Below are 57671 nucleotides of genomic sequence, written 5' to 3'. Positions count from 1 at the left end.
CAAAGAGCTAATTAAGCAGCTTTAATAGCAATGACACTAAAGATTCTAGCGATTGTCGCAGTAATATTTGGATTTTTGCTAGGGAGCAAGATTTATATTTATTGGCGATTATCGCGCACTTCGTTGGTGTTTTCTCGGTATAAAAAATCTCTTGCAAGCGCGCTTTTGCTGATGTTTATTTGTGAAGTTGGATTCTGGATTGTGGCAAAGGATCTGCGCTTCCACGATATAAGCTATGGACTTTTGGGGTTTTGTGTGGCGGTTACTTATTGCTTGTTTGTAGCGTGCTTATGTGTGGATATGGCGGTGGTTTGTGGCAGGGCATTATCTAGGGGGTTAAAGAGTAGATTACTAGAATCTAGTCAAGTAGATTCTAAGGGGCAGGCTATGTTAGAGCCTAAAGCAGAATCCAAGCTAGATTCTAGAGTGCCAAGATTGCCGTCACGGCGCAAGTTGTTAAAAAACTTGAACGATTTAAGTGTGTTTGGACTGTTTTTTCTCTTTTTCTTCACAAGTCGTAATAATGCCCTATGTACCCCAAAGGTGCGCAATGTCCAAATCCCGCTCCCTAAGCTAAAGCAGCAAAAACGCATTGCAATGATTAGTGATGTGCATATTGGACACATCCTTAAGGCTGATTTTTTAGAGCGTATTGTGGAGCGTATCAATGCGCTAAATGCCGATGTCATAGTGATTGTAGGAGATTTAGTTGATGATGATATAGCAAAAGTTGGCAAAGAGCTTGGCGCACTAAGAGAGCTTCGTAGCAAAGAGGGTGTGTTTTATGTCAATGGTAACCACGAATACTACCACGGAATTGTGCCTATAATGGAGTTTATGCGATCAAGTGGAGTGCGTGTGCTAGATAATGAGTCTTTAGAACTCAGTGGCTTTAATCTTGCTGGGGTTAATGACCTAGCGGGCTTGCACTTTGGCGAGTATATGCCAGATCTTGCGCGCGCTAGGCAGAGCCTAAATGCTAGCAAGCCCAGTATTTTGCTAGCACATCAGCCTAAATTTGCTAGGCTTTATGATGTGGGTGGTTTTGATTTAGTGCTAAGCGGACATACGCACGCAGGGCAAGTTTTCCCAATGTCGATTTTTGTTTGGCTTGATCAGCACTATATCCACGGACTATATCAGCACACTAAAGATACGAAGCTCTATGTCAGCTCTGGGGCAGGATTTTGGGGACCAAGCTTTCGCTTCCTAGCTCCTAGTGAAATTGCTTGCATTGATCTTGTGCTAGAATCTAGTACGATTGCCTAATGTTTCAAGTCATATTTGCTATATAAGGATCTCTCTATGCAAAAGCTCACCATAGCTATTGATGGTATGTCTTGTGCTTCTTGTGCTAACTCTATCACTAAGCATTTAAAATCTAAAGATCTTCTTGCAGATATTCATATCAACCTAATTGCCAAAACCGCTACCCTAACCTTGCAGGACTCCCAAAGCCTAGAGCCAATTTTTGCCGCTATCACAAAGCTAGGCTACAAGCCAGCTTTGTTGGGAGAAAATTTGGCTTGCGCGCACGGGCTAGAATCGCGGGCTTCATCGCTACGCTTTGTTAATAAGCCCCAAGCTTTATCTCCTTATACGCTTATAAAATGCAATTCTAGCTCCACAATCTTAGAGCCCCCGAGCGGTGATAGCAAGCAGCTTGAAAGCGAAAAATCCGCTTCCCTAGAATCTATGTTTGAAAAAGTAGATTCTAAAGGGAATACCATAAATGTCAATGAGCTGACAAAGGATTCTAGGATTGTAGATGAGAAATCAGAGGCTTGCAAATGCGTGCAAGAGCGTACACTTGAGGTGCGTAACCGCAGCACGCGTGAAGTAATCTACGATTTATCGCGTAAAACAAAATTCATTAGCATACAACACTTTCTCCATAAACATCGCGTGCTATTAAGCGGGGTTTGTGCGCTTATAGTACTCTATCTTGCTATGGCACCTATGTTGCTAGATTCTGCTCTTATTGCACCATTTAGCGATATGCGTGTGAATTTTTTTACCCAGCTTTTCTTAGCTCTTGCAAGTATGCATTTAGGGCGTGATTATTACTTCAAAGGCTTTAGGACACTGCTTGCCAAATCTCCTACAATGGACTCACTCATTGCCATAAGCACCACTGCCGCGCTTGCGTATAGTGTGCATAATGCCTTGCTTGGGCGCACGCATTGGTATTTTGAAAGCATTTGTGTGATTTTGTTTTTTGTGCTATTTGGTAAGGGCTTAGAGCAAAATGCCAAAGACACAACAAGCTCTGTAATACGCGCATTGCTTTTGGGCAATCTCTCGCAAGTGCTACGCATAGATACGCACAAAGAGTGCCAAATCTCCCCCCAAGAAATCCGCATAGGCGATAAGCTAAGGATTCTCCCCGCGCAGACGATCCCAGCAGATGGCATTGTGTATGATGGGGAAGGGGGCGTTGATGAGTCTATGCTTAGTGGTGAGGTGATCCCTGTTGAAAAAAGGGCAGGTGATAGGGTGTATGCTGGTAGTATCAACACTAATCGCGCTTTTATTATGCGGGCTACTAGCACAAGCGAACATAGCACGCTAGGAGCACTTGGCACGCTTGTGCAAGAGGCGATGAGTTCTAAGCCATCTATCGCTAAGCTAGCAGATGTGATTGCAGCATATTTTGTCCCGGCGGTGATCGCAGTCGCTCTAGTGGCGTTTGGTATTTGGTGGATGTGCGAGGGGGTGGATTTTGCCTTTGGCGTGTTTATTAGCGTGCTTGTAATTTCTTGTCCGTGTGCTTTGGGGCTGGCTACGCCTATGGCAGTCATGATAGGCACTGCGCTTGCCAATAGGCAAGGAGTATTCATTAAACAAGCGCAGAGTTTTGAGAAGCTTGGCAAGATTAGTGATGTGGTGTTCGATAAAACAGGCACGCTTACACAAGCCACTCTAAAAGTCGTAGCGGTAAAAAGTCTATGTAATCTTAGCGAGAGAGAGATCCTAGCTCTAAGTGCTGGGCTAGAAAAGGGGAGTGAGCATATCATCGCTAAAGCTATTATCCAAGAAGTCCAGCAGCAAGGGATTAAGCCAAGTGAGTTTGGGGAGTTTTGCGTGCGGGCAGGGTTTGGGATAGAAGCAATAAAGGGTGGCTACACTTACGCACTAGGAAATCAAGCGATGTTTGCAGGACAGATAGAGCGAATCACGCAAGAAGGGCAAGAGGGGTATATAGAAGTGTTGTTGGGGAAAAAGGTAGATTCTAGCTATGAGCTTTTAGGCATAATCACGCTAGAAGATACCCTAAAACCCAAGGTACAAGAGCTACTCCAAGCACTGAAAGACAAGGGTTTAACACCGCATATTCTAAGCGGAGATAGTGATAAAAACACCAAGCGCATAGCAGAGTCTCTAGGGGTTATGTGCTATCTAGCAGGTATTAAGCCAGAAGATAAGCTAGCTTATATACAAGAGCTTCAAAAGCAAGGTAAGGTTGTAATGATGGTAGGCGATGGACTCAATGATGTGGGTGCGCTAGCAGCAGCAGATGTCTCTCTAAGCTTCGCCGAAGCTAATGATGTAAGCAAAAACACCGCAGATATTATCATCTACCACAATGATATATTGCGCATACTTTTTGTAATGTCTCTATCTAAGAAAGTTATACAAAATATCCGCGAGAACCTAGGCTTTGCATTTGTTTATAATTGTATCTGCATACCGCTGGCGTGCGGTGTGCTCTACTACCCAGCACAGATTTTGCTAAATCCAATGATCGCGGCATTTGCGATGAGTGCTAGCAGTATATCCGTAGTGCTAAATAGCCAGCGACTTTGGAAGTATAGATTCTAAGTAGAAATCTAGCGCGCATAATGCTGCAAGCAAGAGAGAATTTGCTCTTTACTTAAATCATCGCGTAGGCTAAAGCTACCGATCCCTTCAGGCAGGATAAAGCGAAGCTTGTTGTTACTTGATTTTTTATCCAAGAAAAATGCTTGATAGAAAGCTTCTATATCATTGATACGATAGCTCCCATCCAAGCCAAACCGCGCTAGCACCGCGCTAATGCGCTTAGAATCTGCAGCACTTAGACTTCCAAGCTGCTGGGCTAGGGTGTTTGCCATAGCTATCCCTATAGCTACTGCTTCGCCGTGCAAGAAGCGTTTATAGTGTGTTTGCATCTCAATAATATGTGCAAAAGTATGTCCATAGTTAAGCGCGGCGCGGATATTGCTCTCTCTCTCATCTTGTTCTACAACTTTGGCTTTAATCTCTATGGATCTTTGGATAAGGGGCAAAAGCGCACTAGAATCTAAAAGCGCGCTTTTAGATTCTAGTGGCTCTAGTTTCTCTAGCTTTGTGAACGCTTGCTCATCAAAGCAGACAAAGACCTTTAGTACTTCTGCTAGCCCCGCTCTAATCTCACGCATAGAGAGTGTGTGTAAGAATCCTGTATCGATATAGACCGCACTTGGCTGATAAAAAAGCCCTATGAGATTTTTGCCATAGGCGTTATTGATCCCGCATTTCCCACCCACAGATGCATCAACTTGTGCAAGCAGAGTTGTGGGGATTGAGACATAGCTAATCCCTCGCTCAAATATCCCGCTAGCAAAGCCTACCATATCGCTTATTACTCCGCCACCAAGTGCGATCATTAGCGACTTTCTATCTAAGCGATTGGCAAAGGCACATTGTAGAATATGCTCGACACTCTGCATATTTTTATACTCTTCACCATCTGGTACGATGCAGACAGACACTTCTTGTGCTTGTATCTTTGGTAGTATCTTATGGAGATAGAGCCCAGCTATTTTTGGGTTGCTAACGATTAGGGCTTTGCTTTGGGATGTTATGCAGGTGTCATTGTGCAAAAACTCATCAATAACCACAGGATAAGAAGTGGTTGAAGTTTGGATAGTAAGAGTGGGCATAATCCTTCCTTAAAGAGTAAGACTTAAAGAGTAAGACTTTGATTGTAGTACATTTGCCTTAAGGGTAAGTTTAGATTCTAGGCTTTGTGGTGTTTTTGGCGTGTAGATTCTAGTTTTGTCATTGCCACGACTGCAAGTCGTGGCAAGCTATTTTGCATTTGGCTAGAATCTAGGCTTTTAGATTCTAGCTTGGTTTGATTCTTACTTAATGCTTGCTATCTTTTCTAGTATTTATTCTAGGGATTTTAAAGAAACTAGCACGGGCTATGCCTTATATCACTATCGGTAATAGCTGCCCTAAACTATGGGCAATGCTTGAGATAGAATCTAAAGGATTGTAAAAACGAGCTGGATACTTTGTGTAATGGACTCAAAATATGGATTACTAGGATAGAAGCTAATGCGATAAATCAGCTCAGCGTTAAGCGGAAACCACTTAAAAAGCGCGATCCCACTCTCCATATATCCGCCTACACTCTGTCCATAAGGATTGCTCTGCACACTAAGCCCACTGCCTAGCACAAAGGAAAATGGCGTAGGGTAGCCATCAGGCTTATCTTCGCAGTCTTTATGTGTCTGTATCGCTCCACTTGCACGGTGGTAGGGATTAGGAAAAGGATGGAGATACAAAAGCGCACCGATGTAGTGTGTGCTACGATCAAGCTTTGGAGAGTGGCTAAAGAGATAGCGCACTCTCCAACCATAATCAAGTTCCCTATCATCTTCTGGATTCATATACATTACTCCAGCACTAGCGCCTACAATTGGCGTGGTAGCCGTTTTTCGCGCTAGGTTTTTCGCGCTAGAATCTAGTGCATTGAAGTCTGCGCCCACGCCTGCGTGCAGAGAGATAATTTGCATAAGTGTACCGCCCCAAAATTTAAGCTGCTCAGATTGAGATTGACAAAGCGGAATAGCAAGAAGAGAAATAGGTGCAAGTATTAGGAGTAGGGCTAGCCTAGCTCCTAGGAGGCGAAAAGGGCGCATAAGATGCTTATGCTTTAGGTTTAATCATATTTTCTGGGACAACATATTTGTCGAAATCTTCCGCGCTTAGGAGTCCTAGCTCTAGGGCAGACTCTTTTAGGGAGATGTTTTTCTTGTGTGCATTTTTGGCGACTTTTGCGGCATTTTCATAGCCGATGTGTGGATTAAGCGCAGTTACCAGCATTAGAGAGTTGTGCAAGTTATGCGCGATTTTTTCTTTATTTGGCTCAATACCTACAGCGCAGTGGATATTGAAAGAGTGCATTGCATCTGCTAGCAAGTCAAGGCTTTGCAAGAAGTTATAAATAATCACTGGCTTAAAGACATTTAGCTCAAAATTCCCCTGCGAAGCTGCAAAGCCAATTGCCGCATCATTGCCCATAACTTGCACTGCTACCATTGTTAATGCTTCACATTGTGTGGGATTGACCTTGCCAGGCATTATGGAGCTTCCGGGCTCATTTTCTGGAATTAGTAGCTCGCCTAGCCCGCATCTAGGTCCGCTTGCTAGCCAGCGCACATCATTAGCGATTTTCATAAGATTTGCCGCTAGTGCTTTTAGTGCGCCGTGTGCGAAAGTGATGGCATCGTGGCTTGTTAGTGCGTGGAATTTATTTGGGCTTGAGACAAACTTCACGCCTGTGAAGTTGCTAAGCTCTGCGCTCACTTTTTCACTAAGCTCTGGGTGCGCATTTAGCCCTGTGCCCACCGCTGTCCCACCGATGGCAAGTTCTCTTAGCGTAGGTAAAGAAGAGATGATTTGCTCGCGTGAGTGCTCAAGCATCGAAAGATAGCCACTAAATTCTTGTCCAAGAGTGAGGGGGGTGGCATCTTGCAAATGTGTGCGCCCGATTTTTACGATGGAGTCAAACTCTTTTACCTTTTTGGCAAAAGTATCGCGTAGAGCTTCTAGAGAGGGAAGTAGCTTTTTTTCTAGCTGGATTACAGAGACGATACTCATTGCCGTGGGGAAAGTGTCATTAGAGCTTTGGCTCATATTGACATCATCATTTGGGTGGATTTTTTTCTCCTTGCGGAAGTCTGCCCCTAGAATCTCGCTGGCACGATTAGCGATGACTTCATTTATATTCATATTGCTTTGTGTGCCAGAGCCTGTCTGCCAAATAGCCAAAGGAAAGTTGTCATCAAACTTACCAGCAATGATTTCATCACACGCTTGCACGATGGCGTTTTTTTTCTCATCATTAAGCTTGCCTAGGTCGTTATTCACCACTGCAAGCGATCGCTTAAGTTTTGCAAAGCTATAAATTAGCTCTTTGGGCATTTTTTCTACGCCGATTTTGAAGTTTTCAAAGCTTCGTTCTGTTTGCGCTCCCCAATATTTGTCATTGGGTACTTTTACTTCGCCCATTGTGTCGTGTTCAATACGAAATTCCATAGCCAACTCCTTCGGTTTAAGATGGGAGATAGTGTAGGGCATTTTGCGTAAGAATTTACTTAAATGGCGCAAATATTGGGCGCTTAGTGGTGGGCAAGCATTAACTCATCATTGCTATAATGCACGATTATCTTTGTGTAATCTATGGATGGATAATGATTGCTACAGGCTTGGATCTTAAAAAAGATTCTATCATCAAGCTATTTTTCTACTATTTTATCCCTGCTCTTTGTGCGATGCTCGCTCTCTCTACTTACTCTACGATTGATGGGATCTTTGTGGGACGAAAGATTGGCACAGATGGTTTGGCTGCCATTGGTGCGTGCTGGGCGGTGTTCCCCGCTTGTATCGCATATGAGCTGCTTTTTGGCTTTGGTGGGGCGGCAATTGTGTCGTATTTTTTGGGTAAGGACCACGCTGCTAGGGCAAGGCTCGTGTTTAGCTCAATTTTTTACTTCGTGGCGCTTAGCTCGGTGGTTATGGGCGTGCTGGGCTTTGTGCTTGTTGATGAGATTTTGATCTTCCTTACGCGTGGCAAGGAGATTTCTAATGAAATACGCGCATTTGCTAGAATCTATCTGCAAATTACTTTCCTTGGTATGCCATTTTTGATCTTGCATCCATTAAGCGATATTTTTGTCGTGAATGACAAACGCCCGATTTTAGGTATGTTTGCGATGATTTTGGGATCAGCAAGTAATATCGCACTTAATTATGTGTTTTTGTTTGTGCTTGATATGGGGATTGAGGGAAGTGCGCTTGCGACTATTTTGGCGCACGCGATAGGATTTAGCGTACTGCTTGGTCATTTTGTGCGCAAAAAGGGCGCGTTGTTTTTTGTCCCTAGGTTTTCCTTTGTCGCGATTATTTCTTCGGCTAAAAGTGGCTTGCCAGAGAGTATATCCGAGCTTTCAGCAGCTGTTGTAATGGTGCTGTATAATGGTGCGCTTTTAAGTATAGCAGGAGATACAGGGCTTGCGGTGTATAGTGTGGTGCTGTATTGCGGGATTGTGTTTTTTACGATTTTGCTCTCTGTTTCTCAGTCCTTGCAACCCATTGCTAGCTTTAATTACGGAGCTGGTAATTTTGCTAGACTGCGTTACGCACTTGGCTTTGCACTTGTTGCAGTGGTGCTTATCGGGCTTTTACTTTATGGACTGTTTTTTGCTTGCGCGCCGTATTTTGTGGCATTTTTTGTCGATTCAAGCGATAGGGTGGCTATTTTAAGCGTGCAAGCGATGCATATTTACTACATTGGCTATGTACTATTGGGGATTAGTATGGTGTGTGCAATCTTTTTGCAATCCATCCAACGCACAATAAGCTCTATTGTCATTACAATTTGTTACACATTTTTGTTTATCGCATTACTTTTGCCCCCTTTAAGTGAGCGTTATGGATTAGACGGGGCGTTTGCAAGCTATCCTGTGGCGCAGGCGTGTGCACTTCTTGTGGCTACGCTTGTTATGGGCTATGAGTTACGCTACGGCATTTTATCTGGTAATGCTCCAAGCGGCAGGACATTGTGGAAAAGGAGAAAACATCGTGTTTAGCTGGAAAAAATTTCACAATACAAAGCAGGCAGATGAGAGTGTGGATTCTAGGTCTGAGGAGATGAGTGCGCATATCGAGCTTAAGGAAGAGCCTAAGTACCCAAGCACACAAGACACAATCGAGCTAAAGGAATTACCAGAATCTAAGAGTATTGAGTGTGCGCAAGGAGTCTTTGAGTTAAAGCTAGACTCTAGTGAGCCGCATATAGTAAGAAAGCCTGCTTTAAACCTAGGCAACGAGATAAAAGCGGATTCTGGTGAGCATGAGAAATATGTCTTGCTCTTTGATTTAGATGGGACGCTTCTAGATTCTATCGATGGCATTTATCATAGCTTCACTCACGCTTGTGGTGTGGAATTTTCCCCCACTTTAGATGAGGTGCGCTCGCTCATTGGGCTACCACTTGCGGAGATGTTTGTAAAGATAGGGTTTGATAGTAAAGAAGCGCAAAATAGGGCAATTTTGTATAAAAATCATTACAGGAAAATTTATCTACAAGAAACGAAGTTGTTACCAAATGTAATAGAATCTCTTATTATGGCAAGTGGCTTTGCGCACCTTGGGGTGGTTACGACAAAGACCGCGCTATATTCTAAGCATATTTTGCAGCATTTCGATATTTTGCGGTTTTTTAAAGTTGTTATAGGCAGTGAAGATGTGCAGCACCCAAAGCCTAGCGCAGAACCGATTTTAAAAGCTCTTTATTCTTTGCCTATTACACCAAAGGAGCAGGTATTTATGATTGGTGATACAATTTATGATTTAGAAGCAGCGCAGAATGCGCAGATCAATGGTGTGTGGGTGCGTAGCGGCTATGGCGTGGGGCTAGAATCTAGGGCTACGGCAAGCTATGATGGTGTTTATGAGGCAGTAAGTGCTATCCGCGTACAAGCCAAGCAGTATGAAGAGGGATGGCACACGACAGAATAGGATTTAAAAATGTAGCAAAGCGTAGCAACTAGCTATGCAAACTGAGTAAAATAGCGAGATTCACTAGATTCTATCTAGTCGCGAGTGCTGGGAATATTTGTTACGATTATATACATTTTATGAGAGTTTTCTACACTTTTGGTGGGTGTGGATTCTCAATTTATAGTTGTTTTAGCAACAAGGTGGTAAGATCTCGGCGTTTCCACAGTCTTTAGACATTTTGTGTGTAAAGGATTGAAACATCACCTTTAAGTCAAGGAGAATCTATGCTAGAGATACGATGGCATTCGCGAGCGGGTCAAGGTGCAGTAACAGGTGCCAAAGGACTTGCTGATGTGGTAGCAACAACAGGGAAGGAAGTGCAGGCATTCGCGCTCTATGGGTCAGCTAAGCGTGGTGCGGCGATGAGTGCATATGATAGGATTGATGATTGTCCGATTTTAAACCACGAGAAGTTTATGGAGCCAGATTATGTGCTAGTGATTGATCCGGGTATTGTGTTTATCACCGATATTTGTGCCAATGAGAAGCCAGAGACAAAATACATTATCACAACCCATCTCTCAAAAGAAGAGTTAATTGCGAAAAAGCCTGATTTGCAAGGTAAGACACTTTATACACTTGATTGTATTCAAATCGCGCTTGACACAATTGGCAAGCCGATACCAAATGCCCCTATGCTTGGCGCATTTGTGAAAATTTCTGGGATTTTGGAGCTTGATTATTTTAAAAAGGCTTTTACAAAAGTGCTTGGCAAGAAGTTGCCACAAGCAGTGATTGATGCAAATATGGAAGCCATACAGCGCGCGTATGATAGCGTGCAATAGCTACTGCAAGGAGATAGTATGAAAGATTGGACAGAGTTAGAAATTGGGTCCGTGTTGTTTCCTTTTGAAAAAGATGGGGTAGAGACTTTGCGGCAGCATAATAATGAGCGAAGTTATACGAAAGAAAGCTCCTATGGCACGAGTGTGGCGCATTGGCGCATTGATAAGCCTGTGCATAATAGTGAGATTTGCATCAATTGCTTTAACTGCTGGATGTATTGCCCTGATGCGGCGATTTTGGTGCGCGATGAGAAGCTAAAGGGTGTGGATTATATGCACTGCAAAGGCTGTGGCGTGTGCGTAGATGTTTGTCCGACTAATCCAAAATCTCTGCTAATGTTTAATAACCACGAGATAAATGAAGTAGCCCTTAGTAAGTGGCCAGCCAAAGAAGAAAAGAAAAAAAGAGAGGAGTAAGCTATGCCAAAAGTTATGGAACTTGACAAAGTGGTTGTATGGGATGGCAATATGGCGGCGTGTCAAGCGATGCGCCAAGCCCAAATCGATGTAGTCGCAGCTTATCCCATCACGCCTTCAACACCCATCGTGCAAAATTATGGGACTTTTATGAGCAATGGCTACATTGATGGTGAGTTTCTGCTTGTAGAATCTGAGCATGCGGCAATGAGTGCTTGCGTAGGCGCGGCAGCTGCTGGTGGGCGTGTGGCGACTGCGACAAGCTCGCAAGGATTTGCACTGATGGTAGAAGTGCTTTATCAAGCTTCTGGTATGCGCTTGCCAATTGTACTAAATCTTGTTAATCGCGCGCTTGCATCGCCGCTTAATATCCATGGCGATCATTCAGATATGTATCTAGGGCGCGATGCAGGCTGGATCAATCTTTGCGCGATGAATCCTCAAGATGCGTATGATCTTAATCTCCTAGCTTTTAAAATCGCTGAGGATATGCGCGTGCGGATTCCAGTTATTGTCAATCAAGATGGCTTCCTATGCTCTCACACTGCGCAAAATGTCCGCCCTTTAAGTGATGAGCAAGCTTATGCATTTATCGGCGAGTATAAGGAGAAAAATCCTCTATTTAACTTCGAGCACCCAGCTACCTATGGTGCGCAAGCAGAAGAAGAGTGGCATTATGAACACAAAGCACAGCTACATAATGCGCTTATGCACTCACAAGCCGTCATCGAAGAGGCATTTAGCGCGTTTAAAATGCTTGCAAATAGGGAGCATAAAGTCGTAGAAACTTATGATATGGATGATGCAGAAGTGGCTATTTTTGCACTTGGGACCACAGCAGAATCCGCCCGTGTAGCGGCAAAAACTGCGCGTAAAAATGGCATTAAAGCAGGGGTTGTGAGTGTCAAAGTATTCCGCCCATTTCCCTACGCACTTGTGGGTGAAGCACTAAAGCACACAAAAGCGGTTGGTATTATGGATAAGAGCTTGCCTGCTGGTGCTATGGGAGCGTTGTTTAATGAAGTTGCCGCGGCATTGTATCAGGTGCCAGATTCTGCGCACCCTGTGCTTGGCAACTACATCTATGGTTTAGGTGAGCGCGATATTACGCAGGTGGATTTGGTAGGGATATTCTGCGAGCTAGAGAAAAATGCTAAAACTGGTAAGCTCACGCACCCCACGCAGCAGTTTATCGGCTTACGCGGTCCAAAAATGAGCTTTTACTAATGTAGAGAAGTTGTAAGGAGAAGTTATGGTAAGAGAAGTAAAAAACTTAAAGCAATTTTCCAAAGCGGCGGAGAAGTTTGAGGGTTCCCATATTTTGTGCCCGGGCTGTGCGCATGGGATTATTATTAGAGAGGTGCTAAATGCCGTTGAAGGACCTATTGTTATTGGCAATTCTACGGGATGCCTTGAAGTCTCTACGGCGGTCTATCCGCATACTTCTTGGGATGTGCCTTGGATACATATTGGCTTTGAAAACGGCTCTACTGCGGCAGCTGGGGCAGAGACTATGTATCGTGCATTAGCAAAAAAGGGGCGATATAAGGGCGAGAAGCCTAAGTTTGTCGCCTTTGGTGGTGATGGTAGTACTTATGATATTGGGTTCCAGTTTATTAGTGGCTGCTTTGAGCGCGGACATGATATGACTTATATCTGCCTTGATAATGAAGTCTATGCCAACACCGGTGGGCAGCGATCAAGCTCTACGCCCATTGGCTCTAGCACTTCAACAACGCCCGCTGGGAGTGCCAGCTATGGAAAAAAGGAACGCAAAAAAGATATGCTTTTTGTAATGGCAGCGCACGGTAGCCCCTATGTCGCTCAAGTAGCTCCAAACAAGTGGAAAGATATGAACAAAAAGATCAAGCAAGCCATTGACACAGAGGGACCAACTTTTATCAATGCGATGAGTGCTTGCACGACTGAATGGCGATTTGAGTCTAATAAGACGATTGATGTTTCTGATCTCGCGGTAGATTCTCTGGCATTCCCACTTTTTGAAATCATTAATGGCAAGGAGGTGCATATTACCTATCGTCCTAAAAATATTATCCCTGTGCGGGACTATCTTGGCGCACAAGGGCGATTTAAACATTTATTTAAGCCAGAAAATGCCCATATCATCGAAAAATTCCAAAAAGAAGTCGATGAGCGATGGGAGCATTTGCAGAGAATGGAAGAAGCCAATAAGATTGTAGTGGGGTAGGCTCCGCTAGACTCTAACTAGAATCTAGCAATCAGGAATCATATAGAGAATATGTAAGGAAAGCATATGAAAAGTGTATTGCGTATAATTTTTGGTTTAGGGACTGTGTGGGCTATGGCTATGTTAAGTGGGTGTGGCGAGGGTCAATCAGGCGCAAGTACATTGGAATCTATCAAGCAAAAAGATAGTATTATTATCGGAGTTTTTGGTGATAAGCCACCCTTTGGCTATGTTGATGAAAAGGGGCAAAACGCTGGCTTTGATGTGTATATCGCTAAACAAATTGCCAAAGACTTGCTTGGTAGTGAAGAGAAAGCGCGCTTTGTGCTTGTGGAAGCGGCTAATCGTATCGAGTTTTTGAAGTCTGATAAGGCTGATATTATGATGGCAAATTTCACACGCACAGATGAGCGTGTAAATCAAGTGGATTTTGCCAATCCATATATGAAAGTGTCATTAGGCATTGTAAGCAAAGATGGCGTAGTTACTGACATAGCGCAGTTACAAGGCAAAACACTCATTGTCAATAAGGGTACGACAGCAGACTTTTACTTCAGCAAAAATCACCCAGAAATCAGGCTACTAAAGTTTGAGCAAAATACCGAGACTTTCGCAGCCTTGCAAGATGGTAGGGGCGATGCACTAGCACATGATAATACCCTACTCTTTGCTTGGGCAAAAGAAAATCCAAGCTTTGCAGTTGGGATTAAAGAGCTTGGGGAGATTGATGTGGTAGCTCCAGCGGTTAAAAAGGGCAATGTAGAGTTGCTTGAGTGGCTTAATGAAGAAATGAGACAATTGCAAAAAGATAAATTTCTAGTAAAGGCTTATGAAGAGATACTTGCGCCAATTTATGGTGATCTTGTAGAAGCGCGTGATGTAACATTTGAGTAGGAAGAGCTTTGGTATAGAGAGCTTAGACAGTTTTGTGTGCTTGTAGAGTTGTTATGTTACTTGGTTAAGGATTGATATATGAGAGTTACGATTATTGGGAGTGGGTATGTCGGCTTGGTGGCTGGGGCGTGTTTTGCGCAAATGGGCAATAATGTAACTTGTCTTGACATTGATAGAGACAAAATCGCCAAATTACAAAAGGGTATAGTGCCTATTTATGAGCCGGGTTTAAGCGAGATGATTGTAGAAAATCAAGCCAAAGGCACTTTGTCTTTCACAGATTCAAAGCTTGAGGCAATTGCGCAAGCAGAAGTGATTTTCATTGCTGTGGGTACGCCTATGGGCGATGATGGTAGTGCAGACTTGCGCTTTGTGCGTGCTGTTGCACAAGATATTGGTGAGCACTTGAATGACTACACGATAGTTGTCGACAAATCCACTGTACCTGTGGGGACTGCTAGAGAAGTGCGCTCAATCATTGCTAAAGCCTTAGAATCTAGGGGTAAGGATGTGGAGTTTGCTGTGGTGAGCAACCCAGAGTTTTTAAAAGAGGGCGTGGCAATTAAGGATTTTATGAGTCCAGATCGTGTGGTGATAGGGAGTGATTGCACCAAAGCCTTAAGTGTTATGCGCTCTTTATATGCGCCATTTTTGGTCAAATCTGATCGCCTTATCGCTATGGGGATAGAATCTGCAGAGATGACAAAATATGCGGCAAATGCAATGCTAGCGACAAAAATTAGTTTCATCAATGAGATGAGTCAAATCTGTGAGCACGTGGGGGCAAATATCAATGATGTGCGCCAAGGCATAGGCAGTGATTCGCGCATAGGATATAGCTTTATTTATCCGGGCTGTGGCTATGGTGGGAGCTGTTTCCCAAAAGATGTCAAAGCTTTAGAGAAAACCGCTCTTGATGCAGGCTATACGCCTAGAATCTTGCAAGCAGTCGATCAAGTCAATGATGCACAAAAACAGCTGCTTGCGCAAAAAATTTGTAAGAAGTTTGGGCAAGATCTTTCAGGAAAGGTTGTCGCTGTGTGGGGGCTTGCCTTTAAGCCAGAGACAGATGATATGCGAGAAGCAAGCGCACTTGTGTTGATAAAAGAGCTAGTAAGTAGAGGGGCTAGAATCCAAGCCTATGACCCAAAAGCCACCGAGCAAGCACGCTTCTATTTGCAAGAAAATTTAGATTCTATCACTTTTGCCACAAGTAAATATAACGCGCTAAAAAATGCCGATATGCTCGTGCTTGTTACCGAGTGGCGCGAGTTTAGAAGCCCAGATTTTGATGAGATCAAAAAGCTTTTACGCACGCCTGTGATTTTTGATGGGCGCAATATTTATCATAGCCTTGATTTAGCATCTAAGGGCTTTGCATATTATCAAATTGGTGTGCAAGGTGCATAATCCGCGCCTATGGTATGTTATATGCGGGGGAGTATTAGGGGTTATGTTATCAAGCCTAGTGTGAGTTTTGAATATAAGCTACAACGCACTTGATAGCTTTGCGCCCAAGCAAGAAAAGAGTGTGTGATCAAGTGGTGAAAGTGCGTACGCGTGGATTGCTAAATCAAGCTACAGTGTTGTGTGGGGATTTTTTAGAATATATGGGTGTTATGTGGCTTGCGTGGCTACATTATCACGACTTAGTCTAGTTGCTAATACTCAAGCTCTCTCTTAGAATCTCTTATGCAAAGCCATACATTTTGCTTGTAGAAGGAAGTGTGAGTATGGACGCGCAAGAAGAGAATATATCGCCCTTGGTGGCAAATTGGCTATGTAGAAGTTGTGCATTTATTCAGCACACCCAAGCAGTTTTTGCTATGGGGGATTTGTTCGAGCTGTGGCAGGATACAACAGCGCACCAAATCCCACTAATAGCCTTGCTTTATGTGTATTTGCTAGATGAGTTTGGGCGGTCATTGTGGATGTATGCAAAGAATAGTGTATATGATTTATGTGGGCATAGGAGGTGTTTTTCTAGGGATTTTTGTCCCTGCAATGGCAAGTTATTGTCTCTATAAAGTCGGCTACAAGGATACCTATCGTTTAACAACTGCCTAAAAAAAGTTTAATGTCAAGACAAGCTGATTTGTGCAAGCAGGGTGCGCCTTATAGGCTTTTCAATAAGCCAAACTTCTAGGATATTTTGGCTTATTGAAAAGCCTATAAGTAATCAAGCATTTAAGACTTTGTATCAAAGTTTACATCAAGCTTGGAGCTGATTCTATCACTACAATGGCAGAGTATTTTGATGCAAGCGTACGCTTGAAGAAGTGCGCGCAAATAGCGGTGTGCTACTGGTTTAGATTCTAGGATGGTGTATCCATAGCTTAGAAATTCTGCCTTAGCGCGCTATAAGCTTGCTATGGAGAGAGATAAATCTGGCTTTATATTCTTCGCCTTAGCGTCTAAGGGTAGGCAACGCGCGTGCTTTAGCACAACACTACAATGCGACCTAGAATCTACTTATGCAAGTGTGCGTGTCCTGCTTAGTGCTAACCTTAGCTTCAAGTGATTTGCTCGCATGGTTTAGGGGCTAGATTCTTTACAAAAGCTTCCACAATCTAGAATAGAGCTTATGGATAGGGCAGGAATTTTGCTTATCTGCATATAAGTCTAATTGGCTTTAAATGGCAAGAAAGTGGTGATATGCTTGTGTTAGATTTAGCAAAGACCTAAGCATATACTTAACTTATCTCACATAGGTGGTTTGATAGCTATGGTGTGTGCTTTAGTATAGTAAGTGATCTGGGCGGTGCTTTTGCGGATTTGCTTGGAAAATGGTAGGTGTAAGAAGCTATCTACTTGCAAGGAGAATATTTGCACATATCTTTCGTTCGTGCTACTAAAACCACTGTGCACAAAGTATGGGATCATCATCATCGCTCAAGCTCAAGGCGTGTAAGAAAGCTTGCGCGGTGGATTGGGCTTAGCCCATAGTGCTTGATTGCTTCATAGTGCGCCCCAGTCCCATAGCCGCAGTGCTTGGCTAGCCCATACTGCGGGAATTGCTTATCTAGCTCTAGACTCTCTCTATCTTTTGCACATTTAGCTAGAATCGAAGCACAAGAAATCGCGGCTACAAGCGTGTCGCCTTTGATTATTGTTTCTAATTGTGTGCCGTTTGGGGATTTGGCATTAAAGTTTGTGTTGCCATCAAAAATGAAGCGATTGCATAGTGGGCTAAAATATTCCATAATTTCTTCTAGTGCTTCTTTCATCAGCACGCTTAGTCCTTGTGTATCAATTTGTGCGGCAGACTTTTGCACGATATGGGTGGCAAAATTGTCGCGCAAGGTAGATTCTAGTGCAAAGCGTTTGGATTGTGATAGCTTCTTGCTATCTTTTATGCCAAGTGCGAAGAGATCTTGCTTCTCCTCGCACACAAAGCCTGCAATAAACAGCGAGCCAGCCACGCAGCCTCTCCCAGCTTCATCAATCCCACAAATTAGTCCCATAAATACTCCTTAGTTTAGGCTAGCTTGGATAAGCTCTTTTGCGCGTGCGCAAAGTGTATCTTTGGTATTTGGTAAATGCGAGCAAATTACTTCATCAAGCAAGGTACGCAAAAGCCTGCCGATAGTTCTACCTTCTAGTACTATGCCTATAGAGTCTGCTATTGCGGTTAGGTCATTACCATTTAGTGCCAGAGTGGCTAGATTGTAGCAGAGCTTTTGTGTGTGGATTGTGGCTAGGTGTTTTTGTAAAGGCTCGGCATAGTGCTTGCCATAGATTAGTGCAATAAGCTCACACACAAGTGCTAGAGAATCCAGCCCTATATCTCTAGCTAGGATCCTAGTGGATTCTAGGCTTTGTGGGCTTGGGAGAGTGGCGTGGGATAGGAGTGTTTGACACAGAGAGATAATGCGCGATTTATAGCCTAGGGCTTGCAGGGAGCTTGTGGCTTGCTCTAGGCTAGAATCTAGCGCGTAAAACCACAGGCTTAGACGCAGGCTTAGAGCAGCATCTGTGTGTATAGATTCTAGGGGAGTGGAGCTTATATGCAAGCTTTGGTTGGTGTTTATGGATTCTAGTGTAGCAAGGATGGTGAGCATTCGCGCGCTTGGACTAGAATCTAGTATGATTAGAGGCTTCGCAAACTCTTTAAACACTTCTGCCCATACCACACCAAAGCCTATAATCGCGTTTGTAATATGCTTGGCATAAAGGATCTTGCTCCACTCTTCTTGCTTCCTTTGCGCGCTAATTTGGCTAAGCTTACTGGCATTGGCAAACAATGCAGCTTGCGTGCTAGGCTCTATGCGAAAGCCTAGCTGCGCTTGGAAGCGCAATGCTCGCAATATGCGTAAAGCATCTTCACTAAAGCGTGCATTGGCATCGCCTACACAGCGTAAGGTGCGCGTAGCAATATCTGTTAGCCCACCTACATAATCACAAATATCATCGCGGATATAGGGCATATAGCGATGATAAAGCGCATAGACATTAATATCTAGCTTTCGTGCTTTATTTCTCAATGTGTTGGGAGATGAGTCTAGGTAGTGGAGAGTGAGTAAATAGGGATTATAGGCTAGGGCATTGCAGGTAAAATCTCTGCGCTTAAGATCTTGGAGTAAGTCGGTAGTGTAGGAAACATCGCTTGGGTGGCGACTATTGATATAGCTAGATTCTAGGCGAAAGGTTGTGATCTCGACACAAAAGGTAGTTGGCGTATTTACGACAATGCCTATTGTCCCATATCGCTCCCCTAGTGTGATAAGCTTACAACTCTTAGCAAAAATTGCTTGGATTTGCTTAGGAGTGGCATCTGTGGTAATGTCCCAATCCTTGGGCTTTTCTCCAAGCAGACTATCGCGCACGCAACCACCTATGATAAAGGCTTGAAAGTGGTGAGCATGTAGATGGGCGATAATCTCTTGCACACATTGTGGGATAGTAATGGAGCTAGTGTGCATAAGAACCTTTTAATCGCAACTTTGAGATAATCATACCTTATGCTTGAAAGCGTACAAGTATGTGGAGTTTAAGGAGATTTATTATACAATAAAGACTTTACAAACTTTAAGGCAAACACTAAGGATAAAGTATGAGGACAGAACAAATTGCGGCAAAGGCTTTGGAGCAAGTCAATAATGATCGTTATGTGCTTGCAAATATGATCTTTAAGCGCGTGAAGCAACTTAATAATGGTGCGCCAAATCTCGTAGGGGCAAATCTCAAGCTTGAAAAGCTAGCTGATGTGGCTATGCGCGAGATCGCTGAAGGAAAGCTTGTTTTAGAGCGCATTGAAGAGATAGACTAATATTCACGCACACGCATTTAGGAGTGGCGTTTGGAAATTTTTACGCAAGTTCAAGAGCTAAAGACTTTTTCGCAGGCAAAGAATCTACTCTCAAGTCTTTGTGAGATTACGGCAAATATCCAACGCGCTATTGTCTGTGCGCAAAAGAGCCACGAGGGGCAGTTTCGCCAAACAGGAGAGCCTTATATCGTGCATCCACTTTGTGTGGCGTGTTTGGTGGCATTTTATGGTGGTGATGAGGCGATGGTGTGCGCTGCGCTCTTGCACGATGTAGTGGAAGATACAGATATTGATCTCAAAAGTGTGGAAGTGGATTTTGGTGAGTCTGTCGCTCAGCTTGTAGATGGGCTTACCAAAATCGATGAAATCCAAGCAGAAGAGCTAGGGGAGAAAGCAGCTAACCAACGCCTAGCAGTAGCGGCACTCACCTTTAGAAAAATGCTTATTGCTGCAGTTAATGATCCGCGCGTGCTTGTGATAAAAATCTGCGATCGCTTGCATAATATGCTAACACTTGGGGTGATGAGTGAGAAAAAGCGGCAACGCAAGGCAAAAGAAACACTTGTTGTCTATGCGCCAATTGCTCATAGACTTGGGATTTCTAGTATCAAAAATGAGCTAGAAGATAAAAGCTTCTTATATATCTTTCCCCAAGAATACCAAAAGATACAAGAATTTTTGAAGAATAATAACCAACCCTTATTTTTACAACTTAATGAGTTTGAGAATAAAATCCAGCAGCTACTTTTGCAAAATGGCTTTGATGAGACGCAGTTTGTACTGGAGAGTAGGATTAAGCGTCCTTACTCTATCTACCTAAAAATGCAGCGAAAGGGCGTTGGGATTGATGAGATTTTAGACTTGTTAGCAGTTAGGATTCTAGTAAAAACGACTATTGAGTGTTATAAGATTCTAGGGCTTGTGCATTTGGCATTCAAGCCCATTATCTCACGCTTTAAGGATTACATTGCTTTACCCAAGGAAAATGCTTACCAAACAATCCACACGACAATCTTCGACAAGTCGCGTGTATTTGAAGTGCAAATCCGCACTTTTGATATGCATAAAAATGCGGAGTTTGGGGTTGCTGCACATTGGAAGTATAAGAGTGATGGTGTGATTACCCCAAGTCTTGAGTGGCTACAAAATCTCCAATACCAAAACAATGACATTGAAGAGTTTTATGAGCTTGCCAAAAATGACTTATATCGAGAAGATATTGTTGTTTTCTCGCCTAATGGCGATACCTTTAGTTTGCCAGCTGGGGCTGTGGTGCTTGATTTTGCTTATCTAATCCATAGTGAGCTTGGGGATCAGGCTAAAAGTGCTTATATCAACAATCAGCAAGTATCCTTGCTACAAACGCTAAAATCTGGTGATATTGTAAAAATTGTCAGCGATCCTAGTGAAATGCCTAAATACACTTGGATTGATATGGTCAAAACTTCTCGTGCGAAAAATCACCTAAAAATCCAAGCGCAAAACCGCTTGAAAGAGATAGAGAAAAAGGCTGGGGTCAATATTTTAGCCACAATTTTTAGCAAGGATTCTGCTGTGTTTGCACGCTATTTATCTATGCGCAATTTAGATTCTAACCTTGCGCGATGTGTGTATGATGAAGAGTATTTGCAGGAGCAATATACCGCTATTACACAGAGCTTTGGAAATTGGCTAGCAAAAGTGCGCTTTAATGTTTTAGCACCTAAGCAAATCCAGCTGGAAAACTTTATCTTCATTAGTAATCGTACGATTAATGGCGTGGCATTTGACTACTGCTGTCGCCCTAAGTATGGAGACTCTATGATGGCAGTTCTTAGTAACCAAAAGGCGATTATCCACCATAAGCTTTGTGATAAACTAAGTGGAGCCATTGATAAGGGTGAGCAGATGGTCTTTGCTAAGTGGGCGCAGGTTAATAAAAAGGCATATAAGGTGATTGTATCTCTAGATGATAGGGCAGGCGCACTGGTGTCATTCTTATCGGTGCTAGCAAAAGAGCGGTGTAATGTGATAGGGATTAATTATTGCGGCTATGATAGACAAGCACCATCGCTGTATTGCGAGATTGTGTTTGATGTTGAAGATACAAGCCATAAGCGCATAAAAGAACTGCTTTCAAGCAAGTTTGTTATTATAGATTTTGCTAATTTTAAAGACGCGTATCAAAATTGAAAGGTATTGTATGTTATCTCCACAAGAAATCAAAGAAAACACTAAACAAGCTATGCTAGAGATTAAAAGGGGGGCTAGTGAATTTATCGGGGAAGAGTATATCGCAAGTCTTGTGGAGCGATTTTTCACCACGGGGGAGCGGTTTATTGTAAAAGCTGGGTTTGACCCTACTGCGCCGGATTTGCATTTGGGGCATGTGGTGCTACTATCAAAGCTTGCGACTTTTCAGCGCTATGGTGGTGATGTGAAGTTTCTTATCGGTGATTTTACTGCCACTATTGGCGATCCAAGCGGTAAGACGCAAACGCGCAAACAGCTCTCACGCGAAGAAGTAGAGCAAAATGCCACGACTTATAAGGAGCAGGTGTTTAAAGTACTAGATTCTACACATACACAAGTATGCTTTAACTCCACTTGGATCAGTGCGCTTGGTATCACCGGGCTCGTGCAGCTTACTGCGCAGTTTTCTGTGGCAAGAATGCTTGAGCGCGATGACTTCACTAAGCGTTATAAAGAGAATCTACCCATTAGTATTATTGAGTTTATCTACCCACTTTTGCAGGGCTATGATTCTGTCGCGCTTAATTGTGATATTGAGCTAGGTGGAAATGACCAGAAGTTTAATCTTCTTGTGGGGCGCACCTTGCAGCGTGCTTATGGGCTTGCTAAAGAGCAGTCTGTCTTAACTGTGCCTTTATTAGAAGGGCTAGATGGTGTGCAAAAAATGAGCAAGTCTCTGGGGAATTACATTGCCGTTACAGAAAAACCTAATACAATGTATGCTAAGATAATGAGCATTTCTGATGTGCTTATGTGGAAATATTATGAGCTTTTGAGTTGCAAATCGCTAGATGAGTTAGAATCTTTGCGTCAGAGCGTGGAGCTAGGAAGTTTACATCCAAAGGCTGTGAAGCAGGCATTGGCTTTTGAGATTACCGCTAGATTCTATGATAAGAGTATCGCAGAATCTGCACAAACAGAGTTTGAAAAGGTCTTTGCCCAAAAGGAGATGCCAAGTGAGATTGTGGCAAGGGAGTTTGACTTTGGTGTTTGGATTTGCAGGGTGCTACAAGAGGGTGGGCTTTGCTCTTCTACTTCTCAGGCTAGGCGAGATATACAAGCAGGCGCACTTAAGATCAACCAGCAAAAGATTGTTGATGAAAACCTCAAGCTTACAAGCGGGGAATACATCATTCAAATCGGCAAGCGCAGGTTTTTAAAAGCTATTATACGATAAGGACTTAGAAGAATGAAAAAACCTTTGCAACCATTAACAATAGGAAAACATATGATAAAAATCCCCATTTTTCAAGGTGGTATGGGCGTGGGGATAAGCTGGGATGAGCTGGCTGGAAGTGTTGCTAAAGAAGGGGCTTTGGGTATTATTTCTGCCGTGGGTACCGGGTATTATAAGAAGATGCAGTTTGTCGAAAAACTTGTGCATAATAAACCCTTTGAGACGATTAACTTCTACTCAAAAACCGCACTTAATGAGATTTTTGCTAATGCTCGTAAAATCTGTGGGAGTAATCCGCTTGGCGCAAACATTTTGCACGCCATTAATGACTATGGGCGCGTGGTGCGTGATGCGTGCGAAGCTGGGGCAAATATCATTGTAACAGGTGCTGGCTTGCCAACAAATATGCCAGAATTTACGAAGAATTTCCCTGATGTAGCACTAGTGCCTATCGTCTCTTCAGTAAAAGCTTTGAAGATTATTTGCAAGCGTTGGGAAGAGCGATATAAGCGTGTCCCAGATGCTGTTGTAGTAGAAGGACCTTTGAGTGGGGGGCATCAGGGCTTTAAATACGAAGATTGTTTTAAGCCAGAGTTTCAGTTAGAAGCCATTGTCCCACAAATTGCCCAGGAAGCTAAAAATTGGGGCAATATTCCTATTATCGCAGCAGGTGGGGTGTGGGATAGAGATGATATTGATAAATTTATAGCACTTGGGGCAAGTGGTGTGCAGATGGGGACGCGTTTTTTGGGGACGAAAGAGTGTGATGCTAAGGCGTATCAAGAGATTATGCCTCATATCCAAGAGACAGATATTGAGCTTGTAAAGTCTCCTGTGGGTTACCCTGCTAGGGCGTTGCGCATAGGGGTGCTAAAGCGACTAGAAGAGGGCAACGCCCCAAAAGTGCGGTGCGTGAGTAATTGCGTAGCTCCTTGCCATAGGGGTGTGGAGGCTAAAAAGGTGGGCTATTGTATTGCTGATAGCTTGGGGAAGGGGCACCTAGGCGATAAAACAGAAGGATTGTATTTTAGCGGTGCCAATGGATATAGAATCCAAAAAATCATTAGCGTAAAAGAGCTTATAGAAGAACTCACACAAGGATAATGGTGGGTGTGGCGAGCTTTTCTCTTTGTGCTAGGCATTTGTTTTGCAAAGAGTCAAACTCTCCATATCACAAACTCTATCCCATTTGGCGCAAGTAGCTTAAAGGTTGTATTTTCTTCAAGTGTTGAGAGTCTTGATTTAAAGCCGATAAAAATTTCTAATAATGCCGTTTATATTGATATAAAAGCTGTGTTAGATAATGGCAAGAAGGTGTATTTTTTTCCTCGTAATGCACAAGTAACTATCGCGCAAAACACACCACAAATCACGCGCTTTGTCATCACTAATGGCAATGGTGTCATTTATCAAATCAAGCTTGTGCAAAATAATCTCTATCTATCTTTTGTAGATAAAATTCCAGAATCCATTCAAGACTCCAAAGCCACCCCAAAGCCAACTCAGCCTAAGCAAGAGCAAAAGCCGCCTACAAAGTCCCCCGCACCATCTTCTGCATCATCTCCCATAAAGCCCATAGAATCTACTCCGCCAAGTCCATCGTCTCCCAAGCCCAAGAAGGGTTACAAGGTTGTGATTGATGCAGGGCATGGTGGTAAGGATTGTGGCACGCTTGGGGTTACAAAAGTGTGCGAGAAGCATATCGTGCTAAAAGTTGCGACACATTTAAGTAGAGAGCTAAAAAAAAGGGGCTATATTACTTATATGACACGCGATAAAGATGTCTATCTTAATCTTAAAGAGCGCACAGATTTTGCCAATGCGAAAAATGCAGACTTGTTTGTCTCAATCCACGCCAACTCTGTCCCAAAGAGTGCGAAAAAGTCCCCAAAAGGTGTGGAGACCTACTTCTTATCCACTGCTAGAAGTGATCGCGCACGCGATGTCGCAGAGCAAGAAAATAAAGACGACATTGATGTGATGAACTATTTTTCCAAGCAGACATTTTTAAACTCGCTTAATTCTCACCGCCTACTTGCTTCCAATAAACTTGCCATAGATATTCAATATGGGATTCTAAAAAGATTGCGCCAAAAATATCAGGGCGTTACAGATGGCGGTGTGCGAGAGGGTCCATTTTGGGTGCTAGCTGGCGCGCTAATGCCATCGGTGTTGATAGAAATAGGCTATAATTCTAGCCCTATTGAAGCTCCAAGATTAAATGATGATGCATATCAAAGGTCATTAGCAGTAGGGATTGCTGATGGGATTGATGGGTTTGTTGTGAAAAATTTTTAGGATAGAGTATGAAAGGTGTTGAGAGTAAGATTCTATTTTCTTCGTTGTTTTTCTTTTTTGTGGTGTTTGTGTTGCTTTCATTGATTGTATCAAGCCTGAGTGCGACATTCTCCCAGCTTTTTTTAGTATTTTCCTATCCCCATAGAGCGTATGATTTTACAAGTAATCTCCTGCTTGTTTGCTTTGTGTTAATGTGTGGGGTGTTTATCGCCTACTCTATCCGCCGAAAGAGACATAACACAACAGAAAAAGTCGTAGCCCTAATCATTGGGGTAATTGTGTTGCTTGTGCTATTTTTCCGCATTACTAAGGGTGTTATGCAAAATCAGCCTGATGAAATCGCCTATGCTTTTAGCGATACATTTGGAGGTGTGGTGCTATGGAAGATCGCTGATATTAGCGTGTATGTGTTTGTGTATGTGTGTTTTATCATCTTACCTCTTGCCCTGCCAGCGTGTAAGATCCGTCTAAATATCTTTAATAAATGGGGCGAGTGGCTTAGTGCGTATATGCCAAGTATCAATACGACATTGTTTGTACTTTTTGCCTATGCAATACAGCCTTATTATGGCAAGTCTAACCCACTTTTATACATTGACTTGTGGCTGTTTTACTTTGGATTCTTGTGTGTGGTGGTAGTACTATATCGTAATCAAGAACTATTTGGATTCTATGAGTATGCTAATTTGTTGTGGCTTGTGGTTGGGGTACTGGTGTTTTCTCTATGTTCAAAGATAATTGCACAAGCTGATTATACCAATACGCGCACTATTTTTCTTATCATTGGGCTTATGGCGTGGTGTGGTGAGTGGATGTATGCTTCAATACACGGAAATATTAAGCCCAGCAGTTTAAAAAGCCTATTAAAGAGGAGGCATTAAAGTGGAGTTAGAATCTTATCTTACGCAGCTATGCGAGCAAGAGAAAGTGAATATTATGTTTGTATGCTTGGGGAATATTTGTCGCTCACCTCTTGCAGAAGGCATTGCAAATGCACTATATGCGCAAGCTTCAAATATGCCAAGCCTAGAATTTTCATCAGCTGGGACTTCAGGGTTTCATAATGGCGATCCTATCGATGCGCGCTCAATTGCTATCGCGCGAGAAAATGGCATTGATATAGCACATTACACAAGTAAGCAGGTAAACCCTTATGCTCATAGCAATGTGGATTTGTTTGTTGCTATGGATAGAAGTAATCTTGCTGCGCTAAAAGCTATGGGCTTTGAGAGCCATAAGATCGCCTTGCTAGGAGATTTTGGGCTAGATGGTGCAGAGGTACCTGATCCTTACTATAGCGGGGCAGATGGGTTTAAAAAAGTCTATGTAATGCTACAAAATGCCATAGCGGACTTGCTTGGACGATTGAGGAGATAGGAGTGGTGTATGGAAGCGATTACTATATATGGGATTAAAACTTGTGGTAGTGTGCAAAAGGCACGCAAATACCTAGAATCTAAAAATTTGTCGTATGAATTTGTCGATTGGAAAACTGCGCCCCTAGATTCTAGATTTTTGGAGTGGCTTGTGGGGGAGATAGGGGTAGAAGTATTGCTTAACACAAAGGGCGCGACTTACAAAAAGCTTGGGCTAAAGGAGCGTACCCTAAATCCGGAGCAAAAGCAGCAGTTAATGTTAGGATATCCACTGCTTATCAAGCGTCCGGTGATTACTTATAAGCCTAGCTCCACAAGTACTCTGCGAGTGATTGTGGGCTTTGATGAGAGCTGTTTGGCGGAAGTGTTTGGCTAATGGCTAGAATCTATCTTGTCGCCTTATGTGTTATGGCTTGCCTACTTACAGGCTGTGCAAAAAGACAGATAACCACCATAGCAAAAGATGTAGGTATATATCCGCAAGACGCGCGATTTTACCTAATGGCTAAAGATGAGTTTGCAGACTCTAGCTTTGATACGCGCTTGCTTAAAAAAGCTTACTTAAAGGCGCATTTTTCTCCTTGGTTTGCCAAGCCTAACCCTGATGTAAAAGGTGTGTTTTGGGTGCGAAACTCCTTGCAAACCAAGCCTGGATTTGGCGAGAATCGCCTACCTAATTCTAAGGAATTTACACAAGGAATTTTAGATTCTATGGATATTGCGCGCTATCCTAGTGCTGCACAAAGAGCCATTATCACAGAATCTACCAATGTCCGCGTAGTGCCAAGCGAGAAAATGCGCTTTGATACAGAAGATGATTTTCCCTTTGATCAATGGCAAAACTCGTGGATTTTTGCTAATACGCCTGTGCTTGTTACACATTATGATAAAACAAAGCGTTGGGCACATATACAAAGCGGGTTTGTTTCTGGGTGGATTCTAGTGAGCAAGTTTGGGTTAGTTGGTGATAAGCAGATCACACAGCTAAAAAATGCATCATATATTCTGCCAAAGCGTGATAATATCCCACTTTATCATAAAGGAAAATTTCTTACTAATGCGCGATTGGGGCAGATTCTCCCTATGGTAAAGAGTTTGAAAGATCATAGCATCGTGTTAGTGGCAGTGCGTGATATGCAAGGCAGAGCGCAGTTAGTAGAATCTAGTATTGCCACACAAGATATGCTAGGGAGCTTTCCTCGCACATTTAGCCAAGTGCGCACAGCAGAGCTTATCAATGTAATGCTAGGAGATAAATATGGCTGGGGAGGCTATCTAGCAAGCAGGGATTGCTCAGCTTTTATCCGCGATATTTTTGCCAACTATGGGCTTTATCTCCCTAGAAACTCGCTCGCCCAAGCGCAGGTGAAAAAGAGCATGCAAGACCTCTCGCACTTAAACCGCAAGCAAAAAGAGCGTTATATTATAGAACACGGCGTGCCTTTTGGGAGTGTACTCTATCTTAAGGGACACATTATGCTCTATATTGGTGAGCATCAAGGGCGCGCTATGGTAGCACATAGCGCGTGGAGTGTGAAAACTTCAACACTATTTAGAAAGTATAAAAATATGTTAGGAGGCGTGGTGGTAACAAGCCTATATGCTGGTAAAGAGCACAATGGTCTATTTTCTAAAACACTTTTAATCGATAGGATTGTAGGTATTACAAATCTTTATAGCTTATTGGATACTTCGCGATGATTCGATATTGCATACTTGTATTATTTTTGAGTTTTGGCGGCGTTGTGGCAGAATCTGCTAGCGCAGATAGAAAGCCACTTGTGCTAGTGAGTGTCCCGCCACAGCTATACTTTGTCCGTGCTATTGCTGGTGATAGTGTGGAGGTAAGAAGCGTTGTGCCAATTGATGTGTCCCCTGAAACTTATGAGCCTAAGCCCAGTCAAGCGCTGGCATTTATGCAAGCAGTAGCATTTTTTGGTGTGGGTATGAGCTATGAAGCTACCTTGCAAGCTCGCCTAGCGAGTAATAATCGCGCCCTAGTGTATAAGAATCTAGCGCATATATTATCCCATCATATAAATAACTCTGCACATTTAGATTCCACTGCGCACGCGCACGATCCGCATATTTGGCTATCTTTGAAGCTTGCAAAAGAGCAGGCGCAGGCTATGTATGAAAGGCTATGTGCTATTAATCCAGCATATAAAGAGAGCTATACAAAGAATCTAACCGCATTTTTTGCTCGAGTTGATAGGATAGCACAAGATCTCACTAGAATCTTAGCTGGGCAAAGGGGCAGGGCATTTTTGGTCTTGCACCCGGCATTTGGGTATTTGGCACAAGAGTTTGGGCTTGAAGAAATTGCTCTAGAAGAAGACGGAAAGGAGATTAAGCTAAAGTCGCTAAATCGTTTATCCAAGATTATAGAAGAAAAGCGCATACGCACGCTATTTATCCAGCCGCAATTTGACAAGGAGCGTGCAGAATCTATCGCTAAAATATTAGGTTTAAATGTGGAGATTCTAGACCCACTTCGTGAAAATTGGGAAGAGAGCTTATATGCATTTGCACACAAGATTAAGGAGCAGTAATGCGCGAAATTCTGCGCTGTAAGAATCTAAGCTTTATGTATGATGGTATGCGACATAACGCATTAGAGAATGCAAATTTTTGCGTGTATGAAAATGACTTTCTAGCAGTGATTGGTCCTAATGGTGGGGGCAAAAGCACGCTTGTAAAGCTGTTGATCGGGTTGCTTTCACCCCGTTCTGGGGAGATTATCTACCCAAATCCGAGCTTGCATCACGCAAAAAGTCTTGTCGGCTATGTCCCGCAAGACACTAGTGTTAATGTTGATTTTCCTATTAGCGTGCTTGATGTGGTGCTAATGGGATTTATGCAGCCAAGACTCTTTGGCTTTAGGGCGACAAAGGCGCAAAAGCACAAAGCGCTAGAAGCATTAGAGAAGCTGGAGGTAGCACATTTGGCGCATAATACTATCGCAGAGCTAAGCGGTGGGCAGAGACAGAGGGTGTTGATCGCTAGGGCATTGTGTGGAGAGCCAAAGTTGCTTGTCCTAGATGAACCCACTTCAAGTATTGATACAAAAATGCAGACACAAATTTACAAAAGTTTAAAAAAAATTAACAATTTTCATACTATAATCCTTATTGGTCATCACATATCGGTTTTATTAGGTTATGCCAATCGTGCGCTATTTGTGGATAAAGAAGTCGTTGAACACACGATTCCTAGGGTGCAAAGTGCCCTAGATACAGATGGGCATATTTGCGAAGTCGATTTATTTGACAAACTTTGCCAAAGAATCTAAGGAGAAGTGAGAATGGAGAATAATTTTGATGTTGTGATTGTTGGTGCTGGAGTGTCCGGGTGTGCATTGTTTTGGACGCTAAGTGAATACACAGATATAAAGAGTGTTGCTATGGTGGATAAATGTCCTAATATCGCTATGGTAAGCTCAAATGTGCGCGCGAACTCACAAACGATCCACGATGGCTCAATTGAGACAAACTACACCGCACAAAAGGCGAAAAAGGTCAAGCTGGCTGCGCAAAAAGTTACAAACTATGCGCTAAAGCATAAGCTACAAAATCAAGTCATTTTTAAAACACAAAAAATGGCAATTGGCGTAGGTGATGCAGAATGTGAGTTTATGCAAAAGCGGCATCAAGAGTTTTTATCCGTGTTTCCGGATTTAGAGTGGTTTGATAAGCAAATGATTAAAGAGATCGAGCCAAATGTGATTCTGGGCAGTGATAGGAAGAGCGATCGCCCTGAAAATGTTGTAGGCTCTGGGTATAGAGAAGCGTGGTGCGCGATGGATTTTGAAGGCTTGAGTAAAGATTTCGCCACACGCGCCCAAGAGAAAAACCCGAACAATAAGGTATTTCTCAACTTTTGGGTCAAAGAGATCAAGCGTAACGATGATGGCTATTATCTCATCTCAAAAAGTGGCGAAGTGGTCACTGCTAAGTTTGTGCTTGTCAATGCTGGGTCATACTCGCTTGTGCTAGCGCAGTCTATGGGCTATGGCACTGATCTTGGGTGCTTGCCAATTGCTGGGAGTTTCTACTTCGCACCTGACTTGCTAAAAGGTAAAGTTTATATGGTGCAAAACCCAAAGCTACCATTTGCAGCGGTGCACGGAGACCCAGATATTAGTGTTTCTGGTAGGACGAGAATTGGACCAACTGCCATTGCTATGCCTAAGCTTGAGCGATCGAAGCATTGGTATAGTGGCATTAGCTTTGAGTTAGGAAAAGTTGATTTCCATAGGGAAGTATTCGGTGTTTTGCTGGATTTGCTTAAAGATTCTGATATTAGATCGTATGTGTTTAAGAATATTATATTTGAGTTGCCATATTTTGGCAAGCGACTTTTTCTTAAAGATGCGCAAAAGCTTATCCCATCGCTTAGGCTTAGTGATATTGAATATGCAGAGGGCTATGGTGAAGTGCGTCCTCAGGTAGTTGATAGGACACAAAAGCAGTTGGAGCTTGGTGAGAAAAAAATCATCACAAACAAGGGTGTTACATTTAATATGACACCATCTCCGGGTGCGACAAGCTGCTTGCAAAATGCCTTTATTGATGCGCAAGAGATCTCAGCATATTTACAGGCGACTTTTGATAAAGAGCGTTTTTTGCGTGATTTATCACCCGAAGAGCTGGAATCCTAAGATTCTAGCAAACTTGGAGTGCTTGTGTTTGAGGGTTTATCGCCTTTGTTTTCTGTATTTATGCAAAATATCGCAATTACCGCGCTGCTTCTAAGTGTTAGTGCTGGGTTGATCGGCTCGCTGATTGTAGCAAATAAAAGTGTGTTTCTTGCAGGAGGTGTTGCCCACGCTGCATTTGGTGGTGTGGGTGTAGCGATGTTTTTTGGCTGCAGCGTGTTGTTAGGGGCGTTAGGTGCTGCGCTTGCTATGGCTCTGCTCTTGCTTTATGCAACTCTTTGGCACAAGGGTAGGCTTGATACTTTTATCGCTATTGCTTGGGCGTTTGGAATGGCTCTTGGCGTGGTGCTTATAGAGCTTACGCCCGGCTATAAAATTAGTATGGAGAGCTATTTGTTTGGGGCACTTGCATTGAGTACCGCAGAAGATATTTATGCACTTTTATGCTTTGATATTATGCTTGTTGCGTTTGTGTCGCTATTTTATCGAGAGATTTTATGTGTGTTGTATGATATGGAATTTAGTCGATTAAAGAGAGTTTCCACGAAGCTTTTTATCAGTGTGATTTTTATCTTAACAGCTTTTGGTGTAGTGCTTGGTATGCGCGCTGGTGGATTGATTTTAGTGATTTCTATGTTGTCTATCCCAGCGTATATTGCTATGATGTTTGCAAGGAATCTTGCTATGCAGTTTTGCTTATCCATTGGGATTTGCCTGCTGTGTATGTGTGGTGGCATATTGATTTCTTTTGTGTATGATGTGGCGCTTGGAGCTTGTATTGTGCTTGTGTCAGTGGGCGCATTTATTTGCGCACTTTGTTTGCGTTTTGTGGTAGGTTTTTTACACACAAAAGGAGTAGTATGAAACAAACAGATGGCGAGTTGGCACTTAGTGTGGCAAAAAAGTCGATGAAGATCGTGATATTTATTGGAATGTGTGCGGTGGTTTTGCTTATGATTAATATTTATGTGATGATGACACAAATTACTGCAAGCGCACAGCTTAGTCGTAAGCTATATGTGTTAGAGCAAGCTTTAGTGCAAAATCAAGAGGATAGGCTTGTGGAGCAAGCTAAGAGTAAATCTATAAAAAAATAGGAGAAAGTATGAGGATATATCGCAAGGAGACTGCGCACACAGCAGCAAGCTTCAAGGAGCTTTTACATAAAAAAAATCTCAAATTTACTCCGCAAAGACTGGCGATTTTGCAGCTTATCCAAGAAAATGGACATATTGGAGTAGAGGAGATTTATCATCATATTCGTATGCTTCATCCTAGCATTTCTTTAGCTACGGTGTATAAAAATGTCGCCACACTTAGTGAGACAGATATTTTACGAGAGATTAAACCTCCAAACCAAAAGCAAAAATATGAGCTAGCAAGTGACAAACATCTCCATGTAAGTTGTGAAAAATGTGGAAAATTGCAAGATGTGTATGTCGATGCGGGAGAGCTTTTGGATAAATGTATGAAAAAGACTGGATATAGGCTCTTTGATGTGTCAGCTGTGTGTATTGGGGTGTGTGATAGCTGTGCGGTCTAGGGCATATAGTGGCAATTAGCGACATATCTTTAGCCCTTGGGAATCTCTACATAGCTGTGTTTATTATAGGCTATGTGGGGGCGATCACACCCGGTCCAGATATTTTGCTAATTTTGCGCAATACCATAGCCTTTGGAGCAATGTCCGCTTTTACCGCACTTAGCGGGATTGCTTGTGGATGGGTGGTGTATCTTAGTCTTGTGTATTTTGGGTTTGCACATGCGATGAGTCAGCCCATAGCGCAGGGCTTACTGAGTGTGTTTGGTGCGGTATATCTTGGGTATATTAGCTATAAGATTCTGCGCACTCCGCTTGCTAGTGATCTTACGCAGATTCTAGGGATGCAAGAGTCTAGGGCTAAGCCGGCAGGATTTTTCCACGCGCTTTTTGTCAATCTCTCTAACCCAAAGGCGATTTTGTTTTTTGTCGTGGTGGTAGCCCCTTTTGCAAATCAGGGGTTTGTGCTGGGGCTTTTTGTGCTGTTTTGCTCTTTGGTGAGTGGGTTTGTGAGCGTAATTTTTGTGGGGCTGTATGTGCGCGAGTGGATTAATGCTCGTGTATTTTTGTGGATTGATCGCATAACCGCGGTGCTTTTTATCGGTTTTGCTTGCTCTTTGGGGTATAGGGGGATGGATATTTTTCTACATTAAGAGAAAGTTTTGCAAGATTTGTAAGCCTGCGTTGTGGCTTTTCTCTGGGTGAGGCTGGATACCTAAGATATTGTCCTTTGCTACTATAGCTGGGAATCTATTGCCATAATCACACACGCCAAGGGCTATACTCTCATCACTCAAACGCGCGTGGTAGGAATGCACAAAGTATAAAAACACTCCATCATTAATATCGCGTAGTAGTGCGTGGTTAGCTCCTTCTTGTGTGAAAAAGCATTGATTCCAGCCGATATGTGGGACTCTAGGTGCGCTATTAAAGCGCGTGATCTCCCCTGCTATAAGCCCAAATCCATGGTGCTCTCCAAATTCATAGCTTTTGTCAAAAAGTAGCTGCATACCCAAGCACACTCCTAAAATATAACGACCACTTGCAGCATAGTGCATAATCGCTTCATCAAACCCCCTTCGCCTAATGAGTGCGCGCACATCACCAAATGCCCCAACACCCGGCAATATCAGCTTATCGCAAGAATCCACTTCACTTGGATCTTTGATACATTGTGCTCTTTGGTGCAGTTTTGCAAAGGCGTTGCGCAGGCTACCTAGATTCCCTGCACCATAATCGATGATTCCAATTTTCATCGTGCTAAGACTGCCTGACATCGCTTGCATAGATTATTTTCACTCTCTGCCATATATCTCCAACATCGCTCACAGCGAGATTTAGAGCTTGTAGAAAGTGTGAAAATCTTACCATCTATGACAAAGCTTCCAACCTCATCTTTTGGCGCGCAGTCGCTTAGGATTAGCCACTGCCCCACTTCTGTGAAGTTCCCAAAATCCCCGCTTATGCATAGCTCAAGCCCTGATTTAATACGCTTCTCCTTCTTGAGCGTGTCTAGAAGCTCACTACACTTATCGCGCAGTTGGATTAAGAAATCAAAATCGCTATCTGGCTCTACATCATAGAATGCAAGTGTATGTAGGGTAAACACATCGCTTGAGCCTTGGCGGATAATGTTTGGGGCGTGTTGTAAAGCTTCATTGATCGTGTAAGTAAGGATTGGTGCAAGCAAAGCGCATAGGTTGCTTGCAATCACTGCCATAACGCTTTGCTTTGCTTTGCGCCCCTTATCATCTACACTGTCGCAGTATAAGCTATCTTTACACAAGTCAAGGTAGATCCCACTTAGTTCGTTGGTGATAAAGTGCATAAGTATTTGCAAGCCGCTTGCAAAATTATAGGCATTAAACTCTGCTTGCACACGCTCAAAGCAGATTCTAGCAAGCTTTATGATAAAGCGATCGATTTGCCCTAGTTCTTCTTGCTTGCTTAGAGCTTGCAAGTCGTTGCAGTTTGCTAGCAAAAAGCGTAGTGTGTTGCGAAGCTTTTTATACTGTTCGCTTACTTGCTGCAAGATATTTTTAGAGATTTTTTGATCACTTTGATAATCACTTAGCGCGACCCATAGGCGTAGAATCTCGCTACCATAAGACTTTAGTACTTCTTGTGGAAGAATTACATTGCCCTTGGATTTACTCATCTTCTCACTGCGCTCATCCATTGTGAAGCCGTGTGTTAGCACTGATTTATAAGGAGCGCATCCGTTGATCGCACAGCTTAGAAGCAAAGAGCTTTGGAACCACCCCCTATGCTGATCGCTACCTTCTAAATACATATCTGCCGGGAAGCTTCCAGCATCGTAGAATCCACTTTGTAAAACGCCAAACCAAGTGCTACCACTATCAAACCACACATCAAGGATATGTTGACACTTCTCTAATTCATTTGCTCTATGTTTATAGGATTCTGGGAGTAAGGTGGCATTATCTAATTCCCACCACGCATCACAGCCCTTTTCTTTAAAGATACTAGCAATATGCTCTAGCACGCTAGAATCTAAAAGTGCTTTGCCACTAGATTCTTCAATAAAAAATGCAATAGGCACACCCCAAGCACGCTGTCTTGAGATACACCAATCAGGGCGGTTTTCTATCATTGTGCGGATTCTGTTGCGCCCAGATTCTGGGTAGAAAGTTGTGGTTTCAATGGCTTCTAGGGCGACTTGGCGTAGTGTTTTGCCATTATGATAGGGTTTATCCATAAGGATAAACCACTGCTTTGTCGCGCGGTAGATCACAGGCTCGTGTGTGCGCCAGCAGTAGGGATAGGAGTGGATAAATTTCGCACTCTTTAGCAAATGTTTGCCAAGCAGGGGGAGAATTTGCTCATTCGCTTTGAAGACATGCATACCTATGAATTGATCCGCATCAGCCACTCTAAATAGCCCTTTATGTTTTAGACTCTCATCATAGCACCCACGATCATCAACAGGCATAATCACTTCTATATCATACTTTAAGCAAGCAAAGTAGTCTTCTTCTCCGTGCCCAGGTGCACTATGTACTAGCCCGCTTCCGCCACTCATTTGCACATGTTTGCCTACAATTAGCAGTGACTCTCTGTCATTGAGCGGATTTATAGCGTGGTGGCGCTCAAAGCTACTGCCTTGTAGTTCCGCTAGAATCTTGCCTTTGCTTATGCCTTCTTGCACGATAGATTCCAACAAGGCTCTGGCGATAATATAGCCTTCTTGTGTGATTATATATGACTCATTTGGGTGCAAGCAGATAGCTTGGTTTGCCGGGAGTGTCCAAGGAGTAGTTGTCCAAATTACTGCTTGGATAGGATTGAGCGTGTCTAGGGCATCAAGCTTTAGGGCTTTAAGACTCTCTTGTGTGAGTGGGAATCCCACAAAGATTGAGTAATCTTCTTTATCTTTATACTCCACTTCTGCTTCTGCAAGTGTAGATTGCGCTGCCCAGCTCCAAAAAACCGGCTTTGATCGCTCTGCTAGTAAGCCTTTTTGTGCGACTTGGGCTAGTGTTTGGTAGATACTTGCCTCAAAGCTAAAATCCATTGTTTTATAAGGGTTGGCAAAGTCCCCAAGCACGCCTAAATCTTTAAACTCCTGTTTTTGGATTGAGAGAAAAGTATCAGCGTGCTTCCTGCATAGTGCGCGGAAAGCACTTGTAGAGAGATGGGACTTACTATGCTCCTTTTCTACTTGTTGCTCTATAGGTAGTCCGTGGCAGTCCCAGCCGGGGGTGTAGCGGATATTTTTACCTTGGAAATAGTGTAGTTTGGTGATAATATCTTTTAGAATCTTATTGAGCGCGTGCCCTATGTGTAAATGCCCATTGGCATAAGGGGGTCCATCGTGAAGCGTGAAAGATTCGCTTGCTTTGGCATTGTTTAGGCGCATTGTATTATAAGCGTATTGCTTAGTGTCCCAAGTTTGGTAGGTTTGTGGCTCATTTTGCGGGAGATTTCCTCGCATCGGAAAAGTGGTGTTTGGGAGCAGAAGCGTGTCTTTGTAGTCCATATGACAATGTCCTTTGATTGTTGGCTTGAATGCGCGATTGTAGCAGAAGTTTGCTTAAGGCTTGCGGGCTACTCTTGTGCATTACACAATGTTAGAGCAAAATGCACCTTTGCCCCTTTTTGTGTGCAAACTTCTATGGCTTCGCTAAAGCTTGTGCCTGTGGTGATGATGTCATCGACTATGGCTAAATCTTTTGCTTTAGCGGTGTAGGATAGAGCGCGCTTATTGGCTTGGCGGTAAGAGAGTGGTTTGCCAGCATAAGAGACTTGCTTGCTAGCTTTAAGTTGTCCATAGAGAGCTTTCATAGCGGTGTGTTTGGCAAAGGCGCGCATAATCACGCCTGTGTGAGAGTAATAGCTTCTTACAAAATCATCAATCCCTATAAGAGTGAGTGTGTGTAGGGCTTGCGAGTTGCTATTATTGTGTGCAAAATAGCACGCGGCTTTATCGCTTAGGCGTGCTAAGATTCTAGAGCCTATGGTGTAATACTTGGAGTTTAGTAAAAAGCTCACATCATCATAGCCATAAAAGCAATAAACTCTTACGCCCATCACTTCGCGCACACTAGGGCGTAAAGGGATAGAATCTAAGCATATTTTGCATATCACTTGAAGGCAAAATTTCCCGCAAGTTAGGCATTTCATCGCGCACTAGATTCTAGGGCTTGGCGTATATGTGTGCAAAGCTCCTGTGTGATTTGGGCTATGTCTTTTGTCGCATCGATTTCTATGGTGTGCTTGGCGGTGTTATGTGCGACTTGGATAATGCGATCTTGAATAGTTAAGAGATAGTCTATACCACGCATTTCTATAGAGTCTTTAGTCTTTGTGCTTAAGCGCGCTTGAAGCGTGGGCTTATTGATGATAAATACAAAGCATAAATCCGGTACGATCCCTTGCGTGCAGGCAAGATTTATCGCTCTAGATTCTGGCAAGTCTTTGGCATAGGCGATACCAGAGATAAGCGAGCGATCAGTGATGATGAGCTTAGTGGGATTGGGTTTAATGACTTTTGCAATATGCTCAGCACGATCGGCTAAAAAGAGAAAGAATTCTGCCATTTGGCTTATGTGGTGCTCGCCACCTTGGGATTGTAGGATAATATCTCGCAAGGTAGCTCCAAGTGCGCTACCACCGGGTTCTTTAGTGAAAATGGCTTGCGGGAAATATGCTTGCAAAAGCGCGCTTTGCGTACTTTTGCCACAAGTGTCTATACCTTCTAGTGCTACATACATTGCGCACGCTCCTTAATGTAGTGAAACACAGATTCTGGGATTAGATGGGAGATTGTGCCATTATGTTCTAGGATATTGCGCACGATGGAAGAGCTGATGAAAGCGTGCTGTAAAGTTGGCATAAAGTAAATAGTATCGAGTTCTGGATTTAGTGAAGAGTTGGTATAGCCCATTTGCAATTCATACTCAAAATCACTCACCACGCGTAAGCCACGGATGAGAAACTTTGCGCTATGTGTTTTGGCAAGATCAGCAAGCAACCCGCCAAAAGCAATGCACGAAACATTCTCAAAATCTTTTGTGGCAAGCTGTGCCATTTCTAGTCGCTCTTGTATGCTAAAGCGAGGGTTTTTTGATGTGGAATGTGCGATGGCTACAAGCACAGAGTCAAAGATCTCGCTACTGCGCTTAATAATATCTAAATGCCCATTTGTCAGGGGATCAAAGGTACCCGGATATATGCCGATTGGGTGTTTCATTGTGCGCTTTTCTTTGTAGAGTTTTGCTGCTTACTTGGTTTTTTTGTGTGTGTTTGTGAACCCCAGCGTTTGTAGAGATTGTTTGGGATTTGCAAGATATCTAGCCATTTACCATAGAGAAAAAGCTCCATTTCTTGGAGATTTTTGGGATAAGAGTAGTAGGCGATGATTGGCGGAGCGATGATTACTTGCAAAAGGGCTAGCTTGTGGAGATGCTCGCAGGAAATGGCATTTAGAGGCATTTCTCTAGGGGCTAGCAAGAGAGTTTTACGCTCTTTGATCATCACGCTTGCTGCGCGCGTAAGCAGTGTGTCGCTAATGCCACAGGCAATTTTTGCTAGCGCATTCATACTTGTGGGAATAATCGCCATAGCCTCCGCGCCAAAACTCCCAGAAGCCACCGGCGCACCGATGTCATTGTCGTGCCAAATTTGTACATTTTCGCGCACCGCTAGCAAGCTAGATTCCAGCTCACTAGAATCTAACCCTAGCTCATATCTCGCGCACTCTATTACACCCCTTGAGATGATGATATGCACACTAAAATCCTTTGGCAAATGAGCTAAAAATCCTTTGGCAAGCTGCACGCCACTCGCACCGCTAATCCCTAAAATAAACTTCTTCCCCACTAAGAGTCCTTACCCTGTATTGCGCAAGCCTTGCGCAATACCAATGATTGTGGAGTGGATTTGCTCCATTAGGCGTGATCGCTTGGCTTCATACGGAGTGCTTAGATACTGCTTGATTAACTCAATTTGCAAGAGATTGAGTGTCATTACGGAATCATTGCGCAAGAAAATGGACTTTTGCAAAGTAGGCTCACTATCAAGGAGATTACTCTCCTTGCGGATAGCAAGGAGCATTTGGGCAGTTTTGTCATACTCTTGTGTAATTTGACCCCAAATAGATTCTGCTATGGCGGAGTCTTGCACGAAGTTGTTATATTGCTTGGCGATACACAAATCCACTTTCAAAAAGGCTTGCGAAATATTGCTAATAGTCGCAGCAAAAAACTCAGACTCTGCATAGCACTCTTGAAGTGCGGACAAATCCACCGCATTAAGCGCGCTTCCTAGCCCATACCACGCAGGGATTATGGAGCGATTTTGCGTCCAAGCAAATACCCACGGGATCGCGCGTAAGTCTTCTACTTTGGTTGTGTCTTTGCGCTTGCTGGGGCGAGAGCCTAGGTTTAGCTGCTGAATAAAGGCAAGTGGCGTAGCTGCCTTGAAGTAGTCAATAAAGCCTTGTGTCTCATACACAAGTTTGCGATAAGTTTTATATGAGATATGAGAAAGTTCTTCCATAAGCTGCTTGTGGTGGGGATTGATAGAGCATTTTGCATCGATATTTGTGGGCATTGCGGCTATCTCTTGTGCGCAGAATACATCATAGCTCGTCTTTTTGAGTAGGGCTGCCATTGTGGATGAGAGAAAAAATTGTGCTGAAGAACTATTAAGGTATTTAGAGCTAATGACTTCACCTTGCTCAGTGGTCTTTAAAAACCCTTGCACACTTCTAGGGGGAGATGCTAGCAGGGCAGATTCTAGTGTCCCACCTCCACGGCTCACACTGCCACCTCTCCCGTGGAATAGCACAAACTCTACACCGAGCTTGCTCTCTAGTGCCTTTAGCTCTTGGATTGCACCATACAGGCTATAATTACTCGCAAAGATCCCCCCATCTTTACTAGAATCCGAATACCCAACCATAATTTCTTGCTGCATACCAATATCGCGCAGATAGTGCGAGTAGTGAGGGTTTGCCACAAGTGTGCGCATAATACCACCAGCACGATTTAGGTCATCAATCGTTTCAAAAAGTGGTGTGATTGCAATGCGTGCGCGTAGCTTGTCCTCTTCTCTTACATTGCTAGATTCTACCCCAGAATCTAGCTTTTTGCTCGGCTTCCAAAGCCCTGTTTGCTTAGCAAACCATAGCACACAAAGCAAGTCGCTTGCATCAGTTGTCATCGATAGGATAAAGGTCTTTAGAATATTTTCATTGATATATTTTTTTCCCCAGACGATGCGCATAAAAATCTCAATGACATTTTGTGTACTCTCACTAAGTTGTTCACTGATTGTGCCTAGCTCAAGCTTAGGACGCGCTAGTGCGGTATTTAGTACCTCGATTTTGCGCTCTTCTTTATAGTTCATAAAGTCATTATCGCAGATTCCAAGTAAGCATAGAATCTCGCCAAGCGCTTGCGCAAAGACATCTTTATGCTCTCTAAAATCTAGGCGCATAAGGTGGAATCCGCCTAAGAGCACAAAGCGTCTAAATTGGCGTAAATATTTACTAGATACACCATCAAGGCTTTCAATAAGCATATCTGTATCAGCGATTAGTTCTTGTGGACAGGAATAGGTATGCGTGATTACGCTTGGCGCATTGACAAAGACAAGGCGATTTTGTAGCTTTTTGATCATTATGTAGAGTTTCGCTCGAAATGGCTCACTAGCGCAAACTTGCGCAATTTTTTCATCGAGAATTGGCATTTCTTTTTGGAGAGATTTGCTAAGACGCGGAGAAGTTTGCGTGCAATCACTGCAGACAGATAGCTCACGCACAAGTCGCTCTAGCTTTTTGATATAAAAGTTAATAACGAGCTTATGCTGGATCTTCATCACTTCTATCATTAAATCATTGGTAACAAATGGATTCCCATCTCTATCTCCACCTATCCAACTTCCTAAGCGGATTGGCGAATGTTTAAGCGGGTGTTCCAACATAGTTTCTATGTATTCAAGCACCTTTTGGCTTGATAATAGGATAGAGTTTTCTATAATGAAGAGCAAATTATCTAGCTCGAAAAGCACTTCGATTTTTTGCGTGCGCACAAGATTGGTTTGCCAAAGTAGATGAAGACGGTACTGGATATGCTCTTTTGCCTTTTTGTCTCCTAGCTCAAAGATTTTGCGTAGATCTTGTGTGATTTCAGAATGTGCTTCCAAAAATGTCCTACGCCTAGACTCTGTGGGGTGGGCAGTGAAAACAGGATAGAAGCAAATAGATTCTAGGATTTTGTCTAAATCTTGCTTGTCAAATCCCTTATGCAAGAGATCATCATAGGCATTTTGTATGCGATCTAGGGGATTTTTGCGGTCGATATTAAAACGCTCTTCGACAATGTTGATTAAGATATTATAGAGAGAAAACGCCTTAATGATCTCCAAAGTCTTGCCCGCACGATTGATGATGTGCAGCTCATCGCGGATTGCTTGGAAGTTTGATTGGTCTTTGGTGGTGCTGGTGTTAGCTTGGAGCTTGGAGTTTAGTGAGAGAAAAAAGTCGCACACTTCTCTATCGACTTTTTGGAGCATTTCTATCATTATCTCTCGGATAAATTGGATTTCTTTATCTAAGGATTGTTCATTGATAATTGGTGTGGTGGCTTGATTCATAGCTTGCTCCTTTGTTTTAATCAAGTCTTAAGAGCCTCTAAGCTGCTCTAATCGCTCGCGCTTTGTCCCAATATCAGTGATTTGTATGCCAAAGTTTCCATCAACAATCACTACTTCACCTTTAGCGATGACTTTATCATCGATAAGTACTTCTAAGGGGTCATTTGCTAGCTGATTTAGCTCTACAACACTCCCTATATCCATAGAGATGACATCTTTTAGCAGCATTTTCTTTTGCCCGATACGCACTTTGATGGTAAGTTTGACATCAAGGAGCATGCCAATATTGCGGATTTCATCTGGATTGAGCATTGCATGCCCTTGCGAGTCGCTAGTAGCTCCTGTATTATCATCGCTATTATCTGGGGCAAAAAGCTGCAAAAACGCCGGAGAAGCGAGAAAGAAAGTATTAGAAGTGATAGAGTTTAGCGAGAAAGAAAACTCGTGTGCTTCTGTAAAATTGCTAAGCGCGCTGACATTTTGTATGATCTCTATTTTTTGCGGGGCGAAGCTGATTTTGGAGACATCTTTTTGCGATCCCATAGCCGTGGATACTGCACCTAGGATATTGGAGTTGATTTCTTTGAGCGCATCTAGGTCATCGCTGGTCGCTTCTGGCTGGCTTTGTCCATCACCACCTAGCATAAGATCTGATAAAGCGGTGGCAAGATCAATGGGATTAAGAATAGCGATAGTGCCAATAGTATCGCCCGTAAAACTAATAGTAGTTAGCACGCAAGGAAAGTTTTTTACCAAATCAGCGACAGATCCGCTTTTGACATTGGCGATGGTGGGAGTGCTACCGGTGAGCCCCTCTATCGTTTGTGTCGCTTCTTGAGCAAGAAGTTTGATAAATTGTTCCATTACTGTAGTCCTTTGGTGCGCTTTAATGTGCTAGATTCTAGCATTTTTTGCTTCTCTTGCGGTTTATTCCTCTTCATCTTCACTCTCTTCGGTGTCGATTTTATTTTTACGCTGGGTTTCTAGCATTTCTAGGATCTCCTTGACCTTGTCTTTCTCTGTTAGGATTTCTTCTTGGATCTTAATACTCTTGCGGAATCGCTGCAAACCGATAGTAGCAAGATATTTTTCTCGACCATCGATACTGACAATGACATTATTGCTTGCAGTTTCATTAAGCCGTATGACATCACCACTTTGCAAGTCAAGCACTTCTTTTAGACTAAGATTCGTCCCGCCAATAAATGCCTCTACATTCACATCAGCTCCACCAATTAGGGCCTGTAGCTCTTTGTTGCGCGATTTTTTGCTACTAGTTTCTCCTAGCATTAAGTCCCTACTGCCAAGTCGTGGCAGTACGGTTTCAAGTGATATGACAGGGTAACAGATATTAATCATACCACTACTATGCCCGATGATAAGCTCCATAACTACCATAATGACAATTTCATTTTGCGCGACAATTTGCACGACATTGGGGCTTGACTCCTTAGCATCAATGCTTGGGAACATATCGGTTACAGAACTCCACGCATCTTTTAGTGTCTGCATAATTTGGCGCAAGATGGTATCAAGCAAATTGATTTCAATATCGCTAAACTCTCGCGAGTTGTCGTAAGGATCGCCTTTACCACCTAAAAGCCTATCAATCATAGGGAAGACAATGCTAGGATTTATCTCTAAAACGCCCGTGCCATCAAGGGGTTTCATAGAGAATACATTGAAGCTTGTGGGGCTTGGGAGACTCATTAAAAACTCCCCATAAGTCATTTGATCAACACTATGGAGCTGGATTTCTACAATAGAGCGCATAATGGCTGAAATCTGACTAGAGAGTGCGCGTGCCATTTTATCGTGGATTGATCGGAAAGCGCGTAGCTGCTCCTTGCTGACACGATTTGGACGCTTAAAGTCATAGAGCGTTACAGACTTTTGTGGGAGAATATCTTGCTTTTGGAGTGTCTCATCGCTCTCGCCATCATCGACAGCTTCTAATAGGGCGTCGATTTCTTCTTGACTTAGTATATCAGCCATTATTTTTCTCCCAAGCTATTGCGGATTTTTTTAATCACCTCTTTAGTGATTTGTGAGATTCTAGATTCTGTGATATTTAAGATATCTTTAATCTCGCTGAGATTTAGCTCTTCTAGGAAGTAGAGCTGTATGATGAGCTGCTCGCGCTTTGAAAGGGTCTTTAGGACATTGTGGATTTTTTCTATCAATTCTTCTTTTTCTAATTTATCAGTAATATTGGTAGTCTCCATTAGATTGTATTGCTCATCAATTGGCACAAGTATATAGATATCTGAAGCGATTTTTGCTTCTCTAATTTTCTCCACACTCTCACCAAGCACGCTAGAGAGATACTCGTCACTTGGCTCTTCTTCGTGCTCATTGAAGTATTTGCTCACTTCCATATCGATTGCTTTAATAAGCTTGCGATTTGCCCTAGAGATGACATCAAGTGAGCGCAAGTAGTCAAGCATAGCCCCATAAACACGCGATTTGGCATAGCCCCAAAAAGAGTCATTTAAGCCTTCATCATACCGTCTAGCAAGCTTGATAAGCTCTTCTGTGCCTATAGAGATAAGCTCGCTTACTTCAAGGTGAGATGGCAATCGCTCTTTCATACGATATGCCATAGCCTTTACTGCCGGGAGATATTGTATCGCTAGCTGGTCTTGGGAGAATTGCTTCTCGTTTGCATAGCCGTTGTTTCTCACTTTTGCGCCTTTTTCTTGGAGACTTCTTTGTCTTCAGAGAAGTCAAAGTTGTTGATAAATTGCCTAATCGCACGCGCTTGCCGCTCTGTTTGATCAAACTCACTATCAAAATACTCAAGCTGCCGCTCTATAAAGTCTTTATTAGCAAGCATAGAGCGTTTAGGCTCGATGATATAGATATAAATTGCTGCCATTGTAAGAGAGATTAGATACATAGAGATCGTTACAACAATAGTCATAAAGAGCATATGCTCCGGCTCTTCAAATTTCATAATCCCAATGGCAAGCCCTATGAAAAACCCAGCCACAACAGAGAGATTGATAAAATTTGATACACGCATAGTAGTCCTTTACAAATATCCTAGCAAACGCTTAAAAAAGCTTCCAATGCTTTTCTTTGGTGTATTAAGCATATTATGTTCCACTTTGTTGATAAGACTCTGCGCTACTTCTTGCATTGTTATGGAGAATATATTGTGTGGCTCGCTTTGGCAGATAAGTTTGCGGTGTAGTATTGCCTTTTTTACCGCGGTATTATGCTCAAAGCCACCAAGTAGTGTGAGCGAGAGATTAGGGATATTTGCTTTAGCGACATTAGAGATTGTGGTGAAAACTTGAGTGATTTGGTTGGCTGAAGAAGCCATATTGACAAGCATCATACACTCATTGGTAAATTTCGAGCTTACCTTTAGCATAGCGTAGGCATCGGCTTTCGCGCTTGGCTCTGGGGTAGTGATGACAATGATATGATCGCTTGCTTGCAAAAAGGCTTGTGTAAGCGTGCTAATTCCAGCACCTGTATCGACTATCACATAATCAAAGAGATCCCAAATCGCAGCTTCACTAGCAAAATCTGCAAGCATACTTGAAGCAGAATACTTAAGGATCTCCTCCCCACTATCGCCAGGGATTAGGTAAAGTCCTTTGCTAATTTCATACACTACTTCTTTAAAATCTGCCTGTCCTTTGAGCGCGTGCAAGATGTTTTTCTCCGTTTTTACGCCAAATATTAGATCAAGATTTGCTAGCCCAATATCTGCATCAAAGACACCGACTTTATAGCCTAGTTGATTGAGTGAGTAAGCGAGATTTGCCGAGATATTAGATTTGCCTACACCGCCTTTGCCTGAAGTTATGGCGATAAATTTTGCGGTACTTTTTTTACTGGCTTGCATCATAGATTCTAGGCTGGCAGCTTGGTTTTTTTGCATACTAGCTCCTTATTGGGGTTTGCTTGGGTAGAAAAACCCACTAATAAGACAATCGGCTAGATACATATTATCTGCTACGACAACATCGCTTGGTACTTCTTGCCCTATGGTTAGATAGCTTACAGGCTTTTTGGTTTCATGCACGAGTGAAAAGATATTGCCAAGTCCGCGTGCTTCATCAAGCTTGCTAAAGATGAAGGTATCTACCCCAAGCTCGCCAAAGGCATTATATGCATCTTTTAAATCTTCATATTTTGTGCTGGCAGAGAGCACAAGCGTTACATCAATTTTATACTCATCATTGCGGATAAATCGCTTTAGCTCATTGATTTTCTCTCTATCGTGCTGGGAGTGTCCAGCAGTATCTATTAAAATATAATCACAATAGCTTAGTGCCTCAATCTTGTTGATAAAATCATCACTCTCGCTCACAGAATCTATGCTAATACGCATTTTTCTCGCATACCAAGCAAGCTGCTCCATAGCCCCGATGCGATAGTCATCAAGCGTGATAATGCCGACTTTTTTCTTCTCTGGTAGAATCTGGGAGTAGCGCGCTGCAAGCTTTGCTAGCGTGGTGGTCTTGCCAACCCCTGTTGGACCTACTAGCATAATGATCTTTTTGCCCACGCTATTTTCCTTGCGGCAGTAGATCATCTTGCGCAATACTTCACGGAAGTAGCGACGGATTGTTTGGCTCTGCTCGCGCATTTTTAGAGGCATAAACTCTAAACTTAGACGCATTATTTCTTCTAAATGGCTTTTATTCATACCGCTATTTTTGGCGATGCGATAGATTTCTGCAAATTCTTTAGGGATTGCTACACTCATATTTTTTGGGGATTTTTCATCCCATAATGTGTTTTGTATCAGCTTGATTTTGTCATTAAGCTTTTTTAGCTCACTTTGGATTTCTTTGATATTGCTTGTTTCATCAATAGGCGTGAAAGTCGCTTGAGTTTTGGGACTGGCATCTAGCTTTGCCATTTTGCTTGACTCGCCCTTGGCTTTTGCGTCTTGTATAGACTCTAGCGCATTGGCGTAGCCTTTGGGGATTTTGGAGGTAGATTCTATCTCTGTTGGCTCGATAAGCTCTCGCGCTTTAGGTTCTTTGGTTTCTTGCGCTTTGGCGATAAGCGCACTAGCTTCTGGCATAGAAGTGGGTAGTCCTGCTAGTTTGCTTATCTCACGCACGGTGTTGGAAAGCTCAATGGTTACATCATCATCAAAGATATGGCTAAGGCTACGCTGCTTTTTTTTCGCAGCGATTTCTTTCTCTGCTATGGCTTCAAGCCGTTTTTGAATGCTATTGTTTGGTAGGGGATTGGCAGCTTCTTCTTGCTTGTCTGTGGAAGTCTTGGGGACTTCTTGCAGGGGGCTAGCAATAGGAGATTCTATGCCCACAACTAGCTCATAAAGTGCGTTTTGGTTTAGGCTCTTCTTGCGCACTTCTCGAGTCTTTAAAATCATCGCATCATCGCCTAGCTCATCGCGCACCTTTTTGAGTGCTTCTGCTGGAGTTTCTCCTGTGAAAGTAAAGGTTTGCACGGCTTACTCCTTGTAGATTGATAGATTGATTTAGATTCTAGCACTTGCTTTAGCGCAAAGCCTAGCGGTAGCAAGACGGAATCTCTTGTGCGGCATCCGTGATGCGGGATTGTAAGATATGGTCGCTTTATAATCACTTTATCATAGAAAATTATGTCAATATCTAGTGTTCGAGGCGCGTTTTTAAATGCACGCCTTCTGCCCCTGCCAAACCGCCGCTCCAAATAAAACACACGCGCAAAAAGTTCGATGAGATTCAGATCTGTGCCTAGTGTGATGGTGGCATTATAAAAATAAGGTTGATTAGGATAGCCAAAGGGTGGATTATAGAGAATTGGGCTTGTAGCAAGCAAAGTGCAAGAGCGCGTAAGAGAGTCTAGCAGGTGGGCAAACCGTTGGCAGATTGCCTGTTTCGTGCCAAGATTTGCCCCTATGCCTAGGGTGATGATGTGGCGGTGTTTGGGGGGTAGATTCTGGGGCTTGCATAGCTTGTGCACTATGTTTGCTTGTGCGTTGTGGATAGGGAGGGGCTTGGTTTGTTGCAAGGCAAGCAGGGCTTGGTAGCGCAAGGTGGCAGAGTGCTTTAGATAGTGTGGGCTTGTGCGGGGGGTATGCGTAGGGAAGCTAGGAGCTAGAATCCAGCGCATGCTAGAACCCACTTTTAAATCCATTTGTCCCCTAGAATCCACTTTTGCTCCTTTTGGACTTTTTCAATCCACTTGTGTGGATTTTTTGTGGATTGCCACGCTGTCGTTGTTGCAGCGACTCGCAATGACGGAATTGTGGCGTTTTTCTCAAAAATCCTAGAATCCATTTTTGAAAATGCCAAAATTTAAGCGAGTCAGCACGGGATTCTAGGATTTGCGGTGGGGCTATAGTTGCCCCAAAAATCGTGTAATACAAAGCCAAATCCCCCAGAACTTACCATACCGGGAGTAGGAATCCTAACCCCATATTACACACCCGCTTTTTAGATCAGTTAGCACAAAAAGGAAGCCATAATCAACGCGCACCCTATTGCCCACACTGTTTGTTCGCTGGATAATCTTGCCACTAAGTAAGAGATCAGGGGCTAGGAGTGTGCCATCTTCTTGGGCGGTGTATTTGGTAAGCTCCCTAGAATCTGTGAGTAAAATATCTGTGCTAGAACCACTGCCAATAATGGAGTTTGCGAGAGTAAATTTCTTGATCTTTAGTAAAATGCTCGTGATCTTGTGGCTTAAAAATTCTACTTCAATGTCATCATCTGTAAGATTGCGCAAATCAGCTATGGCTAGGATTTTCTGCCCTTGTGGCTCGCGTATAAAGCTAGATTCTAGGAGCTTATGTGTGGTTTTCTCTACCACTGCTTCTATATCGTGGCGGTCAATGCCTATGGAGCTAAAGTCTTTAGAGTCTGTGATGTAGTCAGGGGACTTTTTGGCTTGTGCTAGAGCTAGCGTAAGCAGTGTGCCCATACAGATCGTAAATGCGTGTTTTAGCATAGAAGCTCTTTAGCAAGTCTAGCGATATTCTCTGCGCTGAAGCCAAAATGCACGAATAGCTCTTCACCCTTAGCCGACTTGCCAAAGCCCTTTATACCTAGCACTAAGTCTGCGAAGCGATAAAGCTCATCGCCCCTAGCAGCCTCTACTGCTAGTACTTTGCCAGCAAAAAGTTCTTTATGGTAGCTAGAATCTTGCTCACATAAGAGCTCAAAGCAGGGCATACTTACCACGCGCGTAGCAATGCCTCTAGATTCTAGCAGCTCTTGGGCCTGCAGGCATAAAGACACTTCACTCCCACTTGCAAGCAGAGTGATTTGCACGCTAGATTCTAGGGCGGAATTTTTTTTGATATAGCCACCTTTTTGTGCTTGGTTTTTTGCTACAGGCTCTAGCACTGGGAGATTTTGGCGTGAGAGTATAAAGGCGCTTGGTGTGCTAGATTCTAGTGCTACTTGCCAGCAGGCGATGTTTTCATTGGCATCGGCTGGGCGGAAAACTAGGAGATTTGGCATAGCGCGGAAGTGGCTTAACTGCTCGATGGGCTGATGAGTCGCGCCATCTTCACCCACGCCGATAGAATCATGTGTAAAGATATAAAACACCTTTGCTCTCATAATACTAGCGATTCGCACGCTCGCACTCATATAATCACTAAAGACAAAAAATGTTGCACAAAATGGCAGGAAAAGCCCATAGTTAGCAAAGGCGTTGGTAATCGCACCCATAGAATGCTCGCGGATACCAAAGTGGAGATTGTTGCCATCGGGGAAGTCGCTAGAACCTAGTAGGGTAGTATTGTTGCTAGGAGCTAGATCTGCGCTGCCACCGATGAAGTTTGGCAAGGCTTTGGCTAGGGCATTTAAAATTTTGCCATTACTCACGCGCGTGGCTAGGGAATCTCCTTGCGTGAAAGTGGGGTAGGAGATAGAATCTAGCCTTGAGGTTATGGGTGAGCTTAGTGTCTCTAGCATAGATTTTGCCTGCGCACTTAAGCCTTGCTCCCACAAAGCTTCTAAGCTCGCACCCTTCTCCATACAAGTGCGCAGTAAAAATGCCACTTCATTGCTGATAGAAAAACCCTGCTTACTAATGCCTGCTTGCTCCCTTGCCTTAGTGATAAGCTCTGCGCCTAGTGGCGCGCCGTGTGTTTTATGATTGCCTTCAAGCTCTAGCGCACCCTTGCCGATGGTGGTGTGCATAATGATTAGGCTTGGAAGTTTGCTAGCTTTGGCGGATTCCAGTGCGGAATTTATCGCTAGCAGATCGTGTCCATTGGCTTCAAAGACACTAAAGTTTTGTGCTTCAAATCTTGCGCGCACATTTTCGCTAAAGGCGATTTTTGTATCGCCCTCTATGGTTATGCCATTAGAATCATAGATAATGATGAGTTTTTCTAGCTTATGCAAGCCAGCAAGCGAGCAAGCTTCATAGCTGATACCCTCTTGTAAATCTCCATCACCACAAAGGCAGTAGATAGAATGATCCAAAACGCTTGCGCTAGAATCTAGCAAGGCATTAGCGCGCTTTTGCGCTAGGGCAAACCCCACGGCATTGGCTATGCCTTGCCCTAGTGGTCCTGTGGTGATCTCTACACCCGGTGTGTGGGCAAACTCCGGGTGTCCGGGTGTGAGAGAGTCAAGCTGGCGGAATGCTTGCAAATCTTGCATACTTACATCAAAGCCCCATAAATGCAGTAGTGCATACACAAGTGCGCTTGCGTGCCCACCGCTAAACACTAGGCGATCGCGATTGAGCCAGCGTGGATTCTTGGGATTTAGGCGCAAATGGTGGCTTAGGACAATTGCAACTTCTGCTAGTCCCATAGGTGCGCCGGGGTGTCCGCTATTAGCACGCTGCACAATATCAGCGCAGAGATAGCGCAACTCTTGGGCGGCTTGGGTGAGTAGGGGAAGATTCTCATCAGTGATAGCAGACATACTAGATCCTTGCGTGGAAGTATTGCCAAGCTCCTAGGTGTGATTAGAATCTCGCAGTGTGCTAGATTCTAGGGTGGCTTGAATAGCCACGCATTGTGCCTAAAAATCCTTATAATATTTCTTAAAATCACACGACTTATGCTTGCGTGGTATGCACCTAGTGAGAAATATTATTTCTATGTAGTAAAGATTTATTAGTGTATATCACTAACTAAAGTTTATACTACTAGACTAATATTTAGTAATTTTTAGCAATCTTTTCTTATAAATGCTAATTTCATTTACTTTTGTGGGTTAGAATTCTGTCCGTTGTAGTTAGCAATCAAAGGCTTTATACTATGCAGAAAAAGGAATTCTTGCTTAATCATTTGATCAAGCAATATGTTAAATGCCAAGAACCCATCGGGTCAGAATCGTTAAAGAGCTGCTTGCAGGGGAAGTTTTCTTCTGCGACTATTCGCAACTACTTTAAGATTCTAGGGCAAGAGGGCGTGCTTGTGCAGACACATATTAGCAGTGGTCGCGTACCTACGCGCGCTGCTTTGCGGAATTATTGGCGAGAAGTCTTGCAGCCTGCGTGTGTTGAGCCAGAGATTGATACTACACAGCTCCACTCTCTATGTGATGAGTTTGGGCTCACCTGTGCCCTGCGTCTTGCAAAGTCTCAGAAACTCTTGCGTGTGCTAGAGGTAGAAGCGGGTGATGGTGGCGCGATTGTGTTGGTGTTTGAGCATGATTGTGTGGCTATCCCCTTTGTCGCCTCTATGGCACGCTTTTGTCAAGAGCTTGTGGGCGTGGCAATCGACGATATGCAAAGGATCGCGCAAGATGTGTGCGCAAATACGCTAGCTCAAGCTCTAAGATCCTTACAAAGCGTGGAGAAAACACGTTTTTTTGGTTTAGGGTTTTTGGGCGAGATGTTTGCGCAAGCTCCGCAGAGTGCGCTAGAGATTGTTAATGGCGATTTGTTTGCTAGAGTTGATTGTGCTTTGCATTTCCCAGATTCTAGCGATTACCTTGTGATCGCGCATAGTGCGCAAGTGCTAGGACAGGCGACCAAAATGCTCTGCATTGGGCGACTTGATAGGGACTATCAGGGCTTTTATGAAGCACTAGAGTCCAAAGCATCATAGAGAATCTTAACTCTTAAGGAGTGCGTATGCAAGAAGAAATAGAAGAGACGATAAAAGAGCCACACACACAAGATGAGCAGGCTACACAAGAAGCGCGTGAGACACAAGCGCAGGATGTGGGTGAAGCACTAGAATCTAGCGCAGACTCTAGTGAGCCTAGAGAGTCTAGTGTGCCAATTATGCAGCAAGCTTACAAAGAGCTTGAAGAGAAGTATATGCGGGCGTATGCGGATTTTGAGAATGTTAAAAAGCGACTAGAGCGCGATAAGAATCAAGCACTAGAATACGCGTACGAAAAAATCGCAAAAGACTTGCTCCCCATCTTAGATGCGCTTGATAGGGCTAAAGAAGTAGCCAAAGATCACAGTGCGATTTTAGAAGGAATAACCCTTGTGCAAGAGAATTTCCTAAAGATCCTTAGTCGCCACGGCGTGGAGACGATTGATATAAGCGGGGAGTTTGACCCAAACTTGCACGAGTGTATTATGCAAGTGGCAAAGCCAGAAGCACAAGATGGGCAGATTGCCCAAGTAATGCAGCAAGGATATAAGTATAAAGAGCGCACCCTGCGTCCAGCGATGGTCGCCGTGGTGAAAAACAACTAATCTCAATACAAAGGATACAGAATGGCAAAAGTAATTGGAATCGACTTAGGGACTACAAACTCTGCAATGGCAGTGTATGAAGGGAATGAAGCAAAAATCATTGCCAATAAAGAGGGTAAAAACACTACCCCTTCAATCGTGGCATTTACTGATAAAGGCGAGATTCTAGTGGGCGAGCCAGCAAAAAGACAGGCGATCACCAATCCGCAAAAGACAATCTACTCTATTAAGCGTATTATGGGACTTATGCTTAATGAAGACAAAGCTAAGCAAGCTCAAGAGCGACTACCCTATAAAATCGTAGATAGAAATGGTGCTTGTGCGGTAGAAATTTTGGATAAAACTTATACACCTCAAGAAATTTCGGCAAAAATTTTGATGAAAATCAAAGAAGATGCGGAGAGCTACTTGGGCGAGAGTGTTACAGAAGCGGTGATCACCGTGCCAGCCTATTTCAATGATGCACAAAGAAAAGCGACAAAAGAAGCTGGCACAATCGCAGGGCTTAATGTATTGCGCATTATCAATGAACCTACTTCTGCCGCACTTGCTTATGGGCTAGATAAAAAAGAAGCGGAAAAGATTATGGTTTATGACTTAGGAGGTGGGACATTTGATGTAACGGTGCTTGAAACTGGTGATAATGTTGTAGAAGTGCTTGCTACAGGAGGCGATGCGTTCTTAGGTGGAGATGACTTTGATAATCGCATTATCGATTGGGCGGCGAGTGAATTTAAAGGTGAGAGTGGTATTGATATTAAGCAGGATATTATGGCACTACAGCGGCTTAAAGATGCCGCAGAAAATGCCAAAAAGGAGCTTAGTAGCGCACAAGAAACAGAAATCAACCTACCCTTTATCACTGCAGACAGTAGCGGTCCAAAGCACTTTGTCAAAAAGCTTTCCCGCGCGAAGTTTGAGAGCCTAATTGATGATCTAGTTAATGAGACAATTAAAAAAATCGATGCGGTGATTAAAGATGCTGGGCTTAGTAAGGGTGATATTAGTGAAGTGGTGATGGTGGGGGGTTCTACTAGAATTCCAAAAGTGCAAGAGAGAGTTAAAGACTTCATTGGCAAAGATCTCAATAAGTCTGTTAATCCTGATGAAGTTGTAGCGGTGGGCGCGGCGATCCAAGGCGGTGTTTTAAAAGGCGATGTGAAAGATGTACTACTACTTGATGTGACACCTTTGAGCCTCGGGATTGAAACACTTGGTGGGGTGATGACGCGTGTGATTGATAGGGGGACAACCATTCCTGCTAAAAAGACACAGACTTTCTCGACTGCTGAAGATAATCAGCCAGCTGTTACCATCCGTGTGTTACAAGGAGAGAGAGAGCTTGCTAGGGATAATAAGTTGCTAGGCAACTTTGATTTGCAAGGTATTCCACCAGCCCCTCGCGGTGTGCCACAAATTGAAGTAACCTTTGATATTGATGCCAATGGGATTTTAACAGTATCAGCCAAGGATAAAGTGAGTGGTAAATCCCAAGAGATCAAAATCACTGGTTCAAGTGGGCTTTCAGATTCTGAAATTGAAAAAATGGTCAAAGATGCTGAGCTTCATAAAGAAGAAGATGCCAAGCGCAAAGGCGCGATAGAGTCGCGCAATATGGCAGACTCGCTTGTGTATCAAACGGAGAAGACCCTAGTGGAGATGAAAGACAAGCTAGAATCTAGCGAGATAGAGAAGATCAATACTGCATTAGAAGAGCTAAAATCAGTGTTAAAAGATGAGAACGCGACAAAAGAGCAAATAGACGAGAAGTTAAAGGCTCTTACGGAAGTAAGCCATAAGCTCACAGAAGCAATGTATGCCAAAGAAAATCCGCAAGGAGCGCAAGCACAAGATGCGCAGAAGAAAAAGGGCAAAGATGATGATGTCATTGATGCAGAAGTGGAGTAGATGGTAATTGTGCTAGCTCTTACTGGCAAGCAAAGGGCGCGTAAGCGCACACGCATTGCCAGCGTATAAAAGCCGACTACCTTTATCTCGCCATAGAGTAACTTATTGCTTTGCACAATAAAAAAGGAGATATTATGCCAAAGAGCGTTATATACAAAGGACACAGGTATGTTAGAATTGATAATATAGAGCAAAGGATAAAAGGGATAGATGCTACTATTAAAAGTTGTGAGAATACAATAAAGCGAAAGCTTATTGCATCTGATAGGGCTTGCAATATATAATAAAGTCCCATCTCAACATCTTGGCGGTATTGTAAAAACACGGGTTACAAAAGATTTGCAAAATTATATAATATATATAACTTGTCAAATTACAAATCCAAGTAAAAATTTAGATGATTGCTATACTTTGGCACACGAGTTAGGCGAAGTTCAAAGAATTATCATCAATACGATTACAAAAGCTATGAGAGGAATAGGCAAGCCGTTGAACTTCTTGCCAAATATACAAAATAACCAAAAAAATAATCTAAAGATTACGCTAGATTTTAGGCTTAAGCCAGATATTATAAAAAGATTGCAAGGCGATGTATGACAAGAGAAGCGTTACTCAAGGCTAGTATTGCTGAATTTGAGGACAATAAGAAAAATGCTGAAGTCTATCAATGCAGGCGAGTGCCTACTGATAGTGGCTATGTTTATTTAATCAAGGATAGGCTAGAGTCTAAATTTCAAAGAGGCTTTCATCAGTGTAGCTTTGATCGATTATATTATTAAAGTGTAGTATCTTGCAGCTATTTTCTACTACAGATACGAGTTTTACAAGTGCAGAGAGGTCGCGCCCATAACCATAGATCCCGCAGCCTTTGAGTAAAACAAAGTTTGTGGCATTAGTCTTAAAGTAGCGCACGATGTCCGTGTCTGCACGCTCATACAATGTCTCATACTCTTTAGAATCTAAAATCTTGCTAGTTCTCCCAAGTATCCTGCATCCTAGATAGTCAATAGGCTTTATTACATCGTGCTTTAGGGAGTAGGAAGTCGCATAAGGAGCGTGGGAATACACCACAAAGCGCGCTTCTAAAAAGTTGCGATAAATATTTGCGTGGATAAAGCTATCAAGGCTTGCTTCTTGCCAGCGATAGTCTTCTTTGTCGTGGAGCGTGATAAAAGAGTTGTGATCCATTTTGTCAAGCAAGGCATCTTTGCGATTTATGAGAAAACTATTTGCTCCAAGGCGTGCAGATATTGAGCCATAAAACACGCCAAGCAAGCCGCTTTGACACAGAGAGTGCGCCATATCGGCTAGGTAGTTGATTGTAGGGGAGTCGATGTTTTTTGTATGGATATTCATTTAGGCATCCTTAGTGGTTTGGTAAGACTTTTATGCGTCTTTGTGCCGCAGTATTAGGGAATGCTTCATCAAAGATCATATCCTTGCTTGTATGAGAGAAAGAGTAGGCAACTTTGCCTTCCTTGTCATAGAGTGTGCCTTGAATCATTGTGCCCTCTACATAGTGGTGCTCAAACTGCAAAGCCCCATTTGAAAAAAAGCCCTTTTGTATGGTGATTTCCTCGCCTTCTAGGACAACTACTTCTGTGTCTAATATGCCATCTTTGTAGCTTTGTGTGATGGTTTTTTCCGGGGATTCTTGGCTTTTTGTAAGTAGCTGCCCTTGTGGAGTATAGTGCCAAGTTGTCCTAAGTGGTGCGCTGGCATCGTGAAGGATTTTAGATTCTAGGCGTGAGTCTTGCGTGTAGTAAGAACTGCTAGCTTGTATGGGTGTAATGGTGCTATCGCTTGCCAATGCACCATTTTGGTGGAATATCCGCACGCGTTTGTGTCTAGAATCTTTAGTGATTTCTAGGGCGACTTGCTGGCTAGCTTCATAGAGCCATAGTTTTTGTGTGTTAGTGCTTTTGCCTTTTATGATAGAGTGCGCTTTGTCTTTTGGGGCTATGGAGTAGTAGGTCGATCCATTTTCCTCGTAGTTTTCATAAGGTGCGACAAGCACGCCAAGCTCATAGTGAGATTTATATGCTGGGGTTTGCTGTGGGTAGTTATAGACAATTTCCTCGCCGTGTAAAAACCCATTGTAATAATTGCGAGAGATTTTGATGATGGCATTTTCGCCGTAGGTTTGTGTCTGCCCTTGCAACACGCCCTTATCATAGTGCTGTTTGAAGACGATCTTACCATTAGCATAGCCTATGGATTCTCCTTGCTTTTTGCCATAGTGGTAGTGTGCGAGCGAGTTAGTGTTTTGATAAGTGGAGCTATCTGCAAGATCCAAGGCTGTCTCAAAAGTGCCGTGTAAAATACCATTATCGTAGTCTTTAGAGCTAATGGGTATGCCTTGGTGATAGAGCATAGTTTTTCCGTGTTTTTTGCCATTTTTATAGCTACTTTCTAGGCGTCTGTCTGGGGGGATATAGGTGATTACTATGCCATCTATTTGTCCATTTTTGTATGGGATTTCTCGTGTGATTTGCCCATTTTGGTAGGTAGTGCTGATCCCATCCAGCACATCATTTTTGAAGCTCAATCTAGCGCGCAAATCGCCCGCAGGTCCATAGAGCTCTACAAAGGTAGAACCAGAATCAAATGATTTTTTGGCTGTGATGTGCTGGTGATCATCCTTTAATGTTGAGGAGCTTAGAATGTCTTTTGCGCCGATGTTTAGTGGCAGTGGAATAAATTCTGCAGATTCCGCGGATTCTAGCCCACGCTCATGTGTCGCATTGTTGTTATTTGTGTTGATTTTTTGTGCTGGTGTGTCTGGACTTTTGTGGGCTTGGGGCTTTTGTGGAGGTGTTTGCGTAGATTTTGGTGGGTTTGTTGCTTGACTTTGGGTGGATTTTGGAGCGGATTTTGGTTTAGTAGAGTGCGCGGAGACCATTTGCTCTAGACGGCTTGTTTGTAGCTGGGTTTTGGCAGGCGTAGAATGCATACAAGCTTGCAGTGAGAGTCCAATGATTATGGCGCAGATGGTTAATAGTACGGGTGTGTGGCGCGCATAGCAATGTGTTGTATTTTGGTGGACCATGGCTTTACTCCATTTTCTTAGGTTCTAGTGCGGTAGCTTGTAGATCTCGTAATTCGATTTTGTGATAATCTCAATTATAGCAGACAATCTGCCAGCTATAAGCGTGGTATTATAACCACTTCATACGCTACACGCTTGGTTTGGATTTATTAATCATATATTTCACTTATTTTTAATCTTTTCCAATCCCTTTCAGCAACATTTAAGTAATGAATCTATAATATTCTGCTTCCCAAAATTTCATAGCATTTAGCTTTCTTATTCCAGCTTTTATCATAATTTAAAGTGTGGTTTGGATCGCGATATTGTTATTTTTGGT

At 43.1% G+C, this 57671-nt stretch carries 56 protein-coding genes and 1 pseudogene (1 of these 57 running past the window's edge); 33 read left to right on the top strand and 24 right to left on the bottom strand.

Annotated features, from left to right (window positions below):
- The 3 genes in view from IKB69_RS02110 to IKB69_RS02100 are tightly spaced (at most 36 nt apart) and all read left to right on the top strand, a layout consistent with a single transcriptional unit that may run on beyond the window.
- On the top strand, positions 1-25 hold the final stretch of the coding sequence (locus IKB69_RS02110) for a hypothetical protein (RefSeq protein WP_290945627.1). It extends 575 nt beyond the left edge of the window; 25 of the gene's 600 nt are visible here — the last part of the coding sequence; its start codon lies beyond the left edge, outside the window; its stop codon occupies positions 23-25.
- Positions 26-30: 5 nt separating this feature from the next.
- Positions 31-1269: a metallophosphoesterase gene (locus IKB69_RS02105; RefSeq protein WP_290945625.1), complete on the top strand. Its 1239-nt coding sequence runs from the start codon at positions 31-33 to the stop codon at positions 1267-1269.
- A gap of 36 nt (positions 1270-1305) precedes the next feature.
- Positions 1306-3822 carry a heavy metal translocating P-type ATPase gene (locus tag IKB69_RS02100; protein ID WP_290945623.1) on the top strand — a complete coding sequence of 839 codons (2517 nt, stop codon included), beginning with the start codon at positions 1306-1308 and terminating at the stop codon, positions 3820-3822.
- Between the two features lie 8 nt (positions 3823-3830).
- Here IKB69_RS02100 and aroB read toward each other — a convergent pair whose 3' ends face one another.
- The 3 genes from aroB to fumC all read right to left on the bottom strand — a co-directional run bounded on the left by aroB (position 3831) and on the right by fumC (position 7290).
- Positions 3831-4904 carry a 3-dehydroquinate synthase gene (gene aroB / locus IKB69_RS02095; RefSeq protein WP_290945621.1) on the bottom strand — a complete coding sequence of 358 codons (1074 nt, stop codon included), beginning with the start codon at positions 4902-4904 and terminating at the stop codon, positions 3831-3833.
- Positions 4905-5231: 327 nt separating this feature from the next.
- Positions 5232-5891 (bottom strand): hypothetical protein, encoded by a 660-nt coding sequence (locus IKB69_RS02090; protein WP_290945619.1) that lies wholly within the window; start codon positions 5889-5891, stop codon positions 5232-5234.
- 7 nt (positions 5892-5898) lie between these two features.
- Positions 5899-7290, bottom strand: coding sequence for a class II fumarate hydratase (gene fumC / locus IKB69_RS02085; protein ID WP_290945617.1), 1392 nt, complete (start codon positions 7288-7290; stop codon positions 5899-5901).
- Positions 7291-7445: 155 nt separating this feature from the next.
- On the opposite strand from fumC, the gene IKB69_RS02080 reads away from it, so the two are divergent.
- The 10 genes from IKB69_RS02080 to IKB69_RS02035 all read left to right on the top strand — a co-directional run bounded on the left by IKB69_RS02080 (position 7446) and on the right by IKB69_RS02035 (position 16642).
- Positions 7446-8843, top strand: a complete 1398-nt coding sequence (locus IKB69_RS02080) for an MATE family efflux transporter (protein ID WP_290945615.1) — start codon at positions 7446-7448, stop codon at positions 8841-8843.
- Positions 8836-9774 carry an HAD family hydrolase gene (locus tag IKB69_RS02075; protein ID WP_290945613.1) on the top strand — a complete coding sequence of 313 codons (939 nt, stop codon included), beginning with the start codon at positions 8836-8838 and terminating at the stop codon, positions 9772-9774. Before IKB69_RS02080 ends, IKB69_RS02075 begins: the two co-directional genes overlap by 8 nt.
- Positions 9775-10040: 266 nt before the next feature.
- Positions 10041-10601 carry a pyruvate flavodoxin oxidoreductase subunit gamma gene (locus tag IKB69_RS02070; protein WP_290945611.1) on the top strand — a complete coding sequence of 187 codons (561 nt, stop codon included), beginning with the start codon at positions 10041-10043 and terminating at the stop codon, positions 10599-10601.
- An 18-nt stretch (positions 10602-10619) separates the two neighbouring features.
- A complete protein-coding gene (locus IKB69_RS02065) occupies positions 10620-11018 on the top strand; it encodes a 4Fe-4S dicluster-binding protein (RefSeq protein WP_290945609.1) in 399 nt (132 codons plus the stop codon).
- A 3-nt stretch (positions 11019-11021) separates the two neighbouring features.
- Positions 11022-12245: a 2-oxoacid:ferredoxin oxidoreductase subunit alpha gene (locus IKB69_RS02060; protein ID WP_290945607.1), complete on the top strand. Its 1224-nt coding sequence runs from the start codon at positions 11022-11024 to the stop codon at positions 12243-12245.
- A 25-nt stretch (positions 12246-12270) separates the two neighbouring features.
- On the top strand, positions 12271-13227 hold the full coding sequence (locus IKB69_RS02055; protein WP_023930047.1) for a thiamine pyrophosphate-dependent enzyme: 957 nt from the start codon (positions 12271-12273) through the stop codon (positions 13225-13227).
- Between the two features lie 114 nt (positions 13228-13341).
- Positions 13342-14121: a cysteine ABC transporter substrate-binding protein gene (locus IKB69_RS02050; protein WP_290945659.1), complete on the top strand. Its 780-nt coding sequence runs from the start codon at positions 13342-13344 to the stop codon at positions 14119-14121.
- A 78-nt stretch (positions 14122-14199) separates the two neighbouring features.
- Positions 14200-15531, top strand: coding sequence for a UDP-glucose/GDP-mannose dehydrogenase family protein (locus tag IKB69_RS02045; RefSeq protein WP_290945603.1), 1332 nt, complete (start codon positions 14200-14202; stop codon positions 15529-15531).
- 323 nt (positions 15532-15854) lie between these two features.
- Positions 15855-16148 (top strand): hypothetical protein, encoded by a 294-nt coding sequence (locus IKB69_RS02040; protein ID WP_290945600.1) that lies wholly within the window; start codon positions 15855-15857, stop codon positions 16146-16148.
- A gap of 344 nt (positions 16149-16492) precedes the next feature.
- The gene (locus IKB69_RS02035; protein ID WP_290945598.1) at positions 16493-16642 is read left to right on the top strand and encodes a hypothetical protein; all 150 of its coding nucleotides are present in this window, start codon (positions 16493-16495) and stop codon (positions 16640-16642) included.
- A gap of 364 nt (positions 16643-17006) precedes the next feature.
- On the opposite strand, the gene IKB69_RS02030 is transcribed toward IKB69_RS02035, so the two are convergent.
- Both IKB69_RS02030 and IKB69_RS02025 read right to left on the bottom strand, forming a co-directional pair.
- A complete protein-coding gene (locus IKB69_RS02030; protein WP_290945596.1) occupies positions 17007-17585 on the bottom strand; it encodes a ribonuclease HII in 579 nt (192 codons plus the stop codon).
- A 9-nt stretch (positions 17586-17594) separates the two neighbouring features.
- The gene (locus IKB69_RS02025; RefSeq protein WP_290945594.1) at positions 17595-19043 is read right to left on the bottom strand and encodes a hypothetical protein; all 1449 of its coding nucleotides are present in this window, start codon (positions 19041-19043) and stop codon (positions 17595-17597) included.
- A 131-nt stretch (positions 19044-19174) separates the two neighbouring features.
- Between IKB69_RS02025 and IKB69_RS02020 the strand changes: the two genes are divergently transcribed.
- Genes IKB69_RS02020 through IKB69_RS01945 form a run of 16 tightly spaced genes read left to right on the top strand, consistent with a single transcriptional unit; the run spans position 19175 to position 33323 of the window.
- The gene (locus tag IKB69_RS02020; RefSeq protein ID WP_290945592.1) at positions 19175-19390 is read left to right on the top strand and encodes a DNA-directed RNA polymerase subunit omega; all 216 of its coding nucleotides are present in this window, start codon (positions 19175-19177) and stop codon (positions 19388-19390) included.
- Positions 19391-19420: 30 nt separating this feature from the next.
- The gene (locus IKB69_RS02015) at positions 19421-21562 is read left to right on the top strand and encodes a RelA/SpoT family protein (RefSeq protein WP_290945590.1); all 2142 of its coding nucleotides are present in this window, start codon (positions 19421-19423) and stop codon (positions 21560-21562) included.
- 10 nt (positions 21563-21572) lie between these two features.
- Positions 21573-22799 carry a tyrosine--tRNA ligase gene (gene tyrS / locus IKB69_RS02010; protein ID WP_290945588.1) on the top strand — a complete coding sequence of 409 codons (1227 nt, stop codon included), beginning with the start codon at positions 21573-21575 and terminating at the stop codon, positions 22797-22799.
- A gap of 12 nt (positions 22800-22811) precedes the next feature.
- Positions 22812-23903 (top strand): nitronate monooxygenase, encoded by a 1092-nt coding sequence (locus IKB69_RS02005; protein WP_290945586.1) that lies wholly within the window; start codon positions 22812-22814, stop codon positions 23901-23903.
- A 6-nt stretch (positions 23904-23909) separates the two neighbouring features.
- Positions 23910-25097 carry an N-acetylmuramoyl-L-alanine amidase gene (locus IKB69_RS02000; RefSeq protein ID WP_290945584.1) on the top strand — a complete coding sequence of 396 codons (1188 nt, stop codon included), beginning with the start codon at positions 23910-23912 and terminating at the stop codon, positions 25095-25097.
- A gap of 8 nt (positions 25098-25105) precedes the next feature.
- Positions 25106-25978 carry a hypothetical protein gene (locus IKB69_RS01995; RefSeq protein WP_290945582.1) on the top strand — a complete coding sequence of 291 codons (873 nt, stop codon included), beginning with the start codon at positions 25106-25108 and terminating at the stop codon, positions 25976-25978.
- 1 nt (position 25979) lies between these two features.
- The gene (locus IKB69_RS01990) at positions 25980-26474 is read left to right on the top strand and encodes a low molecular weight protein-tyrosine-phosphatase (RefSeq protein ID WP_290945581.1); all 495 of its coding nucleotides are present in this window, start codon (positions 25980-25982) and stop codon (positions 26472-26474) included.
- 9 nt (positions 26475-26483) lie between these two features.
- On the top strand, positions 26484-26849 hold the full coding sequence (locus tag IKB69_RS01985; protein WP_290945579.1) for an ArsC/Spx/MgsR family protein: 366 nt from the start codon (positions 26484-26486) through the stop codon (positions 26847-26849).
- Complete coding sequence (locus IKB69_RS01980; protein WP_290945577.1) at positions 26849-28174, top strand: SH3 domain-containing C40 family peptidase; 1326 nt, start codon at positions 26849-26851, stop codon at positions 28172-28174. The genes IKB69_RS01985 and IKB69_RS01980 overlap by 1 nt, the downstream gene beginning before the upstream one ends.
- Positions 28171-29025 (top strand): zinc ABC transporter substrate-binding protein, encoded by an 855-nt coding sequence (locus tag IKB69_RS01975; RefSeq protein WP_290945575.1) that lies wholly within the window; start codon positions 28171-28173, stop codon positions 29023-29025. The genes IKB69_RS01980 and IKB69_RS01975 overlap by 4 nt, the downstream gene beginning before the upstream one ends.
- Positions 29025-29765: an ABC transporter ATP-binding protein gene (locus IKB69_RS01970; protein WP_290945573.1), complete on the top strand. Its 741-nt coding sequence runs from the start codon at positions 29025-29027 to the stop codon at positions 29763-29765. The genes IKB69_RS01975 and IKB69_RS01970 overlap by 1 nt, the downstream gene beginning before the upstream one ends.
- Before the next feature lie 12 nt (positions 29766-29777).
- Complete coding sequence (locus IKB69_RS01965; RefSeq protein ID WP_290945571.1) at positions 29778-31133, top strand: FAD-dependent oxidoreductase; 1356 nt, start codon at positions 29778-29780, stop codon at positions 31131-31133.
- 24 nt (positions 31134-31157) lie between these two features.
- Positions 31158-31994 (top strand): metal ABC transporter permease, encoded by an 837-nt coding sequence (locus IKB69_RS01960; protein ID WP_290945568.1) that lies wholly within the window; start codon positions 31158-31160, stop codon positions 31992-31994.
- Positions 31991-32227: a DUF5408 family protein gene (locus tag IKB69_RS01955; protein WP_290945567.1), complete on the top strand. Its 237-nt coding sequence runs from the start codon at positions 31991-31993 to the stop codon at positions 32225-32227. Before IKB69_RS01960 ends, IKB69_RS01955 begins: the two co-directional genes overlap by 4 nt.
- Positions 32228-32235: 8 nt before the next feature.
- Entirely contained in the window at positions 32236-32673 is a 438-nt protein-coding gene (locus tag IKB69_RS01950) for a transcriptional repressor (protein ID WP_290945566.1), read from the top strand.
- A gap of 8 nt (positions 32674-32681) precedes the next feature.
- Positions 32682-33323, top strand: a complete 642-nt coding sequence (locus IKB69_RS01945; protein WP_290945564.1) for a LysE family translocator — start codon at positions 32682-32684, stop codon at positions 33321-33323.
- Here the strand turns inward: IKB69_RS01945 and hisH are convergent.
- The 17 genes and pseudogenes from hisH to tkt all read right to left on the bottom strand — a co-directional run bounded on the left by hisH (position 33315) and on the right by tkt (position 50657).
- Positions 33315-33956 (bottom strand): imidazole glycerol phosphate synthase subunit HisH, encoded by a 642-nt coding sequence (gene hisH / locus IKB69_RS01940; protein ID WP_290945562.1) that lies wholly within the window; start codon positions 33954-33956, stop codon positions 33315-33317. The genes IKB69_RS01945 and hisH overlap by 9 nt on opposite strands.
- The gene (ileS, locus tag IKB69_RS01935) at positions 33923-36670 is read right to left on the bottom strand and encodes an isoleucine--tRNA ligase (RefSeq protein WP_290945560.1); all 2748 of its coding nucleotides are present in this window, start codon (positions 36668-36670) and stop codon (positions 33923-33925) included. Before ileS ends, hisH begins: the two co-directional genes overlap by 34 nt.
- A gap of 68 nt (positions 36671-36738) precedes the next feature.
- Entirely contained in the window at positions 36739-37278 is a 540-nt protein-coding gene (locus tag IKB69_RS01930) for a ComF family protein (RefSeq protein ID WP_290945558.1), read from the bottom strand.
- Positions 37279-37310: 32 nt separating this feature from the next.
- Positions 37311-37904, bottom strand: a complete 594-nt coding sequence (gene tmk, locus IKB69_RS01925; RefSeq protein WP_290945556.1) for a dTMP kinase — start codon at positions 37902-37904, stop codon at positions 37311-37313.
- Entirely contained in the window at positions 37895-38383 is a 489-nt protein-coding gene (gene coaD, locus IKB69_RS01920; RefSeq protein WP_290945554.1) for a pantetheine-phosphate adenylyltransferase, read from the bottom strand. The genes tmk and coaD overlap by 10 nt, the downstream gene beginning before the upstream one ends.
- Positions 38380-39012 (bottom strand): UbiX family flavin prenyltransferase, encoded by a 633-nt coding sequence (locus IKB69_RS01915; protein WP_290945553.1) that lies wholly within the window; start codon positions 39010-39012, stop codon positions 38380-38382. Before IKB69_RS01915 ends, coaD begins: the two co-directional genes overlap by 4 nt.
- Positions 39013-39021: 9 nt before the next feature.
- Positions 39022-41790 (bottom strand): phosphoenolpyruvate carboxylase, encoded by a 2769-nt coding sequence (locus tag IKB69_RS01910; RefSeq protein WP_290945551.1) that lies wholly within the window; start codon positions 41788-41790, stop codon positions 39022-39024.
- A gap of 27 nt (positions 41791-41817) precedes the next feature.
- Positions 41818-42654: a flagellar motor switch protein FliY gene (fliY, locus tag IKB69_RS01905; protein WP_290945549.1), complete on the bottom strand. Its 837-nt coding sequence runs from the start codon at positions 42652-42654 to the stop codon at positions 41818-41820.
- Between the two features lie 63 nt (positions 42655-42717).
- Entirely contained in the window at positions 42718-43785 is a 1068-nt protein-coding gene (gene fliM / locus IKB69_RS01900) for a flagellar motor switch protein FliM (RefSeq protein ID WP_290945547.1), read from the bottom strand.
- Positions 43785-44474 carry an RNA polymerase sigma factor FliA gene (locus IKB69_RS01895; protein WP_290945545.1) on the bottom strand — a complete coding sequence of 230 codons (690 nt, stop codon included), beginning with the start codon at positions 44472-44474 and terminating at the stop codon, positions 43785-43787. Before IKB69_RS01895 ends, fliM begins: the two co-directional genes overlap by 1 nt.
- Positions 44471-44815 (bottom strand): hypothetical protein, encoded by a 345-nt coding sequence (locus IKB69_RS01890; RefSeq protein WP_023930084.1) that lies wholly within the window; start codon positions 44813-44815, stop codon positions 44471-44473. Before IKB69_RS01890 ends, IKB69_RS01895 begins: the two co-directional genes overlap by 4 nt.
- Positions 44816-44824: 9 nt before the next feature.
- Entirely contained in the window at positions 44825-45685 is an 861-nt protein-coding gene (locus IKB69_RS01885; protein WP_290945543.1) for a P-loop NTPase, read from the bottom strand.
- A gap of 9 nt (positions 45686-45694) precedes the next feature.
- On the bottom strand, positions 45695-47233 hold the full coding sequence (gene flhF, locus IKB69_RS01880) for a flagellar biosynthesis protein FlhF (protein ID WP_290945540.1): 1539 nt from the start codon (positions 47231-47233) through the stop codon (positions 45695-45697).
- A gap of 38 nt (positions 47234-47271) precedes the next feature.
- Positions 47272-47880 (bottom strand): annotated as a pseudogene (gene folK / locus IKB69_RS01875) (2-amino-4-hydroxy-6-hydroxymethyldihydropteridine diphosphokinase); the annotation flags it as partial.
- Between the two features lie 31 nt (positions 47881-47911).
- Positions 47912-48136 carry a hypothetical protein gene (locus IKB69_RS01870; RefSeq protein WP_290945538.1) on the bottom strand — a complete coding sequence of 75 codons (225 nt, stop codon included), beginning with the start codon at positions 48134-48136 and terminating at the stop codon, positions 47912-47914.
- Between the two features lie 41 nt (positions 48137-48177).
- Positions 48178-48717 (bottom strand): penicillin-binding protein activator LpoB, encoded by a 540-nt coding sequence (locus IKB69_RS01865; RefSeq protein ID WP_290945536.1) that lies wholly within the window; start codon positions 48715-48717, stop codon positions 48178-48180.
- Positions 48711-50657, bottom strand: a complete 1947-nt coding sequence (tkt, locus tag IKB69_RS01860) for a transketolase (protein ID WP_290945534.1) — start codon at positions 50655-50657, stop codon at positions 48711-48713. The genes IKB69_RS01865 and tkt overlap by 7 nt, the downstream gene beginning before the upstream one ends.
- Before the next feature lie 338 nt (positions 50658-50995).
- Between tkt and IKB69_RS01855 the strand changes: the two genes are divergently transcribed.
- From IKB69_RS01855 to IKB69_RS01840, 4 genes are all read left to right on the top strand, one after another.
- Positions 50996-51790, top strand: coding sequence for a hypothetical protein (locus IKB69_RS01855; protein WP_290945532.1), 795 nt, complete (start codon positions 50996-50998; stop codon positions 51788-51790).
- Positions 51791-51816: 26 nt separating this feature from the next.
- Positions 51817-52395: a nucleotide exchange factor GrpE gene (gene grpE / locus IKB69_RS01850; RefSeq protein WP_290945530.1), complete on the top strand. Its 579-nt coding sequence runs from the start codon at positions 51817-51819 to the stop codon at positions 52393-52395.
- A 21-nt stretch (positions 52396-52416) separates the two neighbouring features.
- Complete coding sequence (dnaK, locus tag IKB69_RS01845; RefSeq protein WP_290945528.1) at positions 52417-54303, top strand: molecular chaperone DnaK; 1887 nt, start codon at positions 52417-52419, stop codon at positions 54301-54303.
- Between the two features lie 255 nt (positions 54304-54558).
- The gene (locus IKB69_RS01840) at positions 54559-54900 is read left to right on the top strand and encodes a hypothetical protein (protein ID WP_290945526.1); all 342 of its coding nucleotides are present in this window, start codon (positions 54559-54561) and stop codon (positions 54898-54900) included.
- Between the two features lie 129 nt (positions 54901-55029).
- On the opposite strand, the gene IKB69_RS01835 is transcribed toward IKB69_RS01840, so the two are convergent.
- Together IKB69_RS01835 and IKB69_RS01830 are read right to left on the bottom strand one after the other, a co-directional pair.
- Positions 55030-55659, bottom strand: coding sequence for a class II aldolase/adducin family protein (locus IKB69_RS01835; protein WP_290945524.1), 630 nt, complete (start codon positions 55657-55659; stop codon positions 55030-55032).
- A gap of 10 nt (positions 55660-55669) precedes the next feature.
- Complete coding sequence (locus IKB69_RS01830; RefSeq protein ID WP_290945522.1) at positions 55670-57352, bottom strand: hypothetical protein; 1683 nt, start codon at positions 57350-57352, stop codon at positions 55670-55672.
- Positions 57353-57671: the final 319 nt, after the last annotated feature.

It is taken from the genome of Helicobacter sp. (assembly GCF_017502485.1).
Classification (GTDB): Bacteria; Campylobacterota; Campylobacteria; order Campylobacterales; family Helicobacteraceae; genus Helicobacter_B.
Note: the sequence above shows the minus strand (reverse complement) of the source record. Positions and strands in the feature narration are given on the sequence as shown.

Excerpts from the sequence above, each read along its gene's own strand:
- IKB69_RS02105 (WP_290945625.1), top strand. The coding sequence starts at position 31 with ATGACACTAAAGATTCTAGCGATTGTCGCAGTAATATTTGGATTTTTG.
- IKB69_RS02100 (WP_290945623.1), top strand. The coding sequence starts at position 1,306 with ATGCAAAAGCTCACCATAGCTATTGATGGTATGTCTTGTGCTTCTTGT.
- aroB (WP_290945621.1), bottom strand. The coding sequence starts at position 4,904 with ATGCCCACTCTTACTATCCAAACTTCAACCACTTCTTATCCTGTGGTT.
- IKB69_RS02090 (WP_290945619.1), bottom strand. The coding sequence starts at position 5,891 with ATGCGCCCTTTTCGCCTCCTAGGAGCTAGGCTAGCCCTACTCCTAATA.
- fumC (WP_290945617.1), bottom strand. The coding sequence starts at position 7,290 with ATGGAATTTCGTATTGAACACGACACAATGGGCGAAGTAAAAGTACCC.
- IKB69_RS02080 (WP_290945615.1), top strand. The coding sequence starts at position 7,446 with ATGATTGCTACAGGCTTGGATCTTAAAAAAGATTCTATCATCAAGCTA.
- IKB69_RS02070 (WP_290945611.1), top strand. The coding sequence starts at position 10,041 with ATGCTAGAGATACGATGGCATTCGCGAGCGGGTCAAGGTGCAGTAACA.
- IKB69_RS02065 (WP_290945609.1), top strand. The coding sequence starts at position 10,620 with ATGAAAGATTGGACAGAGTTAGAAATTGGGTCCGTGTTGTTTCCTTTT.
- IKB69_RS02060 (WP_290945607.1), top strand. The coding sequence starts at position 11,022 with ATGCCAAAAGTTATGGAACTTGACAAAGTGGTTGTATGGGATGGCAAT.
- IKB69_RS02055 (WP_023930047.1), top strand. The coding sequence starts at position 12,271 with ATGGTAAGAGAAGTAAAAAACTTAAAGCAATTTTCCAAAGCGGCGGAG.
- IKB69_RS02050 (WP_290945659.1), top strand. The coding sequence starts at position 13,342 with ATGGCTATGTTAAGTGGGTGTGGCGAGGGTCAATCAGGCGCAAGTACA.
- IKB69_RS02045 (WP_290945603.1), top strand. The coding sequence starts at position 14,200 with ATGAGAGTTACGATTATTGGGAGTGGGTATGTCGGCTTGGTGGCTGGG.
- IKB69_RS02040 (WP_290945600.1), top strand. The coding sequence starts at position 15,855 with ATGGACGCGCAAGAAGAGAATATATCGCCCTTGGTGGCAAATTGGCTA.
- IKB69_RS02035 (WP_290945598.1), top strand. The coding sequence starts at position 16,493 with ATGGAGAGAGATAAATCTGGCTTTATATTCTTCGCCTTAGCGTCTAAG.
- IKB69_RS02030 (WP_290945596.1), bottom strand. The coding sequence starts at position 17,585 with ATGGGACTAATTTGTGGGATTGATGAAGCTGGGAGAGGCTGCGTGGCT.
- IKB69_RS02025 (WP_290945594.1), bottom strand. The coding sequence starts at position 19,043 with ATGCACACTAGCTCCATTACTATCCCACAATGTGTGCAAGAGATTATC.
- IKB69_RS02020 (WP_290945592.1), top strand. The coding sequence starts at position 19,175 with ATGAGGACAGAACAAATTGCGGCAAAGGCTTTGGAGCAAGTCAATAAT.
- tyrS (WP_290945588.1), top strand. The coding sequence starts at position 21,573 with ATGTTATCTCCACAAGAAATCAAAGAAAACACTAAACAAGCTATGCTA.
- IKB69_RS02005 (WP_290945586.1), top strand. The coding sequence starts at position 22,812 with ATGAAAAAACCTTTGCAACCATTAACAATAGGAAAACATATGATAAAA.
- IKB69_RS01995 (WP_290945582.1), top strand. The coding sequence starts at position 25,106 with ATGAAAGGTGTTGAGAGTAAGATTCTATTTTCTTCGTTGTTTTTCTTT.
- IKB69_RS01985 (WP_290945579.1), top strand. The coding sequence starts at position 26,484 with ATGGAAGCGATTACTATATATGGGATTAAAACTTGTGGTAGTGTGCAA.
- IKB69_RS01980 (WP_290945577.1), top strand. The coding sequence starts at position 26,849 with ATGGCTAGAATCTATCTTGTCGCCTTATGTGTTATGGCTTGCCTACTT.
- IKB69_RS01975 (WP_290945575.1), top strand. The coding sequence starts at position 28,171 with ATGATTCGATATTGCATACTTGTATTATTTTTGAGTTTTGGCGGCGTT.
- IKB69_RS01970 (WP_290945573.1), top strand. The coding sequence starts at position 29,025 with ATGCGCGAAATTCTGCGCTGTAAGAATCTAAGCTTTATGTATGATGGT.
- IKB69_RS01965 (WP_290945571.1), top strand. The coding sequence starts at position 29,778 with ATGGAGAATAATTTTGATGTTGTGATTGTTGGTGCTGGAGTGTCCGGG.
- IKB69_RS01955 (WP_290945567.1), top strand. The coding sequence starts at position 31,991 with ATGAAACAAACAGATGGCGAGTTGGCACTTAGTGTGGCAAAAAAGTCG.
- IKB69_RS01950 (WP_290945566.1), top strand. The coding sequence starts at position 32,236 with ATGAGGATATATCGCAAGGAGACTGCGCACACAGCAGCAAGCTTCAAG.
- hisH (WP_290945562.1), bottom strand. The coding sequence starts at position 33,956 with ATGCAAGCGATGTCAGGCAGTCTTAGCACGATGAAAATTGGAATCATC.
- ileS (WP_290945560.1), bottom strand. The coding sequence starts at position 36,670 with ATGGACTACAAAGACACGCTTCTGCTCCCAAACACCACTTTTCCGATG.
- tmk (WP_290945556.1), bottom strand. The coding sequence starts at position 37,904 with ATGTATGTAGCACTAGAAGGTATAGACACTTGTGGCAAAAGTACGCAA.
- coaD (WP_290945554.1), bottom strand. The coding sequence starts at position 38,383 with ATGAAACACCCAATCGGCATATATCCGGGTACCTTTGATCCCCTGACA.
- IKB69_RS01910 (WP_290945551.1), bottom strand. The coding sequence starts at position 41,790 with ATGAATCAAGCCACCACACCAATTATCAATGAACAATCCTTAGATAAA.
- fliY (WP_290945549.1), bottom strand. The coding sequence starts at position 42,654 with ATGGAACAATTTATCAAACTTCTTGCTCAAGAAGCGACACAAACGATA.
- fliM (WP_290945547.1), bottom strand. The coding sequence starts at position 43,785 with ATGGCTGATATACTAAGTCAAGAAGAAATCGACGCCCTATTAGAAGCT.
- IKB69_RS01890 (WP_023930084.1), bottom strand. The coding sequence starts at position 44,815 with ATGCGTGTATCAAATTTTATCAATCTCTCTGTTGTGGCTGGGTTTTTC.
- IKB69_RS01885 (WP_290945543.1), bottom strand. The coding sequence starts at position 45,685 with ATGCAAAAAAACCAAGCTGCCAGCCTAGAATCTATGATGCAAGCCAGT.
- IKB69_RS01865 (WP_290945536.1), bottom strand. The coding sequence starts at position 48,717 with ATGCTAAAACACGCATTTACGATCTGTATGGGCACACTGCTTACGCTA.
- tkt (WP_290945534.1), bottom strand. The coding sequence starts at position 50,657 with ATGTCTGCTATCACTGATGAGAATCTTCCCCTACTCACCCAAGCCGCC.
- IKB69_RS01855 (WP_290945532.1), top strand. The coding sequence starts at position 50,996 with ATGCAGAAAAAGGAATTCTTGCTTAATCATTTGATCAAGCAATATGTT.
- grpE (WP_290945530.1), top strand. The coding sequence starts at position 51,817 with ATGCAAGAAGAAATAGAAGAGACGATAAAAGAGCCACACACACAAGAT.
- dnaK (WP_290945528.1), top strand. The coding sequence starts at position 52,417 with ATGGCAAAAGTAATTGGAATCGACTTAGGGACTACAAACTCTGCAATG.
- IKB69_RS01835 (WP_290945524.1), bottom strand. The coding sequence starts at position 55,659 with ATGAATATCCATACAAAAAACATCGACTCCCCTACAATCAACTACCTA.
- IKB69_RS01830 (WP_290945522.1), bottom strand. The coding sequence starts at position 57,352 with ATGGTCCACCAAAATACAACACATTGCTATGCGCGCCACACACCCGTA.